The organism is Castellaniella caeni NBRC 101664 (assembly GCF_001592225.1).
GTDB lineage: Bacteria > Pseudomonadota > Gammaproteobacteria > Burkholderiales > Burkholderiaceae_B > Castellaniella > Castellaniella caeni.
In genome coordinates, this window is sequence record NZ_BCWN01000013.1 from 1 (window position 1) to 56,505 (window position 56,505).

Annotated in this window: 53 protein-coding genes and 1 riboswitch (1 of these 54 only partly in view); of the genes, 25 read left to right on the forward strand and 28 right to left on the reverse strand. The window is 66.4% G+C overall.

Annotated elements, in window-relative coordinates:
- Positions 1-330: 330 nt before the first annotated feature.
- The gene (gene nirK, locus CCA01S_RS09300) at positions 331-1,509 is read right to left on the reverse strand and encodes a copper-containing nitrite reductase (RefSeq protein ID WP_084386647.1); all 1,179 of its coding nucleotides are present in this window, start codon (positions 1,507-1,509) and stop codon (positions 331-333) included.
- A gap of 300 nt (positions 1,510-1,809) precedes the next feature.
- Between nirK (CCA01S_RS09300) and CCA01S_RS09305 the strand changes: the two genes are divergently transcribed.
- Together CCA01S_RS09305 and CCA01S_RS09310 are read left to right on the forward strand one after the other, a co-directional pair.
- Complete coding sequence (locus CCA01S_RS09305; protein ID WP_180984172.1) at positions 1,810-2,340, forward strand: chemotaxis protein CheW; 531 nt, start codon at positions 1,810-1,812, stop codon at positions 2,338-2,340.
- Between the two features lie 162 nt (positions 2,341-2,502).
- Positions 2,503-2,958 (forward strand): carboxymuconolactone decarboxylase family protein, encoded by a 456-nt coding sequence (locus tag CCA01S_RS09310; protein ID WP_066457388.1) that lies wholly within the window; start codon positions 2,503-2,505, stop codon positions 2,956-2,958.
- A gap of 88 nt (positions 2,959-3,046) precedes the next feature.
- Here CCA01S_RS09310 and CCA01S_RS09315 read toward each other — a convergent pair whose 3' ends face one another.
- Complete coding sequence (locus CCA01S_RS09315; RefSeq protein ID WP_066457390.1) at positions 3,047-3,325, reverse strand: hypothetical protein; 279 nt, start codon at positions 3,323-3,325, stop codon at positions 3,047-3,049.
- 186 nt (positions 3,326-3,511) lie between these two features.
- Between CCA01S_RS09315 and CCA01S_RS09320 the strand changes: the two genes are divergently transcribed.
- On the forward strand, positions 3,512-5,731 hold the full coding sequence (locus CCA01S_RS09320) for a glycyl radical enzyme family protein (RefSeq protein ID WP_066457391.1): 2,220 nt from the start codon (positions 3,512-3,514) through the stop codon (positions 5,729-5,731).
- A gap of 40 nt (positions 5,732-5,771) precedes the next feature.
- Here CCA01S_RS09320 and glmS read toward each other — a convergent pair whose 3' ends face one another.
- The gene (gene glmS / locus CCA01S_RS09325; protein ID WP_066457393.1) at positions 5,772-7,604 is read right to left on the reverse strand and encodes a glutamine--fructose-6-phosphate transaminase (isomerizing); all 1,833 of its coding nucleotides are present in this window, start codon (positions 7,602-7,604) and stop codon (positions 5,772-5,774) included.
- 166 nt (positions 7,605-7,770) lie between these two features.
- On the opposite strand from glmS, the gene CCA01S_RS09330 reads away from it, so the two are divergent.
- Positions 7,771-8,280 carry an Lrp/AsnC family transcriptional regulator gene (locus tag CCA01S_RS09330; RefSeq protein ID WP_066457395.1) on the forward strand — a complete coding sequence of 170 codons (510 nt, stop codon included), beginning with the start codon at positions 7,771-7,773 and terminating at the stop codon, positions 8,278-8,280.
- A gap of 85 nt (positions 8,281-8,365) precedes the next feature.
- Here the strand turns inward: CCA01S_RS09330 and CCA01S_RS09335 are convergent, their stop codons facing one another.
- Entirely contained in the window at positions 8,366-9,400 is a 1,035-nt protein-coding gene (locus CCA01S_RS09335) for a response regulator (protein ID WP_066457397.1), read from the reverse strand.
- Between the two features lie 5 nt (positions 9,401-9,405).
- A complete protein-coding gene (locus tag CCA01S_RS15295; protein ID WP_084386659.1) occupies positions 9,406-12,366 on the reverse strand; it encodes an MHYT domain-containing protein in 2,961 nt (986 codons plus the stop codon).
- Between the two features lie 430 nt (positions 12,367-12,796).
- Here CCA01S_RS15295 and CCA01S_RS09345 point away from each other — a divergent pair, with 430 nt between their 5' ends.
- Together CCA01S_RS09345 and CCA01S_RS09350 are read left to right on the forward strand one after the other, a co-directional pair.
- On the forward strand, positions 12,797-14,527 hold the full coding sequence (locus CCA01S_RS09345) for a DEAD/DEAH box helicase (protein ID WP_066457572.1): 1,731 nt from the start codon (positions 12,797-12,799) through the stop codon (positions 14,525-14,527).
- A gap of 120 nt (positions 14,528-14,647) precedes the next feature.
- Positions 14,648-15,829 (forward strand): class I SAM-dependent methyltransferase, encoded by a 1,182-nt coding sequence (locus tag CCA01S_RS09350; RefSeq protein WP_066457399.1) that lies wholly within the window; start codon positions 14,648-14,650, stop codon positions 15,827-15,829.
- A 10-nt stretch (positions 15,830-15,839) separates the two neighbouring features.
- Here CCA01S_RS09350 and CCA01S_RS09355 read toward each other — a convergent pair whose 3' ends face one another.
- From CCA01S_RS09355 to CCA01S_RS09370, 4 genes are all read right to left on the reverse strand, one after another.
- Positions 15,840-17,282, reverse strand: a complete 1,443-nt coding sequence (locus CCA01S_RS09355; RefSeq protein WP_084386649.1) for a DNA cytosine methyltransferase — start codon at positions 17,280-17,282, stop codon at positions 15,840-15,842.
- A 149-nt stretch (positions 17,283-17,431) separates the two neighbouring features.
- On the reverse strand, positions 17,432-18,259 hold the full coding sequence (murI, locus tag CCA01S_RS09360) for a glutamate racemase (protein WP_066457402.1): 828 nt from the start codon (positions 18,257-18,259) through the stop codon (positions 17,432-17,434).
- 182 nt (positions 18,260-18,441) lie between these two features.
- Positions 18,442-19,674, reverse strand: a complete 1,233-nt coding sequence (locus tag CCA01S_RS09365; protein WP_066457575.1) for a tRNA nucleotidyltransferase/poly(A) polymerase-related protein — start codon at positions 19,672-19,674, stop codon at positions 18,442-18,444.
- Between the two features lie 134 nt (positions 19,675-19,808).
- Positions 19,809-21,902 carry a lytic transglycosylase domain-containing protein gene (locus CCA01S_RS09370; protein ID WP_373278639.1) on the reverse strand — a complete coding sequence of 698 codons (2,094 nt, stop codon included), beginning with the start codon at positions 21,900-21,902 and terminating at the stop codon, positions 19,809-19,811.
- A gap of 181 nt (positions 21,903-22,083) precedes the next feature.
- Here CCA01S_RS09370 and CCA01S_RS09375 point away from each other — a divergent pair, with 181 nt between their 5' ends.
- Positions 22,084-22,731 (forward strand): 5-formyltetrahydrofolate cyclo-ligase, encoded by a 648-nt coding sequence (locus tag CCA01S_RS09375; RefSeq protein ID WP_066457404.1) that lies wholly within the window; start codon positions 22,084-22,086, stop codon positions 22,729-22,731.
- A 91-nt stretch (positions 22,732-22,822) separates the two neighbouring features.
- Here the strand turns inward: CCA01S_RS09375 and CCA01S_RS09380 are convergent, their stop codons facing one another.
- Positions 22,823-23,734, reverse strand: coding sequence for a LysR family transcriptional regulator (locus CCA01S_RS09380; RefSeq protein WP_066457410.1), 912 nt, complete (start codon positions 23,732-23,734; stop codon positions 22,823-22,825).
- 158 nt (positions 23,735-23,892) lie between these two features.
- Here CCA01S_RS09380 and CCA01S_RS09385 point away from each other — a divergent pair, with 158 nt between their 5' ends.
- Both CCA01S_RS09385 and CCA01S_RS09390 read left to right on the forward strand, forming a co-directional pair.
- Positions 23,893-25,104 (forward strand): CaiB/BaiF CoA transferase family protein, encoded by a 1,212-nt coding sequence (locus CCA01S_RS09385; RefSeq protein WP_066457411.1) that lies wholly within the window; start codon positions 23,893-23,895, stop codon positions 25,102-25,104.
- Between the two features lie 29 nt (positions 25,105-25,133).
- A complete protein-coding gene (locus tag CCA01S_RS09390; protein WP_066457413.1) occupies positions 25,134-26,276 on the forward strand; it encodes an acyl-CoA dehydrogenase family protein in 1,143 nt (380 codons plus the stop codon).
- A gap of 12 nt (positions 26,277-26,288) precedes the next feature.
- On the opposite strand, the gene CCA01S_RS16220 is transcribed toward CCA01S_RS09390, so the two are convergent.
- Complete coding sequence (locus CCA01S_RS16220; RefSeq protein ID WP_258005642.1) at positions 26,289-26,411, reverse strand: hypothetical protein; 123 nt, start codon at positions 26,409-26,411, stop codon at positions 26,289-26,291.
- A gap of 39 nt (positions 26,412-26,450) precedes the next feature.
- Between CCA01S_RS16220 and CCA01S_RS09395 the strand changes: the two genes are divergently transcribed.
- Complete coding sequence (locus tag CCA01S_RS09395; RefSeq protein ID WP_066457415.1) at positions 26,451-26,861, forward strand: DUF2946 family protein; 411 nt, start codon at positions 26,451-26,453, stop codon at positions 26,859-26,861.
- Between the two features lie 86 nt (positions 26,862-26,947).
- Entirely contained in the window at positions 26,948-28,966 is a 2,019-nt protein-coding gene (locus CCA01S_RS09400; protein ID WP_066457417.1) for a TonB-dependent copper receptor, read from the forward strand.
- Between the two features lie 100 nt (positions 28,967-29,066).
- Here the strand turns inward: CCA01S_RS09400 and metF are convergent, their stop codons facing one another.
- The 4 genes from metF to metK form a co-directional block, all read right to left on the reverse strand.
- Positions 29,067-29,909 (reverse strand): methylenetetrahydrofolate reductase [NAD(P)H], encoded by an 843-nt coding sequence (metF, locus tag CCA01S_RS09405; protein ID WP_066457420.1) that lies wholly within the window; start codon positions 29,907-29,909, stop codon positions 29,067-29,069.
- A complete protein-coding gene (locus CCA01S_RS09410) occupies positions 29,906-30,244 on the reverse strand; it encodes a phage holin family protein (RefSeq protein WP_066457423.1) in 339 nt (112 codons plus the stop codon). Before CCA01S_RS09410 ends, metF begins: the two co-directional genes overlap by 4 nt.
- Positions 30,245-30,329: 85 nt before the next feature.
- Positions 30,330-31,736, reverse strand: coding sequence for an adenosylhomocysteinase (ahcY, locus tag CCA01S_RS09415; protein WP_066457426.1), 1,407 nt, complete (start codon positions 31,734-31,736; stop codon positions 30,330-30,332).
- Between the two features lie 64 nt (positions 31,737-31,800).
- Positions 31,801-31,891: riboswitch (S-adenosyl-L-homocysteine riboswitch) on the reverse strand.
- 73 nt (positions 31,892-31,964) lie between these two features.
- Positions 31,965-33,128: a methionine adenosyltransferase gene (gene metK / locus CCA01S_RS09420; RefSeq protein WP_066457428.1), complete on the reverse strand. Its 1,164-nt coding sequence runs from the start codon at positions 33,126-33,128 to the stop codon at positions 31,965-31,967.
- 226 nt (positions 33,129-33,354) lie between these two features.
- On the opposite strand from metK, the gene CCA01S_RS09425 reads away from it, so the two are divergent.
- The 5 genes from CCA01S_RS09425 to xerC all read left to right on the forward strand — a co-directional run bounded on the left by CCA01S_RS09425 (position 33,355) and on the right by xerC (position 38,021).
- A complete protein-coding gene (locus CCA01S_RS09425) occupies positions 33,355-34,296 on the forward strand; it encodes a lysophospholipid acyltransferase family protein (protein WP_084386651.1) in 942 nt (313 codons plus the stop codon).
- Between the two features lie 23 nt (positions 34,297-34,319).
- Positions 34,320-35,210: a lysophospholipid acyltransferase family protein gene (locus tag CCA01S_RS09430; protein WP_066457579.1), complete on the forward strand. Its 891-nt coding sequence runs from the start codon at positions 34,320-34,322 to the stop codon at positions 35,208-35,210.
- Positions 35,211-35,329: 119 nt separating this feature from the next.
- A complete protein-coding gene (gene dapF, locus CCA01S_RS09435) occupies positions 35,330-36,211 on the forward strand; it encodes a diaminopimelate epimerase (RefSeq protein WP_066457430.1) in 882 nt (293 codons plus the stop codon).
- Between the two features lie 90 nt (positions 36,212-36,301).
- Positions 36,302-36,988, forward strand: a complete 687-nt coding sequence (locus CCA01S_RS09440; RefSeq protein WP_066457438.1) for a DUF484 family protein — start codon at positions 36,302-36,304, stop codon at positions 36,986-36,988.
- A complete protein-coding gene (gene xerC / locus CCA01S_RS09445; RefSeq protein ID WP_084386652.1) occupies positions 36,978-38,021 on the forward strand; it encodes a tyrosine recombinase XerC in 1,044 nt (347 codons plus the stop codon). Before CCA01S_RS09440 ends, xerC begins: the two co-directional genes overlap by 11 nt.
- 111 nt (positions 38,022-38,132) lie before the next feature.
- Here the strand turns inward: xerC and CCA01S_RS09450 are convergent, their stop codons facing one another.
- The 4 genes from CCA01S_RS09450 to CCA01S_RS15655 all read right to left on the reverse strand — a co-directional run bounded on the left by CCA01S_RS09450 (position 38,133) and on the right by CCA01S_RS15655 (position 41,050).
- Complete coding sequence (locus CCA01S_RS09450; protein WP_066457583.1) at positions 38,133-39,023, reverse strand: metal ABC transporter solute-binding protein, Zn/Mn family; 891 nt, start codon at positions 39,021-39,023, stop codon at positions 38,133-38,135.
- A 196-nt stretch (positions 39,024-39,219) separates the two neighbouring features.
- Positions 39,220-40,116: a metal ABC transporter permease gene (locus CCA01S_RS09455; RefSeq protein ID WP_066457441.1), complete on the reverse strand. Its 897-nt coding sequence runs from the start codon at positions 40,114-40,116 to the stop codon at positions 39,220-39,222.
- A complete protein-coding gene (locus tag CCA01S_RS09460; protein ID WP_373278640.1) occupies positions 40,116-40,844 on the reverse strand; it encodes a metal ABC transporter ATP-binding protein in 729 nt (242 codons plus the stop codon). The genes CCA01S_RS09455 and CCA01S_RS09460 overlap by 1 nt, the downstream gene beginning before the upstream one ends.
- Positions 40,845-40,906: 62 nt before the next feature.
- A complete protein-coding gene (locus tag CCA01S_RS15655; RefSeq protein ID WP_157076527.1) occupies positions 40,907-41,050 on the reverse strand; it encodes a hypothetical protein in 144 nt (47 codons plus the stop codon).
- Between the two features lie 49 nt (positions 41,051-41,099).
- Here CCA01S_RS15655 and CCA01S_RS09465 point away from each other — a divergent pair, with 49 nt between their 5' ends.
- The 5 genes from CCA01S_RS09465 (at position 41,100) to hslU (ending at position 45,504) form a co-directional block, all read left to right on the forward strand.
- A complete protein-coding gene (locus tag CCA01S_RS09465; protein WP_066457444.1) occupies positions 41,100-41,582 on the forward strand; it encodes a Fur family transcriptional regulator in 483 nt (160 codons plus the stop codon).
- A 229-nt stretch (positions 41,583-41,811) separates the two neighbouring features.
- Positions 41,812-42,921 carry a CobW family GTP-binding protein gene (locus CCA01S_RS09470; RefSeq protein WP_066457447.1) on the forward strand — a complete coding sequence of 370 codons (1,110 nt, stop codon included), beginning with the start codon at positions 41,812-41,814 and terminating at the stop codon, positions 42,919-42,921.
- A 78-nt stretch (positions 42,922-42,999) separates the two neighbouring features.
- Positions 43,000-43,440, forward strand: coding sequence for an RNA polymerase-binding protein DksA (dksA, locus tag CCA01S_RS09475; protein ID WP_066457450.1), 441 nt, complete (start codon positions 43,000-43,002; stop codon positions 43,438-43,440).
- A gap of 190 nt (positions 43,441-43,630) precedes the next feature.
- The gene (hslV, locus tag CCA01S_RS09480) at positions 43,631-44,164 is read left to right on the forward strand and encodes an ATP-dependent protease subunit HslV (RefSeq protein ID WP_066457585.1); all 534 of its coding nucleotides are present in this window, start codon (positions 43,631-43,633) and stop codon (positions 44,162-44,164) included.
- 8 nt (positions 44,165-44,172) lie between these two features.
- Positions 44,173-45,504, forward strand: a complete 1,332-nt coding sequence (gene hslU / locus CCA01S_RS09485; RefSeq protein WP_066457451.1) for an ATP-dependent protease ATPase subunit HslU — start codon at positions 44,173-44,175, stop codon at positions 45,502-45,504.
- Between the two features lie 3 nt (positions 45,505-45,507).
- Here the strand turns inward: hslU and CCA01S_RS09490 are convergent, their stop codons facing one another.
- Entirely contained in the window at positions 45,508-45,786 is a 279-nt protein-coding gene (locus CCA01S_RS09490; protein ID WP_066457454.1) for a copper-binding protein, read from the reverse strand.
- Positions 45,787-45,968: 182 nt separating this feature from the next.
- Here CCA01S_RS09490 and CCA01S_RS09495 point away from each other — a divergent pair, with 182 nt between their 5' ends.
- Both CCA01S_RS09495 and CCA01S_RS09500 read left to right on the forward strand, forming a co-directional pair.
- Entirely contained in the window at positions 45,969-46,403 is a 435-nt protein-coding gene (locus tag CCA01S_RS09495) for a GNAT family N-acetyltransferase (protein ID WP_066457456.1), read from the forward strand.
- 139 nt (positions 46,404-46,542) lie between these two features.
- Positions 46,543-47,091, forward strand: a complete 549-nt coding sequence (locus CCA01S_RS09500; protein ID WP_066457458.1) for a cob(I)yrinic acid a,c-diamide adenosyltransferase — start codon at positions 46,543-46,545, stop codon at positions 47,089-47,091.
- Between the two features lie 149 nt (positions 47,092-47,240).
- Here CCA01S_RS09500 and CCA01S_RS09505 read toward each other — a convergent pair whose 3' ends face one another.
- The 3 genes from CCA01S_RS09505 to CCA01S_RS09515 form a co-directional block, all read right to left on the reverse strand.
- Positions 47,241-48,653, reverse strand: coding sequence for a Fic family protein (locus tag CCA01S_RS09505; RefSeq protein WP_066457460.1), 1,413 nt, complete (start codon positions 48,651-48,653; stop codon positions 47,241-47,243).
- Positions 48,654-48,841: 188 nt separating this feature from the next.
- The gene (locus CCA01S_RS09510; RefSeq protein WP_066457461.1) at positions 48,842-49,369 is read right to left on the reverse strand and encodes a carboxymuconolactone decarboxylase family protein; all 528 of its coding nucleotides are present in this window, start codon (positions 49,367-49,369) and stop codon (positions 48,842-48,844) included.
- A gap of 90 nt (positions 49,370-49,459) precedes the next feature.
- On the reverse strand, positions 49,460-50,785 hold the full coding sequence (locus CCA01S_RS09515; protein WP_066457463.1) for an aspartate aminotransferase family protein: 1,326 nt from the start codon (positions 50,783-50,785) through the stop codon (positions 49,460-49,462).
- 136 nt (positions 50,786-50,921) lie between these two features.
- On the opposite strand from CCA01S_RS09515, the gene CCA01S_RS09520 reads away from it, so the two are divergent.
- Together CCA01S_RS09520 and CCA01S_RS09525 are read left to right on the forward strand one after the other, a co-directional pair.
- Positions 50,922-51,791: a MurR/RpiR family transcriptional regulator gene (locus tag CCA01S_RS09520; RefSeq protein ID WP_066457466.1), complete on the forward strand. Its 870-nt coding sequence runs from the start codon at positions 50,922-50,924 to the stop codon at positions 51,789-51,791.
- A gap of 11 nt (positions 51,792-51,802) precedes the next feature.
- Entirely contained in the window at positions 51,803-52,846 is a 1,044-nt protein-coding gene (locus CCA01S_RS09525) for a C45 family autoproteolytic acyltransferase/hydrolase (protein WP_066457469.1), read from the forward strand.
- A 93-nt stretch (positions 52,847-52,939) separates the two neighbouring features.
- Here CCA01S_RS09525 and CCA01S_RS09530 read toward each other — a convergent pair whose 3' ends face one another.
- From CCA01S_RS09530 to lipB, 5 genes are all read right to left on the reverse strand, one after another.
- Entirely contained in the window at positions 52,940-53,350 is a 411-nt protein-coding gene (locus tag CCA01S_RS09530; protein WP_232305039.1) for a c-type cytochrome, read from the reverse strand.
- Between the two features lie 5 nt (positions 53,351-53,355).
- On the reverse strand, positions 53,356-54,441 hold the full coding sequence (nirK, locus tag CCA01S_RS09535) for a copper-containing nitrite reductase (RefSeq protein ID WP_066457474.1): 1,086 nt from the start codon (positions 54,439-54,441) through the stop codon (positions 53,356-53,358).
- 236 nt (positions 54,442-54,677) lie between these two features.
- Entirely contained in the window at positions 54,678-55,520 is an 843-nt protein-coding gene (locus CCA01S_RS09540; RefSeq protein WP_066457477.1) for a formylglycine-generating enzyme family protein, read from the reverse strand.
- A gap of 65 nt (positions 55,521-55,585) precedes the next feature.
- Entirely contained in the window at positions 55,586-56,371 is a 786-nt protein-coding gene (locus tag CCA01S_RS09545) for an enoyl-CoA hydratase (RefSeq protein ID WP_066457479.1), read from the reverse strand.
- Positions 56,372-56,418: 47 nt separating this feature from the next.
- Positions 56,419-56,505, reverse strand: the 3' end of a protein-coding gene (gene lipB / locus CCA01S_RS09550; protein WP_373278638.1) for a lipoyl(octanoyl) transferase LipB. The gene runs 618 nt beyond the window's last position; only the last 87 of its 705 coding nucleotides appear in the window; the start codon falls outside the window, past its right edge; its stop codon occupies positions 56,419-56,421.

The window sequence follows — 56,505 nt, forward strand, 5'->3', positions numbered from 1 at the left end:
GCAACGCAGGATGGGCTGTGCAGACACCAAATTTAAGTACGAGTATTAACCGAACAGCACACTAAGCAAGCGGAACACCGCGTATTTGAAACACGACAGACGATCACGACCAGCGCGATCCATGCCGCCATCTTGCCAGACTCGCCCCGCGCGTGCCACGCCATCCCTGCGGCCTCGGGATCCGCCCGCCGACGCGCCGCGTCACGCGCGAACGGGCACGAACAGGCACAAGACGCCAGACGGCGCCCGTGCCTGCAATAAAAACGTGGACGGACAGCCTGAGCAGGCCAGGGAGCACAACCTTGGCCGCCGCCCACAAACCGCGCTGCGTCAGGCCGGAATCGGGGCTGGCGCGTGGATTTGCTTCATCAGATCGTCATCCCACTTGCCTTCCACCTTGAAGTGCCCGGCGGCCCCCAGATCGAAGGCCTCGATGAGGTTATGGTTGAGATACGCGTAGATGCCCGGCTGGCGGAAGGTATACAGCGCCGCTCCGGCCGACCCGCCGCGCACGAACCACGTTTCCAGGTTGCGCTCGGGCGGATTGACGAATTTCCCGGTTTCCCAGACATAATCGCCATGGCCGCCGATCAGATGCGGACGCGTGTCGCGATTGGCCGACGAGTGGATGATGAGCACCGTCTCGCCCACCTTGGCCGTCATGGCGTTGGCACCGGTCAGCGCCCCTACCTTGCCGTTGAAGACGACATAGGACGGAATGAGCCCCTTCATGACCTCGGTGGTGTCGCCAAAGCTTTCGAGCGGCGTCTCGTATTTCTTGTAATTGCCTGCTTCGTCCTTGGGAATGTAGAGATCGAACTCGCCCACCGTGTAGACCCGGTCGTAGTGCAAAGGTCGGCCCTGCCCGTCTTTCAGGCCATCGCGCGGCAAGACCATGACCACCCCGCTCATGCCCGACACCACGTGCCAGGGCACCATGTTGGGCGGCGCACAGTGATAGATGAACGTACCGCTGCGCGTGGCCTTGAAACGCAAAGTCACCTGCTCCCCCGGTTTGATGTGGGTGAGGTCGCCCCCGCCCAACGCCCCGGTGGAGGCATGGAAATCGATGTTGTGTTCGAGCGTGTTGCTGGCCGGGTTGATGAGCGTGAGCTGCAGATAGTCGCCTTCGTGCACCACCATCGTGGGCCCGGGCATCGAGCCGTTGAAAGTCATGGCCTGCAGCACGGTGCCGTGCTCTTCATCGACGACCACCTGCTTTTCCTCGATGGTCATGGTGAATTCGACCACTCGCGGAGGCGCCTTGGTGGCCTGCTCGTGCGCCATGACGAAGGGCGGCTTGAGCAGCGTGGGGCGGACGTGTTCGAGCTTGTCTACCGGAATCGACGCGCCATGAGAGGCCGCGCCCGCCCCCGGAGCACCACCCGCGCGGGCATGTGCCACCGACACGGGCAGCAGTTCGGCGGCTGCCACGCCGACCGTTGCGGCCACTGCGCCATTCTTGAGCCAATAGCGTCGGCCGGCGTCGAACGCTGCGATTTTCTTCATGAAAGCTCCTGGAAAGATTACGGGGTGGTCTCGTGGCGAGGCCTTCACGCGGGTAGCACCGCCAACACAATCATTTTCAATCGTTAAGGGTTAATGCCCATTGATTTCAATCAATATGTTCAAATTCTGACATTTACCTGAATTAATATGCATAAAACGACATAACGATTGCAGTTGCAGTTGCGATTGCGATTGCAGGAGATCGGCAAGGCCATGGACATTGACCATCATCAAGACCCCTTGGCCTTTTCCCGCCACGACCCGGCACGCAGGCACGATACTGGGCATCAGGAAACGAACTTGGCAACGTCTGCAATGGAAACCATCTACGACAGTCACGGTGAGGCCCTGGACATCCTGGGACAGGATTTTCTGGCCTTCGACTTGGCGGGGCGCGCTTATGGCGTGGATTACGCCGCCGTCGAGGAAATCCGCCGCTTCGAAGCGGGCATGATCACCGGCATTCAGGGGGCGCCCGCTTTCGTGCGGGGCGCGGGCTACATTGCCGGGCGCCACGTCCCCGTGCTCGACCTCGCGTCCCGTCTGGGGCAGCCACCCGTCGATGCCCGGTCGCAAGCCCGCATTATTTTTCTGACGCTGCACGGACAACTGCTGGGCCTGCTCGTCGATCAGGTCGCGGGCGTCACCATCCAGCAGGCCGACGACATCAGCCCGCCTCCCGCCGCCGACCCCGTCATGCCCGCCGCCGTCATCCAGGGGGTCGGCACGCATCACAACCAGCCCCTCGTCCTGGTCAGCCTCGAACAGCTGATTCCCAGCGACGAAGCGGCTCGGCTGTGCGAATCGGCCTCACAGGCAAAGTTCGCCTGATGCCGCCCAGCCCGCCCGCCCCCGGACGGTGACCGGCGCCCATGCACGGCCGCCTCCGTCGCACCCGGCGGCGCCAGGCCGCCCCGATGGCACAACAACATCCCCCTCTTCGACACGACCGGCATCAGTTCGTGTCGTTCACGTTTTTTCAGGAGTAATCACATGACAATCTCGCAACGCATGGACATCCACGCCGTCGACCCTGAAGCCTACAAGCCGATGATGGCGCTCGAGCACTACGTGCATTCGGGCTCGCTGGGCGAAGCCCTGATCGGGCTGGTGAAGTTTCGCGCTTCGCAGATCAACGGCTGCGCCTATTGCCTGGACATGCACGGGCGCGAATGCCGGGCCGCGGGCGTCGATCAGCGCAAGATCGACGTGCTGGGCGGCTGGCACGAGGCCCCCGCGCTATACACCGAGCGCGAACAGGCCGCGCTGGCGTTGACCGAAGAAGTCACCCGCATCAGCGAACACGGGGTGTCGGACGCCACCTGGCAGCGCGTGCAGGCGGCGTTTTCCGAGAAGGAAACCGTGCAGCTGCTGATGGGGATATCCGCCATCAACGTCTGGAACCGCCTGGCCATCACGGCGCACCTCGACCTGCCCAAAAAGGCCTGAGTCCACACACCGGCGGCCTGGGCCCGACGGGCCTTGGCCACACATAGGGTAGCCGCACCGGACAAAACGATGCCACAGGCACGTGGCATCAACGCTGGGCGGCGGCCTGCTGCCCCGACTGAAACGCCCCCAGCATGTTGGACGTCAGCGCGGCATTGAACGCCGCCACGCCCAACACGATGGTGAGCACGGCGCCAATGGCCGTGACAGCCACCGTGACCTTCAAACTGGCGATGCCGCCCCGAATGGCCGTGTTGTCTGCGGCAATGCGGTTGACCGCGTCTTCGATACGCGCAACCCTGCCGTCCATCGTGGCTTCGATAGTAGCGAGGCGGGCATCGAGTTCGGTATGGGTGACGGGCTTCATGGGCTCATTATCTCCCGGCCTCCTTCCGGTGTCATCCACCGCGAGACCATTTCAGCCCATGCCACCGCGGGTATGCGCGAGGCAGCGACCTTTGATCTGCGTTAAGGATCGCAGGCGTGATTTCAAATACCATATGTTGTGTTTGACCTGCTTTTTAGCACAACAAATTGTGTAATCACACCACTCATGACCTCTCCCACCGCACCCGACGTCGGCCAGCGCATGCTGGCCGAAAGCAAATTCTTCATGGGCTACGCCCGCTGGGACGACGCCGCCAGCGCGTATGAAACCTGGCCCAAGGCCGTGGCGCGCGTCATGCGCATGCACGCGGAAAAATACGCGCAACGCCTCACCCCCGAACTGACCGATCTCATGGCCCAGGCGCGGCAGGCCTACGAAAACCAGCTCATTCTCGGGGCGCAGCGCGCCCTGCAGTTCGGTGGCGAGCAAATCCGCAAGCACGAAGCGAAGATGTACAACTGCAGCTTTTCGTACGCCGACCGCCCGCGCTTCTTCCAAGAGACCATGTACCTGCTGCTGTGCGGCTGCGGCGTGGGCTTTTCGGTGCAACAGCGCCACGTCGGCCGGCTGCCCGCGATCGCCGCCCGCGCCGCCCAGGAAGCACGCATTTTCCAGATACCCGACTGCATCGAAGGCTGGGCCGACGCCTTCGGGGTGCTGCTGTCGTCGTACTTCGTCGAAGGCAGCACGTTTCCCCAGTACCAGGGCGCTCCAGTGCACTTCGACTACAGCCGCATCCGCCCGGCGGGCGCGCTCATCAGCGGCGGCTTCAAGGCCCCGGGGCCCGACGGCCTGCGCCGCGCGCTCGAACACTGCGAAGCCCTGCTCGAACGCACGCTGGCGCAGGGCATGCGCTATCTCTCACCCATCGTCGTCTACGATTTCGTCATGCACATGGCCGATGCCGTGCTCTCGGGCGGCGTGCGCCGCTCGGCCACCATCTGCCTGTTCGACAAAGACGACGAAGACATGCTGGCCGCCAAGACGGGCAACTGGTTCGTCGCCAACCCGCAGCGCGGGCGCAGCAACAACTCGGTCATCATCCAGCGCGACCAGCTCACGCGCGACGAATGGGCGCGCATCATGCATTCGGTGCGCGACTACGGCGAGCCAGGCTTCGTCTTCACCGACAACCTCGACTTCGGCTTCAACCCGTGCGTGGAAATCGGCCTGTACCCCATCAGCGAGGCGGGTGAAACCGGCTTTCAGTTCTGCAATCTGTCGGAAATCAACGGTGCCGCCTGCGATACGCGCGAAACCTTCCTGCAGGCTTGCCAGGCAGCCGCCATCCTGGGCACCCTGCAGGCGGGCTATACCGAGTTCACGTACCTGGGCCCGGCCTCGCGCCAGATCACCGAGCGCGAGGCGCTCATCGGTGTCTCGATCACCGGCTGGATGAACAACCCCAAGGTGCTGTTCAACGAAGCCCTGCTGCAAGAAGGCGCCGAGCTGGTGCGCGCCACCAACCGGCGGGTGGCGCAACTGCTGGGCATCCGGGCCGCGGCGCGCACCACCTGCGTCAAGCCCAGCGGCAATGCCTCGGTGTTGCTGGGCACGGCCTCGGGCATCCATGGCGAACACGCGCCGCGCTACCTGCGCCACGTGCAGATGAACGCGCAAGACGAAGTGGCGCGCCTGCTGCAAGCCGAAAACCCCGACATGTGCCAGGCGTCGGTCTGGAACCCGCAGGACATCGTCGTGGCGTTTCCGCTCATCCCCAAGGCGGGCTCCATCTACAAAGAACAGCTGCTGGGCGTGCGGCAACTGGAATACGTCAAGAAAGTGCAGCGCAGCTGGATCGCCCACGGCACCGACCCCGCGCTGTGCCGCGACCCGCGCCTGCGCCACAACGTCTCGAACACCGTCACGGTGGACGACTGGGACGAAGTCGAGCAATACATCTTCGACAACCGCGCCTGGTTTGCCGGCATCTCGCTGCTGGCCGCGCATGGCGACCGCGCCTATCCGCAGGCGCCCTTCACGCAGATTTTCACCGCCGAGCAGATCATCGCCCGCTATGGCCAGGGCGCCATGTTCGCCTCGGGCCTGATCGTCGATGGCCTGCATGCCTTCAACGACAACTTCTGGCTGGCCTGCGACACGGCGCTGGGCCAGGGGCTGACGCTGTCGGACGGCGCCAGCGACCTGCTCAAGCGCGACTGGGTGCGCCGCTTCGCCAAGTTTGCCCGCAACTACTTCGGCGGCGACGGCCTGCAAACCTCGTTCTGCCTGAAGGACTGCTACAACCTGCACAAGTGGCAGGGCATCCTCAACACGCTGCGGCCCATCGATTTCGCCCAGCGCCTGGGCGAACCCCGCTACACCGCCGCCGATTCCCTGGCCAGCCAGGCCTGCGTCGGCGGTGCGTGCGAAGTCGCGTTCTGACGACAGCGCGCCGACCGTACCGGGCGGCGCGCCACCGCCATCATTCCACCGTCACGCTCTTGGCCAGGTTGCGCGGCTTGTCCACGTCGGTGCCACGGGCGCAGGCCGTGTGGTAGGCCAGCAGCTGCAGCGGGATGGTGTGCAGGATGGGCGAGAGCTTGCCGTAGTGTTCGGGCATGCGGATGACGTGCATGCCCGGCGCGCTGGTGATCTGCGAATCGGCGTCGGCAAAGACATACAGCTCGCCGCCACGCGCGCGCACTTCCTGCATATTGGATTTCAGCTTTTCCAGCAGTTCGTCATGCGGCGCCACCGTGACCACCGGCATGGCGTCGGTCACCAGGGCCAGCGGGCCGTGCTTGAGTTCACCCGCCGGGTAGGCCTCGGCGTGGATGTAGCTGATTTCTTTCAGTTTCAGGGCGCCTTCGAGCGCGATCGGGTAGTGCATGCCGCGCCCCAGGAACAACGCATTTTCTTTGCTGGCAAAGCGCTCGGACCAGGCGATGATCTGCGGCTCGAGCGCCAGCACGGCGGCCACGGCGGCGGGCAGGTGACGCAGCGACTTGATGGCCTGCTGCTCGGCGGCGTCGTCCAGCCGCCCCCGCGTCTGGGCCAGCGCCAGCGTCAACAGGTACAGCGCCGTGAGCTGCGTGGTAAAGGCCTTGGTGGACGCCACCCCGATCTCGACCCCGGCGCGCGTGATGAACGCCAGCTTGCACTCGCGCACCATGGCGCTGGTGGCGACGTTGCAGATGGTGAGCGTGTGCGCCATGCCCAGGCTGCGGGCGTGCTTCAGGGCGGCCAAGGTGTCAGCGGTTTCGCCCGACTGCGAAATCGTCACCACCAGGGTGCGCGGGTCGGGCACGCTGGTGCGGTAGCGGTATTCGCTGGCGATTTCCACGTTGACGGGGATGCCCGCCAGCGATTCGATCCAGTAGCGCGCCGTGAGCCCGGCGTAATAACTGGTGCCGCAGGCGAGGATGAGTACCTTGTCGATGGCCTTGAAGACGGCGTGCGCGCCGTCGCCGAACAGCTCGGGCATGACAGAATCGATGCCCTGCAGGGTGTCGCCCACCGCGCGCGGCTGCTCGAAGATTTCTTTTTGCATGAAGTGGCGGTAGGGGCCCAGCTCGGCCTCGCCCGTGTGCGCCTGCACGGTATGCACGGCGCGCTCGACGGTATTGCCCGAGGCGTCGCTCACCCACACGCGCGACAGCTGCAGATCGACCACGTCGCCGTCTTCCAGGTACATGATCTGGTCGGTGGTGCCGGCCAGCGCCAGCGCGTCCGACGCCAGATAATTGCCCTCTTCGCCGCAGCCTACCACCAGGGGCGAGCCCTGGCGCGCGCCCACCACCCGGTGCGGCTCTTGGGCGCAGAACACGGCGATGGCGTAGGCGCCTTCGAGGCGGCGCGTGGCCTGCTGCACGGCGGCCAGCAGATCGCCGTCATACAGGTGATCGACCAAGTGGGCGATGACTTCGGTATCGGTCTGGCTGTGAAAGACGTAACCCGCCGCCTGCAGCTCGGCGCGCAGGGTGTCGTGGTTTTCGATGATGCCGTTGTGTACCAGCGCGATGCGCGGCGCGCCGTTTTCCGGGCCGGAAAAATGGGGGTGCGCGTTGTGCGTGAGCGGCGCGCCGTGCGTGGCCCAGCGGGTGTGGGCGATGCCGGTGAGGCCTTCGACCTGGTCTTGCGCCGCCTGGGCCATGAGCTCGGCTACACGCTGGGTGCTGCGCACGCGCAACAGGCTGGTGCCAGTGTGCACGGCCACGCCGCACGAGTCGTAGCCGCGGTATTCCAGGCGCCGCAGGCCTTCGAGCAAAATGGGAACGATGTTGTGACGCGCCACGGCGCCGACGATGCCACACATGAATCAGGCTCCTGAGTAGAGGTTCGCCAGCCTCCAAGATACGGAAGGCGGCATGCAGCTGCTATTGTGGCGTGAGCATCAAGAAATTTGATTTCTATTTTTAGACTTATATGAAATCTGATTTCTTCATACAATTAGTGTGAAATTATCTTTCATACGCAAGATTATGCACACGCTGCCCGCCCCCATCGAACTCGACGAGCTCGACCGCCGCATTCTCGACCAGCTGCAGCGCGACAGCGCCCAGACCAACCAGACGCTGGCCAGGCTCGTGCACGCCTCGCCGCCCACCACGCTGCGCCGCGTACGCCGCCTGGTGCAGGCCGGCATCATCGAGCGCCAGGTGGCGCTGCTCGACCCGGCCCGGATGGCCGCGAGCCTGACCGCCATCATCGAAGTGTCGCTGGATGCGCAGTCGGCCGATCAGCTCGATGCCTTCGAGGCCGTGCTCGTCCAAGAGCCCGCCATCCAGCAGTGCTACCGCGTCAGCAGCGGCCCCGACTTCATCCTGATCGCCCAGGTGGCCGACATGGCCGCCTACCAGGCGCTGGCGCTGCGCTGCCTCACGGGCAACCCGCGCGTGCGCAACGTGCGCAGCTTCTTTGCCACGCATCGCAGCAAATTTGAAACGTACATCCCCTTGCCTGCAAGGCCGGGCGGCCTGGCCTCACCCTGAGCCCGCCCGCGCAACGACGGCGCCGCGGCCGTCTTCCGACAAACGATGCCGGACACCGGCCACAAAGGGGCCCGGAACCGGCCGTTCAGCAGCGCTCTACCTCGGGCGCTTCGATGTGATCGGCCCAGCGCTGGCGGATGTCGAGTATCTCGGGCATGCAGCCCATGAAGGCCTCGACGAGCACCGGGTCGAAGTGATGACCGCTTTGCGCGCGGATGTAGGCCAGGGCCTCGTCCACCGGCCAGGCGCGCTTGTACGGGCGCACGCTGGTGAGCGCGTCGAACACATCCACCAACGCCACGATGCGCGCCTCGTGGGGGATGGCCTCGCCCGCCAGGCCATCCGGATAGCCGCTGCCGTCCCACTTCTCGTGGTGGCGCAAGGCGATGGTGGCGGCCATGCGCAGCAGGCGCGACGGATGGTCGCCGATGATCTGCGCGCCGATGGCCGGGTGCCGGCGCATGATGCGCCACTCGTCGTCGGTGAGCTTGCCCGGCTTGAGCAAGATGGCGTCCGGAATGCCGATCTTGCCCACGTCGTGCATCGGTGAGGCATGCAGCAAGTCATCGGCCTCGGCTTCGTCGTAGCCCACGGCCCGCGCCAGACAGCGGGCAAAGTGGCTGATGCGGATGATGTGCATGCCGGTTTCGTTGTCGCGATATTCGGCCGCCGCCCCCAGGCACTGGATGATACGCAGCCGCGTATCGCGCACCTCGTCGGCCGCGACCAGCGACAGGTGCGTGCGCACGCGGGCGCGAATGATGGCCGGGCTGAAAGGCTTGGTGACGTAATCGACGGCGCCCAGTTCGAGGCCGTGGTATTCGTCATCGGCATCGCTCATGGCCGTCACGAAAATGACGGGGATGCCGCGCGTCGCCGGATCCTGCTTGAGCGCCTGGCAGACGGCGTGGCCCGACATGCCCGGCATCATGACGTCCAGCAAGATGAGATCGGGGCGCTCTTTGCGCACCAGCTCGAGCGCGGTGGCCCCATCCTTGGCAAACAGCAGGCGGTACTCGTCCTGCAGCGTATGCCGCAAGACCTGCAGGTTGGTGGGTTCGTCGTCGACCAGCAGCAGGGCGCGCCGGGCATCGATCTGTCGGTTGGAAGGGTGGGACATGACGTTCAGACCTCTTGTTCTGATGGTGCGGGCTCGCCCGGGGCGAGCGCCGCCGATATGCGCCGCAGCAGATCCTGTGCGCGGACGAACTCGAAGGATTCGACGGCAGCCTGCAGTTCGCGGGCCTGGTCGGGGTTACCCCGCGCCCGGATCGCCGCGCAGGCCTGTTCGAGCAGCGCGTCGTCGAGTTCATTGCCGGCCAGCACGGTCTGCAGCCGTTCGATCAAGGCAGGCAGCTCCGCCTGCGAACACAGCACCGGCGCGGCGCCCGCGGCGGGCGCGTCCGGCTGGTGCGTGGCGGCGGCCTGCAAGGCTGCCCGCGTTGCCTGCATCACCTGCCGCAAGCCCGGCAGACCGTGCAGCACGCCCGGCCGGTCGCCCGACCGCAAGCGGGTTTCCAGGTCGGCGGCCCGGCCAGACAAGGCCGCCAGCGCCAAATTGCCCGCCGCCCCGCGCAGGCCATGCAGGCTGAAGCGCAGGGTCTCTTCCCCGGCGTCCGGAGCCGCGTCCGACGGCAAGGGGTACTTGAGCGGAGCCTCGTCCAGAAAGGCCAGGGCGCTGCGGATCAGGCGGCTGCGATCGCCCCACAGCGCCTGCCCCCGCGCCCAGTCCACGTAGAGGTCTTTGGGCGCGGGCAGCCAGTCTTGCGCGGCGGGCGCCTCGCGCCCGTCCAGCACGCGCACCATCTCCTCGAACAGGCGCGGCACGTCCAGCGGCTTGACGGCAAAGCCGTTCATCCCCGCTTGCAGGGCCTGCTGGCGATCGTGGGCCATGACGCTGGCCGTCAGGGCAATCACCGGCGTGGCCGGGCGCTGCTGCCGACGCTCGATCTCACGCATCTGCCGCGTGGCCTGCAAGCCGTCGGTGCCCGGCATGTGCACGTCCATCAGCACGATGTCGAACCGATCTTCCAGGAAACGTTCAACGGCCTGCTGCCCATCACGCGCGACGCTGACCTGATGGCCGCGCGCCTGCAGGATCAGGGTGAGCAGTTCGAGGTTCTGTTCGACGTCGTCGGCCACCAGCACCCGCAGGGGTGGCAGACTGGCACCATCGTTGACCACGGGGGCCTCCGGCGGACGGACGCCCAGCGCCAGCGGCAGGTGTACGTGAAAGGTGCTGCCCTGCTCCGGCAGGCTGTCCACTTCGATGCGCCCGCCCATGGCCTGCACCAGCTGGCGGGCGATCGTCGTGCCCAGCCCCGTGCCGCCAAAGCGGCGGCTGATCGACGCGTCAGCCTGGGTGAAAGGGTCGAAGATGGCCGCCACCTGGGCGGGCGTCATGCCGATACCGGTGTCCGCCACGCGCACGTGCACCCACGCCTGCTCGTAGGAAAAGTCGACCGTCACGCCGCCGCGCTCGGTGAACTTGATGGCGTTGCCGACCAGATTGGTGAGCACCTGCAGCAGGCGCAGCGTGTCGCCGCGGAAATACTCGGGCATGGTCGCCGGGTACTGGATCCGCAGGAACAGGCCGCGCGCCTGGGCCCCCAGACGCAGCGACGACTCGATCTGCAACGCCAGGTGCTTCAGCGAGAAATCCCGTTCTTCCAGATCGAAGTGGCCATGTTCGAGCTTGGACGTGTCGAGAATGTCGTTCAAGAGGCGCAGCAGGCTGCGCGAAGACTGGCGGATGGTGTCCAGGTGGCCACGCTGCGCGGGGCTCAGGTCGGTCTTGAGCAGCAGCTCGGTGAAGCCGATGATGGAGTTCATGGGGGTGCGGATTTCATGGCTCATATTGGCCAGGAAGAAGCTCTTGGCCGAGGCCGCCTGCTCAGCCCGTTCGGCCGTCTCGCGCAGGGATGCTTCCAACGCCACCCGGTCGCTGATGTCCGTGAGCATGCCGACGAACAGCAATTCATCGCCGGGCAGCTCGACCTGGCCCACCGCCAGCCGCACGGGCACCTCGCTGCCGTCCTTGCGCAGCGCCGTGACCTCGCGGCCCACGCCGATCAGGTGGCGTTCGCGGGTCTGCCGGTACTGCCGCAGATAACCGTCGTGGGCGGAATGGTAGGGCTCGGGCATCAGCATGTTGACGTTGCGCCCCACGACTTCCGCCGCCGGATAGCCGAACAGTTGTTCGGCGGAGCGGCTGAACTCCTGCACGGTGCCGTAGCCGTCCATGGTGATGACGGCATCGACGGCGGTATCGACGATCGCCCGCAAACGGGATTTGCTCGCCTCCACCTCGCGGTACAGCTCGCGAGTGTGGATCAGGCCGTTCAGCGCGGCCACCAGGACGCCGATGGTGATGGTGAGCGAAGACAGCGCCAGCGCGCCGTAGGTGGCCCCGATGCGGATGCTGCGGTCGGCCACGCCAGGCTCGCCCAGGAAACGCGAGGCCGCCATACCGGTATAGTGCATGCCCGCGATCGCCACCCCCATGACGAGGCCGCTGAGTACGAACCGCAGCCGGGCATCGATGCGCGTGCGCCGCAGGCCGAACCGGATCCACAGCGCCAGCATGGCGAGCGCCACGGCCACCACGATGGACAAGCCGAACATGACGGGGTCGTAGCGCATCGTCAGCGGCGTGACCATGGCCATCATACCGGTGTAGTGCATGAGGCCGATGCCCGCCCCCATCAGCACGCCGCCCGTCACCAGCCGCAGGGCCGACAGCCGATCGCGCGACAGCACGTACAGCGCCAGCCACGACGCCGCCCAGCCGGGCAGCAGGGACAGGGCGGTCAGCGGCTTGTCGTAATACACGGGCGCGGGCAGCGTGAACGCCAGCATGCCGATGAAGTGCATGGCCCAGATGCCGCCCCCCAGGGCGACCCCCCCCATCCCGATGGCGACGTGCCGGTATGAGCGGCTCTGGGTGCTCAGGGCGATGTGCGCCGTATGCAAGGCCATGAGCGACAGGCACACCGGCACCAGAAACGACAGGAACACCAGGCCCGGATCATAGGTGCCGTGAATGAAGTCCGTGCCGTCGGCGGCGGTCAGAAACAAATGATCCATGGGCATCATCGGCACGGCTTCCTGTCTGCAATCACAAAACAATTCTTGGTGACGAGAGTAACGGCAGCCATGCTTGAAACTTAAACCGCTGGGGCTCGGGGCTCGGGGTCTGGGGCCCAGGGGCGGACATTCTCACGTTGCACCAACAATACATCATCAAAATACTTGCTATCAGGGTAAATCCCTAGCATAATGGCGGATTGCCTGTTTTCTGACCTCCTGACCTTGGTTTCGCACCCGGCGTCCGGCGCCTGGCATTCGCCCCGAGCGAAAAGCCCATCTTGCGCCCGCCCCGCCACTGTGCCATTTAGGTTGATCCGGTCGGCACATGCGACTGTTCTCTGCGGCAGACATCCGCAGCAGCAACCTGATGGGGCCATCCTCCAGCGCCCCCTGGCACATTGCCCGCACACGCGGGCCCAAGGAAATCATGTCTTTCGACTCTCTGGGGCTCGGCCCCAAGCTCGTGTCCGCCCTGCGCGAACTCGGTATCGACACGCCCACATCCGTTCAATCCGCCGCCATCCCGCAGGCCCTGGCCGGCCACGACCTGATGGTGTCGTCGCAGACCGGCAGCGGCAAGACCGCCGCCTTCATGCTGCCCGCCCTGGAACACCTGAGCCACACCATGGGCCCCGGCGGCCGTGGCGTGCGTGTGCTGGTGCTGGCCCCCACGCGTGAACTGGCCATGCAGGTGGCCGACGCCACCAAGGGCTATGGCAAGCACCTGGACGGCCTGCGCGTGGCCACCGTGGTGGGCGGCATGCCCTATGGCGCGCAGATCAAGTCGCTGTCGCGCCGCGTGGACGTGCTCGTCGCCACGCCGGGACGCCTGATCGATCACCTGCAGGCGGGCCGCGTCAAGCTGTCCACCGTCGAGACCCTGGTGCTCGACGAAGCCGACCGCATGCTGGACATGGGCTTCATCGAAGACATCGAAACCATCGTCGGCGCGACGTCCAACGAACGCCAGACGCTGCTGTTCTCCGCCACGCTGGACGGCACGGTGGCCAAGCTCGCGGCCAATCTGATGCACGATCCCAAGCGCATCGAGATCGCCTCGGCGCACCAGAAGCACACCAACATCACGCAACACCTGTTGTACGCCGACGACCGCGCCCACAAGCTGCGCCTGCTGGATCACCTGCTGCGCGACACCACGCTCGACCAGGCCATCGTCTTCACCGCCACCAAACGCGGCGCCGACGACCTGGCCGAACACCTGGCCGACGAAGGCTTTGCCACGGCGGCCCTGCACGGCGACATGAACCAACGCCAGCGCACCCGCACCCTGGGCCTGCTGCAAAAGGGCCGCGTGCGCGTGCTCGTGGCCACCGACGTGGCGGCGCGCGGCATCGACGTGCAAACCATCACCCACGCGGTCAACTACGACCTGCCCATGCAGGCCGAAGACTACGTGCACCGCATCGGCCGCACGGGCCGCGCCGGACGCGACGGCCAGGCCATCACGCTGGCCGTCACCGCCGAGCGCCACAAGATCCGCCGCATCGAACAGTTCATCGGCCAGTCGATCCCCACCGAGACCATCCCCGGGCTCGAACCCCAGCGCGCCCCGCGTCCCACCTGGAAAGACCGCCCCAGCAAGGGCCGTCCGCACAGCGGCAAGCCGGGTGGCTACCAAGGCAAGCCCGGCGGCTACCAGGGCCGCAAACCCTGGCAACAGGAACGCGACGACGCTGCCCCGCGCGCCGGGGGCGACAAGCCCTGGCAGCGGGACGGCGGCGACAGCAAGCCGTGGCACAAGGCCAACGATGCAGCCGAAGGCGGCAAACCGTGGCATAAGTCACGCGACGCGGCCGAAGGTGGCAAGCCCTGGCACAAGTCGCGCGATGTGGCCGGTGGCGACAAGCCCTGGCAAAAGGCGCGCGATGCCGCCGGCAGCAAACCGTGGCACAAAGAGCGTGACGGCGGCCAGGGCTTCGCGGCCCGCCCCGCCCGCAAGCCCTGGGAACGCGACGAGCGCCGCTCGGACGACGACACCCGCCCGGCGCGCGCCCCGCGCCATGCCCACGGCGACCACGCCGAGCGCAGCGCCCGCGGCGACAAACCCGGCTTCAAGAGCGACTTCAAGCCCGGCTTCAAGCGCCAGGCGCGCCAGGGGCAAGACAAGAAGCCCGCCGCGCGCCCCCGCTTCGCCTGATCTTTCCCGCCACGATTCAGGGCACGCCGAGTGATGTCGGCGTGCCCTGAATCGCTTTGCATCGAGCAGCGCGCTGGCCCAGGCGGCAGGGGATTCGCCCGCCTGTTATGCTTGCGCCCCATGAATGCACTGCCCATCATCCAGACACCCACCGGCCTGCCCGAACCCGATGCCGATGCGCTGGCGCACAGCGCCCGCGTGCAGGCCATGCTCATCGAACGCATCCGGCAGGCGGGTGGCTGGCTGCCCTTTGACGCCTGGATGCAGGCCGCGCTCTATGCGCCCGGCCTGGGCTATTACAGCGCGGGCAGCGTCAAGTTCCAGCGCGAGGGCGACTTCACCACGGCGCCCGAAATCAGCCCGCTGTTTGGCCAGGCCCTGGCCCCGCAGGTGGCGCAGATCCTGCAAGCCAGCGGCAGCACCACGGTACTGGAATTCGGCGCGGGCTCCGGCGCGCTGGCCGCCGCCCTGATCCCGGCGCTGCAAGGCCTGGGCATCCAGGCGCACTATCAAATTCTCGAACTCTCCGCCGATTTGCGCGCCCGCCAACAGGCCAAGCTTGGCTGGTGGCGCGGCCAGGTGCAATGGCTCGACGCCCTGCCCGCCCGGTTCTCAGGCTGTGTGCTGGCCAACGAAGTGCTGGATGCCATGCCCGCCGTTCTCTTTCAGTGGGACGAGCACGGGCAGCTGCGGCAGCTTGGGGTCACGCATGATCCGGCCCCCCAAGCCGCCAGCCCGTTTGCCTGGGCGACACGCCCCGCCCCAGAGCCCCTGGCGACCAAGGTGCGGTCCCGCGTCCCGCCGCTGCCTGGGTATCTGTCGGAGATCAACGAACAGGCAGAGGCCTGGGTGCGCCAGATGGGCCAATGGCTGCGGCGCGGCGCGGCCCTGCTGATCGACTACGGCTTTCCGCAAGCCGAGTACTACCATCCACAGCGCCTGCACGGCACGCTGATGTGCCATTTTCGGCATCACGCTCACGACCAGCCCCTGATCCTGCCCGGCCTGCAGGACATCACGGCGCACGTCGATTTCACCGCCATGGCCGACGCGGCCCTGGAAGGCGGCCTGGACGTGCTGGGCTATACGTCGCAGGCGCGGTTTCTGATGAACAGCGGGCTGGTGCAACTGATCCGCGCCCCCGGCTGCGACCCCGCCGCCCGCGCCCGCGAACTGACGGCGCTGAACCTGCTGACCGGCGAAGCGGAAATGGGCGAGCTTTTCAAGGTACTGGCCGTGGGCCGGGACATCGATGGCCCGCTGCTGGGCTTTTCCCGGGGCGACCGCCGCGACCGCCTGTAAGGCGACGGGCTCAGGCAAACAGCTCCAGGTTTTCGGCGCGCGGCTGCGCCGCAGGGCGCTTGCCGTGCAAGGGCTCGTGCTTGCCCAGCCAGCGCGCATGCGCCGTGTCCTTATACCGGGAATACGGAAAATCCGGATACTGTTTTATCTGCCGACCAGCGCGATGGTCGAGGATGAGCCTGCCGATGGCGCGCCCCAGCCCGATGGGCACCGCGTTGCCCACCTGCCGGTATCGTTCCAATAGCGAGCCGCACAACACCCAGTCGTCGGGAAACTCCTGGATGCGCATGTATTCCTGGATGCTCAGCGGCCGGGGCGCGACGGGATGCGCCAGGTCGGTTGCCGGCATGGCGGGATGCGTCACGAGCGTGGGCGACGGCTTGTCCCAGGCCAGCCGACGCAAGAAGCCGGTTTTTCCGCCACCGGCAAAAAACGATTTTCCCAGCGCTTCTTTCTGCAGTTCGACGGGCAAGTTTTTCCAATACTGCCCAGGCCCGAGCATGCGGTAATACTTCAAGCGCTTCTCGGGAAAATCGAGGTGATCCTGCCCTTGCGCATCCAGGCCCGCGACCGCCTCTTTGAAGGTGCGCCACCGGGGCAGGCCGAATTTCGGATCGTCGCTATGCGTGGGCGTCAGATAGGGCAGCTCGTCCTGCCCCCGGTGGCAAATGAGCACCACGCGCTCGCGCACCTGGGGCGAGCCGAAATTTGCCGAATTATAGAGATTGAACGACACCGCATACCCCGCGGCGCGCAGGCGCTGCACGATCAGCAACAGCGCCCCGCCCGGCTGTTCATCGGCGCTCACGCGCCATTCAGCGGTGCGCTCGGCATGCGGACGGTGCACCAGCGGCGCGGACAACAGCCCCCGGACGTTCTCCAGCACCGCGTATTCCGGCTGCAGCTGCTCGATCAGCTCGACGTAGCGGATCAAGGCACTGCCGCGCTTGTCGCGCAAGCCTTTTCTGGCGCCCGCTGTACTGAAGGACTGGCACGGAGGCCCCCCCACGATCAGATCGATTTGGTCAGACGCACCCAGCCCCGCCGCCGCGCGAATCTGTTCGGCTGAATAATCCCAGACGTCCCCAAGGAGGCCGATGTCGGGCTTGTTGGCCACGATGGTCTTGCGGCACGATTTGTCCAGATCGCACGCCAACAACACGTCGATGCCCGCCGCCTCCAGGCCCAGATCCAGCCCCATCGCCCCGGAAAAAAAGCTCAGGGCGACGAAACCCGGCTTGCCAGCGCCCGTCTCTGTTCTGTTTCGATCCGTGGGATTGACGCGATGTTCGGGATTGGACAAGTATTTCTGGAGATGATCGAGGCTGATGACCCACTGCTTGCCGATCTGCTGGCCTTCGATTTTCCCGGTTTTGAGCAAAGAACGAACCCGTTGTTCCGTCAGTTGCATCATGTCGGCTGCCTGCGCAGTGGAAATCAGGTCTGGGATCATGTTTGTTTCGGATACGAAAATTTTTATAGTCCGCTGAATTTTAAGTGAAACCGGCCTGGCAGCACAATGCGCTTTGTCCAGGGCTCGTGCGAGCCCCCTGGCGCGCCGCCTGCATTTGCCGACCGTCCGGCGGGCTCAGAAAGCCGGGATCAGGACACCCGCAGGCCGAAACTGTTCATCAGCCGCCGCGTGGCAAAGTCCGCCGGGCCGGCGGTCAACCGCGCTTCGTCGGCGGCATCCGGGTGCAAGGCCTGTTCGATACGCGGCACCAGGCTGCGGGCGCGCCGGGCGATGGCCTCGGCGGGATCGAGCCAGTCTACCGGCCAGGGGGCCAGACGGCGAAAGACGTTCGCCAGAAACGGATAGTGGGTGCAGCCCAGCACGACGATATCCGTGCGCGCGCTGGCCGTCTCGACGAAGCACGGGGCGATTTCGGCCCGGATGGCGTCATCCGGCACGTTTTCGCCACGGACATAGGCCTCGGCCAGGGCGGCCAGGCGCGGCGAACCCACCAGCCGCACCTGGCAGCGCGCGGCAAACGAGCGGATCAGGCCACGCGTGTATTCGCGGCGCACCGTGCCCGGCGTGGCCAGCACCGACACCAGGCCCGAGCGCGTGCGCTCGGCGGCCGGCTTGATGGCGGGCACCGTGCCCACGAAGCGCATGTCGGGGTAGGCCGCCCGCAAGGCGGCCCCCGCCACGGTAAAGGCCGTATTGCAGGCCACGATGCACAGCAGCGGCGCGTGCTCGCGCAGCAGGCGGCCAAAAAGCCGCACCAGATGCGCGCGCAAATCGGCCTCGGCCCAGCCACCATAGGGAAACGCGGCGTCATCGGCCACATAAACAAAGCGCCGCTCGGGGATGAGCACCCGCGCCTCGCGCAGTACGGTCAGCCCGCCGATGCCCGAATCAAACACCAGAATCGGCTGATCCACCGCCACGGCGGCAGCGGAAAGCGGGTGAACGGAAGCAGGCATGGAGCAATACACGATAAAAGCGGATGAACGAGCGGATCAAGCCAAGCGTGCAGCGCACGGATCGCCCGGCGATCGCGCGACCAGGCCGGGAAAGGGCGCTGATCCGGACACGAGGGCACCGCGAATACGGCACAAGCCTGCGCGCGGCGCGCGGCAGGGCCATGCCGCGCAACGCCCCGCCATTATCCGCTCGATTCGGGCGTCAGTGTGCCCAACACCTGCAAGCGCGCCACACGCAGCCGGGCCCGGATTTCCTCGGGCTGGCCGCGCGCGGCCCGCGCGATGGCGCCCGCATCGATACCCCGGACGGCCTGCAACGCCTGCGCCCAATGATCGAGTGCGATCGACGGCTGCAGGCACTGCGCCGCTGCCAGCAAGGCCAGACAACGCTCGGGGCGACGCAGCGCATCGCACGTTTCGAACACATCCAGTTGCTGCTCTGCCAGATCGTGGCTGCAAGACGGCCTCGCGGCAGGCTGCGCGGCCCGCGCTGCTTCTACCCGGATCCCAGCCGTTTCCGCGCCGGCGGGTGCCTCACGTATGGCAGACGCCACAGCCGCGTCCGATAAACGCCGCAGCCGCTGCAGCACATCAGGCAGGAGCCGCGCCAGGTCGCGGCAGGCCGTGGGCACGCGCAGGTGATCTTGCAGGCTGGCGGCGGATTTCCAGCACAGCAGGGCATAGCGCTGGGCCAGATCCAGCCCACGCGCGGGCGACGCCCCTTCTTGCAGGCCAGCGGCCACTTCGGCATCCCAGACCAGGCCGGGGGCCACGCGCGCCAGCGCCCCGCACTCGGCGAGCACCGCCAGCATGCGCCCGGGATGAGCGGTCATCAGGCCCTTGGCAAACTCTTGCCAGACCCGCTCGGGCACCAAGGCATCCACCTCGCCGCTGGTCACCAGCTGGCGGCACAGCGTCAGGGTCTCGGGCGCGATGGAAAAATCGTGGAAGCGCGCGGCAAAGCGGGCCAGGCGCAGCAGGCGCACCGGGTCTTCGACGAACGCGTCGCCCACGTGCCGCAGTACGCGGGCACGCACGTCGGCCACCCCGCCCAGCGGATCGACCAGCGTGCCGTCCGGCGCCTGGGCAATGGCATTGACGGTGAGGTCGCGGCGCCGCAGGTCTTCTTCGAGCGTGACCGCTTGCCCCGCATGAAACACGAAGCCATGGTAGCCGCGCCCCGATTTACGCTCGGTGCGCGCGAGCGCATATTCTTCGTGCGTGCGAGGATGCAGGAACACCGGGAAATCGCCCCCCACGGGGGTGAAGCCGCGCGCCGCCATCTGTTCGGGCGTGGCCCCCACCACCACCCAGTCGCGGTCGCCCGCGGGGCGCCCCAGCAGGGCGTCGCGCACGGCGCCGCCCACGACGTAGACGGCCAGGCCCGCCACCGCCGGGTCGGCCTCGGCATCGATCAGGGCCGATTGCAGCGCATCGGCAGCGGCCACCTGGGCAACTGGCAGCGGTCGGCCACCACCCGGCGCCTCTCGCTGCGCGGTCGCCCGGGTGCGGGCCTCAGCGTGCCGGGCAGCGTCCTGGTGCGGCTTGCTCACGGCATGGCCGTTTTGACGGTATCCGGGCTGACCGTGCCCAGCCGCGCCTTGAGCGAGTCGGGCTTGCCGGAAAACAGCATCGAATACCAGACGGCGTTGGACAATACGTTTTTCACGTACAGGCGCGTTTCGGTAAAGGGGATGGTCTCGGCGAAGATGGCCCCCTCGACTGGCGCCTGCAACTGCGCGCGCCAGCGCTTGGGGCGCCCCGGCCCGGCGTTGTAGCCCGCCGTGGCCAGCAGCTGTGAACCATCCAGCCCCTGCAGCACCATGTCCATGTAGCGGGTGCCCAACACCGTGTTGGTATCGAAATCGTTGACCTGGCCGGGGGTAAAACCCTTGAGGCCGATCTTGCGCGCCACATACTTGGCCGTGGACGGCATCAGCTGCATCAAGCCGGAAGCCCCCACGTGCGAACGCGCATCCATGATGAAGCGCGACTCTTGGCGGATGAGGCCATACACCCAGGCGGGGTCGAGGTCGATCTGGCGCGCCTTGGCCGCCACCCGCCCTTCAAAGGGGGCGATGAAGCGCTGGCTGAAATCGACCACCTGCCGGGTCTGCAGCGAGGTATTGACCACGCGGTCGTAGATCTGCTGCTGGCGGGCGAACTCGGCGGCGCCGCGCAGCTGGGTGTCGCTCATGCCGCGCAGGGCGAAATTCCATTCAGGCACGGCCTCGCGCCGCCAGCCCAGATCGAACAGGGCGACGGCCCGTTCGAGCCCGGGGTTGGCCCGCGCCTGGGCCACCCAGGCCGGATCGACTGGCGCGGGCTCGGCGGGCAGACGCGGCGTGTGCCCCAGTTCTTCGGAAGCGAGCTGCCCGTAGAAACCCAGATCACCCGAGATCGACTCGAAATACTGCCGCGCCGCCTGCTCGTTGCCCTGGGCCGCCAGCGCGCGGCCATACCAGTAGCGCCACACGGGCTCGTCGGCCTGCGCGCCCGACATCTTGCGAATGGCCGCCGCCACGCGATCCCACTGAATGGGCGAGACACGCAGCTCGGCGCGCACTTCCCAGGCGTGGTTGAAGTCGGTCATGGGCACGAAGCCCGACTGCCGATACCAGCGCGCCGCGTCGGGCTCGACCGCCAACGCGGCGGCCAGGCCGAACTGCCCCCAGACCCACTGGATATCCGCCTTGGGCACGCGCGAGGCCCACTGCGATTGCACGTATTGCGCAGCCTCGGCGCGGTCGTCGCCGCGCGCCAGACGCGCCAGCGCCGCGGTGACCAGCTCGACATCCACCGCCGCCTTGGGCTGCGGGCGCGCGTCGAGCCACTTGCGCGGATTTTTCATGAGCGCGGCAAATTGCACCATGGCACTGTCGTCAAACACCACCGACGCCATGCGGTTGATGTCCGACACTTTGCCGGATTCGAGCGTATCGCGCAGCAGGCCATTGAGTTCTTTGCGGCTGAGTACGTGGTCGGCATTGACCTGATCCAGCATCCCCCAGCAGTCGGCATTGGGTTTGAAGATCTCTTGCACTTCGGCGGCCCGGGCGTGCTTGGCCGTCATGTGGCGCGCCAGCAGCAGGGCGCACTGGACGGCGGACGAGGGGTCGCGCACCGGCGCAATGCGCAACGCCTGCGTGTAGTTGCTGGCCCGCACCGAGGCGACGATCCAGTCGGCGCGCAGGCGTTCGTCCAGGTAGGTATCTTGCGCCTTGCCAAGAAACTGCCGCACAGCCGCATCGGGCACGGGTTGCGTGGGGTCTTGCAGGCGACGACGCAAAGCCCAGTATTGGGGATACATGCCCAACACCGGGTCGGCAGCGGCGGTCGGCGCCAGCTGGTCGAGGTCGGCCCAGCGGCGTTTTTGCACGGCATCGTAGGCGTCTTGCACCGCCTGCCGGGCGGCGGCGGGCACTGTGGGCGGCACGTAAGCGGCCACGTGCGGCACGGCTTCGCGCGTCGCTGCCGCAGCGGCAACCACCTGCCCCTTGGCAGCGCCTTGCGGCGGCCCGGCGGGCGCGGCAGCCGATGGCGAGGCCGTCAGGGCCACCGAAGGGGCTTCTCCGGCCTGCTCTTCAGCGGCCGAGGGCGCCTGGGCCCCGGCACAGGCGCTGAGCCCCAGCGATGCGACCAGCCCCAGCGCCAGCCAATGGCGCGCCGCCCCCTGCGGCGGCACTGCGGCGGCACCGGGCGCCACGCAAGCCAACGCACCGGATGCACGACAAGCGCGTGCGCGGCGGTCGGCACGCCACTGGCTTTTGCGATACCTTAGAATGTCCCACCACATCGTGCTTACCCCACCGACAGCCTGCCATATGAATCAGAACGCACAGGATACCGCAGTCGCCCTGCGCAAGCGACTCAAACAGCGCCGCGCCGCGCAAGCCAACGCAGAGCGCGATCGCGGCGCCTTGCTGATCCGCGGGCGCCTGTACACCTGGCTGGCTGGCCAGCGCACGCAGCGGCGCGAATCCGGCTTGGCGGACATCCGCCACATCGCCGCCTTCTGGCCGATGGCGCAAGAGCCCGCGCTCGCACCCTTGCTGCGCCAGTGGGCCGAGGACGAATCGCTCACGGTCTCGCTGCCCGTGGTGACGGGCCCGGACACCCCACTGGAATTCCACCTCTGGACGCCCGACGCGCCCATGCGCACCGGCGCCTACGGCATCGAAGAGCCCACCGGCCCGCTGGCCCCGCCCCCCGACCTGGTGCTGGTGCCCACGCTGGGCTTCACCCGCCAGGGCGACCGCCTGGGCTATGGCGGCGGCTACTACGACCGCACGCTGGCCGCCCTGAAGGCCGCCGGCCACCCCTGCACCACCATCGGCATTGCCTGGGCCTGCGGCGACCTCAGCGGCGAACCCTATACCCCCGCCGCGCACGACGTGCGGCTCGACGCCATCCTCACCGACAAGGGCTGGGCCGTGGGCGCGCCCGCGCGCCAAGAACCTACTCATAAATAATATTTACGGTTGATAGCCCATAGCGCCCGATTAAAAACCAAATAAATTCAATGTGGCACCCGAGCAACCGCCACAAGCTGCCGGGACAGGCCTAACCGCCGCACATGCCCTGGCCCGCCAGATAATCGCGCGCCAGATCCAGGAATGCCTGCGCGATAGCGCTCAGGGGCAGGTCAGCCGCGCTGGCCAACACAATTCTCTGTGGTGGAGGTGTATCCCGCAAGGGCCGACACACCAGCGGACTGCCGTCGTAGGCCAGATCACCCGCCGGGCGGGTCACCAGGATCGACACCCCATGCCCATTGGCTACCAGGGCCCGAACCATTTCGAAGGAACCGACTTCCGCCACGACGTGCGGCCGCGCTCCAGCATGGCTGAACAGGGATAGGAAATACTCACGGCTATGGGGCGGATTGATCAGGATGAAGGGATACCGCGCCATATCCACCACCGATACATCGGCCTGCAGGGCCAGCGGATGCCCAACCGGCAGCACGGCATAAGGCAGGCTGGCACCGATATCGTGCAAGCGGATACGCCCGTCCGCCAGACTGGTGTCGTAGACCAGGGCCAGTTCCATGGTGCCGTCGGCTACCTGGCTCAACAAGTCGGCGATATGGCCTTCGTGGGGCCGTAGTTGTACGTCCGGATAGCGCCGCTGGAATGCCTTCATCAGAGCCGGAAACACCAAAGGCCCCAGCGTATCGAAGCAGCCCACCACCAGGACACCGCGGACGTCTTTTTCGCCCCGCTGCGCCAGCGAATCAGCTTCGCGCAGCAGCCGCAGGGCCTGGCGGAACCGCAGTTCGCCTTCCGCGGTCAGCTGCAGGCCACGCGCATGCTGGCGCACGAACAGGGACACCCCCCAGTTGGCTTCAAGCATACAGATGGCATGGGAGATCGAAGGTTGCGAGACGTTCAGGGCGCGCGCTGCCTGCAGCGTGCCGCCATGCTTGGCGACCGCGACGAAGTATTCCAACTGTCGAATTGAAAATTGAATCATTAAATTCTATTCAATCAATTAATCTTTAATGTTTTAAATTATACAAAGAGGCTCTTACCATATCGTCGAAGCAAGGCACCGAACCTTGCCGTCCGGCAACCGGCAACCGCCGCCCCGCAGACTGGGTACGTTACTCATCATCACGATAGAGGCAAGACATGGTGCAAGATATCGATACAGACGCAGGTCCCCTGACGGGCCTGCGCGTGCTGGATTTCACGCGAGTGCTGTCCGGCCCATTTTGCACTGCACTGCTGGGCGACCTGGGCGCGCACATCATCAAGGTGGAGCCCCCCCAGGGCGATGACTACCGGGCGATCGGCCCCATGCGTGACGGGCACAGCGCCCTGTTCAGCGTCGTCAACCGGAACAAGCAGAGTCTGGTGCTGGATTTGAAGCAGCCCGAAGCAGTCGCGCTGGTGCATCAGCTCGTGGCAGAAGTCGATATCGTGGTCGAGAATTTCCGGCCCGGAGTGGCGGATAAACTAGGCATCGGATACGGCCAACTCAGTTCGCTGAACCCTCGGCTGGTCTACACCAGCATTTCCGGCTTTGGTCAGGATGGCCCAGCCTCACCTCGCCCCGCCTACGATATCGTCATCCAGGCCATGAGCGGGATCATGGAATCTACGGGTTTCCCGGACGGCCCGCCGACGCTGGTCGGGGAAGCCATTAGCGATGTGATCAGCGGTCTGTTCGCATCCTGGGGCACCCTGGCGGCACTGCTCGGCCGCGACCGCAGCGGCCAGGGCACCCATGTGGACGCTGCGATGTTCGATACCACCCTTTCGTTCACCGTCACTGCTGTCGCCCGCTACCTGTTCACTGGCCAGGATACCCGGCGAGTGGGCAACAGGCACCCGCTATCGGCCCCCTTCGGTGCCTATCGGGCCAAGGACGGCTACTTCGTCCTGGCGATTCTGAACAACAAGCTGTTCGCACAGTTCGCCCAGATCATCGACCGCGACGACCTGGTGCGGGACGCCCGATTCGCCAGCGACGAACAGCGTTCGCGGCACGAGCCGCTACTGCGCAGCGCCATCGAATCCTGGGCAGCCAGCCGAACCGTGGCCGAGGTGGTCGGGCGCTTCGAGGAGGGCGCCATTCCCGCTGCGCCGATCTGGACGGTACGCCAGGCACTGAATAGCGATCAGGCGCGACACCGCAAGCTGCTGTGGGACACGGACGATCCCCGCCTACCGGGCCTGCGACTACCCCATCAGCCAATCCGGTTTTCCGCCTGGGACACCCGGCCAACGCGCCCGGCTCCGGACCTGGGGGCAGATACCGACACGATTCTGCACAGCCTGCTGGGCCTGAGTCTGGACAAGATCGCCGCGCTGCGCGACTTGGGTGCCTTCGGGCGCTGAACCTTTCTTGAACATACAGGAGATCCACCATGAACCCGCGTCTAGGCGTCAATGAAAATGACTTGGAAATCGCCGCGGCCATTGATCGCTACGCGGCAGCCGAAATTGCTCCCCAGGCGGCCAAACTGGACGAGCAGGCCCAGTCCGCGACATGCCACGTGCCGGGCCTGTCAACCCTGGGCGTCATGGGCATGAATCTGCCAGAACGCTGGGATGGCCCCGGAGTCAGCCCCACAGCGCTGGTACTGGCGATTGCCAGTATCGCCCGCCACTGCGCGGCAACGGCCTCAATGATCGGCGCCCATTACCTGGCCACGGATTCGATCCTGATCGGGGCGGACGACTCCTTGCGCGCACTCTACCTGCCCCGAGCGGCCCGAGGCGAAATCCTGGGAGCCTTCGCGCTGACCGAGCCCCGGGCGGGATCCAATCCGGCGGATATGAGTGCCCGGGCACACCTCGATGGCGACCAGTACCATCTGATCGGGGTCAAGCACTTCATCTCGAACGCGGGCGAGGCCGATTTCATCGTGGTCTACGCCAAAACCGACCCCCAGGCTGGCAACCGGGGCATCAGCGCCTTCATCGTCGATAAGAACACCCCAGGTCTGCAGATTTCCCAGCCCGAAAAACTGATGGTTATCCGTGGCGGCCATGCATTCGAGGTGGCGCTGGACTGCCGGGTGCCGGCAAGCCAGCGGCTGGGAGAGGAAGGCAGCGGCTTTCGCACCGCCATGAAGGTGCTGGACAACAGCCGCCTGGATGTGGCCGCCACCAGCCTGGGCATTGCAGAGGCGGCGTTGGCGGCTGCCGTGTCCTGGTCGCGGCAGCGTCTAATCGGCGGTCAGCCACTGGCCGACAAACAGGGAATCCAGTGGATGCTGGCTGATATGAAGCTGCGGCTGGAAGCCGCCTGGGCGCTGACACTGCAGGCCACCCACAAGCGCAGTCTGGGGGAACCATTCTCCATGGAATCCGCCATGGCAAAACTGTATGCATCCGAAGCCGTCGGCTTCATCACCGACCGTGCCCTGCAGATCCACGGCGGTTATGGCTACACGCGCGATATGCCGCTGGAACGCTACGCGCGCGATGCCAGGATCCTGCGCATCTACGAGGGTTCATCTGAGATCCAGCGTACCATCATCGCCCGGCGGATGCTGGCCGCGTAACGGCCACAGGCCCTACGCGCCGAGAACGAAGCTGCGCCACGGCATGATCGCCGATGCCACGATCATCGCAGCGCCAGGCTTGGCGAAAAACAGCGCGGCAGGCGGTTCGTCCCTGGCGCTTTGCTTGACGGTCATCAAAGAGCCGACACGCCAGGCCCGATAGAATGCCTGCCTATGCAACACACCGGCAAGCGTACTCGCGGGCGTTCCTGCATCCACTGGCTGCTGATCCTGGGGCTCTGGCTTCAGATCGTCGGGCCGGTGTTCGCCCGTCCTTTGCCGCTGAATGCCCTGCAAGGACTGCAAATCGTTGCCTGCACACCAGCAGGCATGGTCACGATCGACCTGGCCGACACAGACCAGGATTCAAAGGCGTCCGGCAAGCCCCAGACACACCAGACAGGCCACTGCCTGCTGTGCGCCACACATCCCCTGCCCCCCTCCACCGTGGTCGCCGACGCCGTCGCGCCGGTTGCCCGCCAGGCCCAGCCCGCGCCAGGGTTCGACGAAACTCCCTGCGATGCCCGGATCACTGGAACCTGGGAATGGCCACCCTCCCGCTGCCCACCCACAGACTGCTGCTGAATCCCTGTTTTTACTCCTGAGATGGCCTGCTCCCCGTGCACGGCAATCTCAGGCTGTGCCCAGCATTTCTGTGATTGGATATTTTGATGAAAAAGGAAACCCCATGGGTGGCCGGGATACCGTTCGCCCTGACGTTGTGCGGCCTGCCACATCCCGGCACCGCCCAGCCCCTGCAAACCCTGTCCCCCGTCGTGGTCACGGCACCGACACTGGATGAGCCGCTGGTGGTGCGCACCGACCCCAAGGCCCCGCGCCAGCCCCTGCCCGCGCACGATGGCGCTGATTTTCTCAAGAGCATTCCCGGATTTTCCGTGATCCGCAAGGGTGGCACGGACGGCGACCCGGTACTGCGCGGATTCTCCGGCTCGCGCCTGGGCATTCTGCTGGACGGCCAGGAAATCTATGGCGGTTGCGGTGGGCGCATGGATCCGCCCACCGCCTATGTCTACCCCGAATCGTACGACCGCGTCACCGTGCTCAAGGGGCCGCAATCGGTACGCTACGGCGCGGGTCAGTCGGCTGGCGTCGTCTTGTTCGAACGCGACACCCCGCGCATGACGCACTTTGGCTGGAAGGCCAACGGCAGCCTGACCCTGGGCCGCTTCGGGCGCAACGACCAGATGGCCGATGTGCAGGTGGGCGGGCCGCAGGGCTACGTGCGGGCGGGTGGCACCCGGGCCCAGGCCAACGACTATCACGATGGTGACGGCAATCGGGTGCACTCTGAATACCTGCGCTGGAGCAGCCACGCCGCCATCGGCCTGACGCCGGACGATCACACGCGCATCGAGCTTTCGGCCGCGCTCAGCGACGGACGCGCCGCCTACGCCGACCGAGGCATGGACGGCGCCAAGTTCCGCCGCGAGAACGTTTCGTTATTGTTCGAGCGCAAGCGCCTGAGCGGTCTGGTCGAGGCCGTGGACGCCCGCCTGTACTACAACTACGTTGACCACGTCATGGACAACTACACCTTGCGCACGCCGGGCAAAATGTACATGGCCAGCAACCCCGACCGCCGCACGTCTGGCGGGCGCTTCAGCGCCACCCTGCGGCCCGTCGATGCCTGGAAGCTGGTACTGGGCGGCGACACCCGCCAGGACGTGCATCGCCTGCGCAGCGGCAAAGGGACGAGCGCCAGCGCCGCCACGGACGGCTATCGGGACGCCGCCTGGGTCGAAGATGCACGCTTCGAGCAATACGGCCTGTTTGCCGAAAGCACCTGGGATCTGAGCGATACCCGCCGCCTCATCAGCGGCGCGCGGCTCGACTGGCACACGGCCCGCGACAAGCGCCCGGCAAGCGCCTCGGCCACCGCCGGGCAATCAGACAAGCGCTCCTTGCCCAGCGGCTTCGCGCGCTATGAGCAAGACTACGGGGCCGACGCAACCTGGTACGCCGGTCTGGGCCATGCCGAGCGCTTTCCCGATTATTGGGAGCGCATGAAAGGCAGCCCGGCCGGCGGGAACAGCGCCTTCTTGTCCACCCGTCCCGAGAAGACCACGCAACTGGATGCGGGCACCCGCTGGCGACATGACACCGTCAGCCTGTCGGCCTCGGCTTTCTATGGACAGATCGACGACTACATCCTGATCAACTGGGATCGGGGCATCACGCGCAACGTGGATGCGACCGTGATGGGTGGCGAGCTGGAAGGTACGTGGCAGTTCACGCCTGCCTGGCAGGCCGTCTCCAGCCTGGCCTACGTCTACGGTCGCAATCGCAGCGACCACAAGCCGCTGGCGCAGCAGCCGCCGCTGGAAGTGCGCCTGGGACTGAACTACGCCCAGGGGCCGTATTCCGCAGGCATGCTGTGGCGCCTGGTGGCCGCACAGCACCGCTACGACCTGGGCTCGGGCGGCATCGTCGCCAACGGCAAGGACATCGGGCCGACCGGCGGCTTCGGCGTGCTGTCACTCAATGCCGGCTGGCGGCCCAACAAGACGGTGCTGCTGACGGCGGGCGTCGACAACGTGCTCAACAAGACCTACGCCGAGCACCTGTCCAAATCGGGGGCCGATATCCCCGGCAATGTCTCGTTTGCCAACACGCGCATCAACGAGCCGGGGCGGGTGTTCTGGCTGAAGGTACAGGTCGCGCTCGACTGAGCCGCGGCCAAAGCCTGGTGTGCCGTTCAAACAGCATACTGGCCACCCCCTTGGGGCGCCCGACCCGAACAGCGCACCAGGGGGTGCCGGCCAGGGGCGCTCAGGCGCCCAAACCCAGGTTCTCGCAGACTTGCACCACGGCGTCCGCGTGATTGAGGGTATAGAAGTGCACCCCGGGCGCGCCCTGTTCGAGCAGCCGGGCCGTCAGGCGCGTGACGACATCCACCCCGTAGGCCCGGATGGACGCCTTGTCGTCGCCGAAATCTTGCAGGCGCAGACGCATCCAGCGGGGGATTTCAGCCCCGCACATGGACGAGAAGCGCGCCAGCTGCGTGTAGTTGGTGACCGGCATGATGCCCGGCGTGATGGGGATGTCCACCCCCTTGGCGCGAGCGCGATCCACGAAATCGAAATAGGCGTCGGGATTGAAGAAATACTGTGTGATGGCGCCATCGGCCCCGGCACGCACTTTGTTGACGAAGCGCTGCAGGTCTTGCGCGGCGTTTTCCGCCTGCGGATGCATCTCGGGGTACGCCGCCACCTCGATGTGGAAGGTGTCGCCATAGTGTTCGCGCACAAAGCGCACCAGCTCGCTGGCGTAGTGCAGGTCGCCCGTGTCGCCGCCCATGCCCGAGGGCATATCGCCGCGCAAGGCCACCAGACGACGCACGCCGCGGGCCACGTAATCGTCGAGGATGGCGCGCAGGTCGTCACGCGTGGCCCCCATGCACGACAGGTGCGGCGCCACGTCGGTGCCCAGATTGCGCAACATCTGCACGGTATCGACCGTGCCCGAACGGGTAGAGCCGCCCGCGCCGAAGGTGACGCTGACGTAGGCGGGGTTGAGCGCCGCCAGCCGCTTGGCCGAACGCACCAGGCGCTCTTGCGCGGCTATGTCGCGCGGCGGGAAATATTCCAGACTGAGAAGAGACTGCGAACTCATGAGAGCAATAATCCTGAAAGGGCCGTGGACACGATGCTGTAGACGATGGCGCCGATCACCGCCCACCAGAAGCCATCCACCTGAAAGCCCTTGAGAATCGAGCCCGCAAACCAGAAGACCAGGGCGTTGAGCACCAGCAGAAACAAGCCCAGCGTCACGACCGTGAGCGGCAAGGTCAGGAGCACCAGCAGCGGCTTGACGATGGCATTGAGCAGGCCCAGCACCAGCGCGGCGATGAGCGCCGAACCAAACGAGGCCACCGTGATGCCCGGCAGCAGATAAGCCACCACCAGCAAGGCCACGGCATTCAGAATCCAGACGAGCAGCAACATGATGGAGCTCCTTGTGACGAGAAAGCGGGCCTGTCAGCCCGGGCCGACGAACCGGGAGCGGGACAGCCCGCCCCCGGCTCGACGCGGATCAATATCGGTAATGACCGGGCTTGAACGGCCCGGTGACCGGCACACCGATGTAGTCTGCCTGTTTTTGCGACAGGGTGCTGAGCTTCACGCCCAGTTTTTTCAGGTGCAGGCGGGCCACTTTTTCATCCAGGTGCTTGGGCAGCACATAGACCTGGCCGGTGGTGTAGTGTTCGCCGCGGGTGAAGAGTTCGATCTGCGCGATGGTCTGGTTGGTAAACGACGCCGACATCACAAAGGACGGGTGGCCGGTGGCGCAGCCCAGGTTCACCAGGCGCCCCTTGGCCAGCAGGATGACGCGCTTGCCGTCGGGGAAGATGATGTGATCCACCTGCGGCTTGATCTCTTCCCAGGGCAGGTCTTCGACCGACGCGACGTTGATCTCGCTGTCGAAGTGGCCGATATTGCAGACGATGGCCTGGTCTTTCATGCGATACAGGTGGTCGCGGTCGATGACGTGGTAGTTGCCCGTGGCGGTGACGAAGATGTCGGCGGCCTCGACCACGCCCGCGTCGTTGAGATCGACCACCCGGAAGCCTTCCATCGAGGCCTGCAGGGCGCAGATGGGATCGACTTCGGTGACCCACACCTGGGCGCGCAAGGCGGCCAGGGCCTGGGCGCAGCCCTTGCCCACGTCACCAAAGCCGCAGACGATGGCGATCTTGCCCGCCACCATGACGTCGGTGGCGCGCTTGATGCCGTCCACCAGGGATTCGCGGCAGCCGTAGAGGTTGTCGAACTTGGATTTGGTGACCGAGTCGTTGACGTTGATGGCGGGGATTTTCAGTTCGCCGCGCTGCGACATCTGGTAGAGACGGTGCACGCCCGTGGTGGTTTCTTCGGTGACGCCCTGGATTTTCGCCAGGCGGCTGGAATACCAGGTGGCGTCTTGTGCCAGCTTGGCCTTGATGGCGGCAAAGAGCACGCGCTCTTCTTCGTTTTCGGGCTTGGCGATGACAGAGGCATCTTGTTCGGCGCGCGCGCCCAGGTGCAGCAGCAGCGTAGCGTCGCCGCCGTCGTCGAGAATCATGTTGGCCTGCTCGCCGGGCCAGTCGAAGATGCGGTGGGTGTATTGCCAGTAGTCTTCGAGCGATTCGCCCTTGACGGCAAACACCGGCGTGCCGCCCGCGGCGATGGCCGCCGCGGCGTGATCCTGCGTGGAAAAGATGTTGCACGACGCCCAGCGCACCTCGGCCCCCAGGGCCTTGAGGGTTTCGATCAGCACCCCGGTTTGAATGGTCATGTGCAGGCTGCCGGCAATGCGCGCGCCCTTGAGGGGCTGCGAAGCAGCAAATTCTTCGCGCGTGGCCATGAGGCCCGGCATTTCGGTTTCGGCGATGGTGAGTTCGCGGCGGCCCCAGTCGGCCAGGGCGATGTCGGCAATGACGTAATCGTGTGCAGTGCTCATAAGTATCCTAGAGCCTGCGCAAAACAAGGGGATCGGCATGCCGCCCACCCCTGCCCGCGCAGGGCAACGATGGGCGCCGTTCGAAAAGAAGGTTCCTGAGCCTGGCGACCCGTCACGCCGATGGTGACCGGGCCGGTGCAGCGCCCCTCAGGAAAGGAGGGTCATTATACCGAATGCGGCCTGCCGCGCCCGCCCACGGCAATACGCGGCAGGCGGGCGCGGGATCGATCAGGCGGCTGCCTTGAGCACCTGCACCTTGTCGGTGGCTTCCCAGCTGAATTCGGGTTCGCTGCGGCCAAAGTGGCCGTAGGCCGCCGACTTGCTGTAGATGGGGCGCAGCAGGTCGAGCATTTCGATGATGCCGCGCGGGCGCAGGTCGAAGTGTTCGCGCACCAGGCGGGCGATCTGCTCGTCGGGGATCACGCCCGTGCCTTCGGTGTACACCGTGATGTTGATGGGTTCAGCCACGCCGATGGCATAGCTGACCTGCACCTGGCACTGGCGCGCCAGGCCCGCAGCCACGATGTTCTTGGCCACGTAGCGGGCGGCGTAGGCCGCCGAGCGGTCGACCTTGGAGGGGTCTTTGCCCGAGAAGGCGCCGCCGCCATGCGGGCAGGCGCCGCCGTAGGTATCGACGATGATCTTGCGCCCGGTCAGGCCGCAGTCGCCCTGCGGGCCGCCCACCACGAACTTGCCCGTGGGGTTGACGAGGAACTTGGTGTTGCTGGTGAGCAGGCCGTCGGCAAACACCGGGCGGATGATGTGCTCGATGGCGGCATCGCGGATTTCGGCCTGGGAGATGTCGGGGTGGTGCTGGGTGGACAGCACCACGGTATCGACCTCGGCGGGCTTGCCGCCCACGTAGCGGAAGGTGACCTGCGACTTGGCGTCCGGGCGCAGCCAGGGCAGGCGGCCGTCTTTGCGCAATTCGGCCTGGCGCTGCACGATGCGGTGCGCGTACCAGATGGGCGCGGGCATGAGGTCGGGGGTTTCGTCGCAGGCGTAGCCGAACATCAGGCCCTGGTCGCCCGCGCCCTGGTTGAGCAGTTCTTCGGGCGTGCGATCGACGCCCTGGGCGATGTCGGGCGACTGCTTGTCGTAGGCCACCAGCACCGCGCAGCCTTTGTAGTCGATGCCGTATTCGGTATTGTCGTAGCCGATGCGGCGGATGGTGTCGCGCGCCACCTGGATGTAATCGACGTTGGCGCGCGAGGTGATCTCGCCCGCCAGCACGACCAGCCCGGTGTTGCACAGGGTTTCGGCGGCCACGCGCGAATTGGGGTCTTGTTCGAGCAGCGCGTCGAGGATGGCGTCGGAGATCTGGTCGGCGACCTTGTCGGGATGGCCTTCAGAGACGGACTCTGAGGTGAAGAGAAAATCGTTGTTTGCCACAGCGATACGTCCTTTAAAACACCGGACCGACCGGTGCGAGGTTGAACGAAACGCGTTGCACCTCTGGGATGAATCGGGGCGCGACGCTTTAGCGGATAAGACGCGCTGTCGCCAGCGCGAGATCGCTCCGCAAGTTGTCGGTTAACTCAGCGATCGCAGGCATTTTAAGCGAAAATACCCCACTCCCGCAGAAATCGCTGCGCTCAACAGGGTCATCGTCCCCCTCATGCTGTTGTTTCTCGTCCGCTCTCTGGCTGCGCTGCCGCTGTCCTGGCTGCAGGGTTTCGGGCGCCTCGTCGGTCTGCTCGTCTACGCTTTCCCGGGGCGCTATCGCCGCCGCCTGCGGGCCAACGCCTGCCGCGCGGGCTACACGAGCCCCGCCTTCCACCGCCGGACCGCCGCCGAATCGGGCGCCATGATCCTCGAAATCCCCAAGGTCTGGTGGCGCACCCGGCAGTGCCTGGCCATCACCCGCAGCGAGCAGGAAGCCGTCGTACAGACGGCCCTGGCCGAGGGGCGCGGCGTGCTGTATCTCACGCCGCACCTGGGCTGCTTCGAGATGACGGCGCGCCACCTCACGCAGCACGGGCCGCTCACGGTGATGTTCCGCCCCTCGCGCAGCCGCCACCTCGACCCCATCGTCGAATCGGCGCGCGACATGCACAATCTGCGCGCCGTGCCCGCCAACCGCCACGGGGTGCGCGAATTCGTGCGCGCGCTCAAGCGCGGCGAGGCCGTAGGCATGCTGCCCGATCAGGTGCCGCGCGAAGGCGACGGCCTGTGGCTGCCGTTTTTCGGCGACTACGCCCTCACCATGACGCTGGCCGCCCGGCTGGCGCTGCAGACCGGCGTGGCCGTGATCCTCACGGCGGGCGAGCGCCTGCCCCACGGGCGCGGCTGGCGCATCCACTACCTGCGCCTGCCCGAACCCCTGCCCGCCACCCCCGAGGCCCTGGCGCTGGCCATCAACCAGGCCATGGAGACCCTCATCCGGCGCTTTCCCGCGCAATATCTCTGGAGCTACAACCGCTACAAGCGGCCCGACGACGCGCCGCCCTACCCCGATGCGCCGCCAGTGCAGCCGGACGACTCCGCCGCCGTGCCGCCCCCGCCGCGGACGAACGCGCCAGCCCCCGTCCGCCCGGACATCCCGCCTGCGGCGGACTGATTCACTTCTACAATGCCGTGATCATGGCTATCGACAAGAAACCGCTGCTGCGCGCCGTCCTGGGCTATTTTGGCCGCTGCCCCACCGCCACCCGCTTGCGCTGGGGGCGGGTACTGGGTCGGCTCGTGCCGCGCCTGCTGAAATCGCGCGCCCACATCGTGCGCGTGAATCTCGCGCACTGCTTCCCCGAACTGCGCCACGACCAGCGCGAGGCCTTGCTGCGGCGGCACTTCCAGCTGCTCGCCCAATCGTTCATCGATCGCGGGCTGTGCTGGTTTGGCGCGCCCGAGCGCATCCTGGCCACGGTCGAGCTGCACGGTGAACACCATCTGCAACGGCTGCTGGACGACGGGCGGCGCGTCCTCATGTTCGCGCCCCACTTCATCGCGCTGGACGCCGCCGCCACCCGCCTGACGCTGTTCCTGAAAGAGTCCGCCACGCTCTACACAAAGCAGAGCGACGCCGACGTGGACGAGATCGTGCGCCTGGGGCGCGGGCGCTTCAACCAGGTGCACCTGGTCAGCCGCCACGACGGGGTGCGCGGGCTCATCCGCCAGCTGCGCAAAGGCATTCCGGTGTACTACCTGCCCGACATGGATTTTGGCCGCCAGGGCAGCGCCTTCATCCCCTTTTTCGGCGTGCCCGCCGCCACGCTGCTGTCGGCGGCGCACATTGCCGCCGCCTGGGACGCCGCCGTCGTGCCCATCATCAGCCGCCTGAACCCCGAAACCGGGCAGTATCAGGTGCACGTCGGCGCGCCCGTCGAAAATTTCCCGGGGGGCGACACGCCCGAGGCGGCCACCGCCCGGCTCAACGCCCTCATCGAAGCCGAAGTGCGCCCCGATCCGGCGCAATACTATTGGGTGCACCGGCGCTTCAAGACCCGTCCGGAAGGCGAGCCGGGTTTTTACTGAACCACGAACCACATGGCCCTGCTGACGCCCCTGGTGCGGCGGCTGGCCCCGCCAGCCAGCCGTCCGGACACGCCAGCGCACCGCACCGCCACAGCCCGTTTTTACAGGATAATGCTTCGATGATCTGGAACTTCACCAAGATGCACGGCGCAGGCAACGATTTCGTCATGCTCGACGGCGTGCGGCAATCGATACAGCTCACGCCCGAGCGCGCCCGCGCCCTCGCCGACCGCCACTTCGGCGTCGGCGCCGACCAGATCCTGTTGGTCGAAGACCCGCTCGACCCCAGCGCCGATTTCCGCTACCGCATCTTCAACGCCGACGGCGGCGAGGTCGAACACTGCGGCAACGGCGCACGCTGCTTCGTGCGCTTCGTGCACGAGCAGGGTCTGTCGCGGCGCAACCCGCTGCGCGCCGAAATCGCCACCGGGCTGATCGTGCTCACCGCCGCCGAAAACGGCGAAGTGGCCGTCGATATGGGCCACACCTGGTTCACTCCCGAACGCCTGGCCTTCGACCCGCGCGGCCTGCCCACCCGCGCCAGCGGCGGCGACACGCAATACGGCTTGGACGTGGCCGATGCCGCAGCCCCCGTCTGGTGCTCGCTGGTGGCAATCTCCAACCCGCACGCCGTCATGCAGGTGGACGACGTCGAGGCCTACCCGGTGGCCCGCATCGGGCCGCTCGTCGAAAGCCATCCGCGCTTCGCCCAGCGGGTCAATGCAGGCTTCATGCAGGTGCTCGGGCGCCACCACATCCGCCTGCGCGTCTACGAACGCGGCGCGGGCGAAACGCTGGCCTGCGGCACGGGCGCCTGCGCCGCCGCCGTGGCGGGCATCCGCCGCGGCCTGCTCGACAGCCCCGTGCAAGTGGATACCCACGGCGGCACCTTGCACATAGAATGGACGGGTGAGACCCTGCGCATGCGCGGGCCCACCACCACGGTCTTCCAAGGGCAGATCGACATCGACGCGCTCGTGGCGACCCAGGCGGGCCGCTAGCGCCGGGCCGCCGCACGACGGCGCATGCCGCGCGCCGCGTGACTGCCCACCTGGCAGCTTCATCCGCCCCTATTCCTTCGACAAAGACACATGGACACTCAGACCACCGCTCTCACCGCCCAGGACGTGGCCAGCTTTCTGGGCCAGAATCCGCAGTTCTTCGAAGAACACGCCGAGCTTTTCGCCACGCTGAGCGTGCCCCACCCCTACCAGGGGCGCGCCATCTCGCTGGGCGAACGCCAGATCATGACGCTGCGGGGCCGTGTCAAAGAACACGAACAACGCCTCATGCAGCTGTTGCACCAGGCGGGCGGCAACGAACGCATCAGCCAGCACCTCATGCAGTGGTGCGCCCGCATGCTGGCCGAGACCGACGCCCGCAAGCTGCCGACTCACATCCGCGACAGCCTCAGCGAACAATTCCAGCTCAGCGACATCGCCCTGCGCCTCTGGGGCCTGTCCCAGCTCGAAGAAGGCGAATTCACCCAAGGCGCCACGGCCGCCATCCGGCACTACGCCGACACCCTTGCCCAACCCTACTGCGGGCCGCTCAAAGACCACGAGGCCGCCAGCTGGCTGGCCGCGCCGCCCACCTCGCTGGCCATCCTGCCGCTGCGCCCGCTCGCGGGCGGCGGCACCATCGGCCTGCTGGTGCTGGGGTCGGACGACGCCCAGCGCTTCACTGCCGACATGGGCACCACCTTTCTCGAACAGATCGCCGCGCTGGCGGGCGCGGCACTGGGACGGCTGAACGCCAACACCCCGGATGCCGCCTGAGTCCAGAACCCACCCCCAGCCCAGCGCCGGCGATACCGCCCAGACCGTGCCCGGTGCCTCATCGAGCGCCCCGCTGGCGGCAGACCAGCAGCGCATCGAGGCCTGGCTGACCGAGCTGGGCGCCCAGCAGCGCTATTCGCCGCACACGGTGGCCGCCTACCGGCGTGACCTGTACACCCTGCAGCGGTGCCACCCCGGACTGGCGCTCGACGCGCTCACCGAAGCCCACATCCGCCAGGCCCTGGGACGCCTGCACGCCCAGGGACGGCAGCCGCGCGGCCTGGCGCGCACGCTGTCGGCCTGGCGCAGCTACTTCGAATGGCGCGCGCCCCAGGCAGGCCTGAGCAGCAATCCGGCGCACGGGGTGCGCGCGCCAAAAATCCCGCGCAGCCTGCCCAAGGCGCTGTCCGTGGATCAGGCGCAGGCCCTGCTCGACCGCCCGCGTCTGCCTCCGCCGCAGACACCCGTCGAAAAACGCGACATGGCGATGTTCGAGGTGCTGTATTCCAGCGGGCTGCGGCTCGCCGAACTGGTGGGGCTCGACTGGCGGCCCCTGCGCGAAGACGGCTACGCCTCGCACAGCTGGGTCGATCTGGACGAGCGCGAGGCCACCGTGCGCGGCAAGGGCGGCAAGACTCGCGCCGTGCCGCTGGGCCAGCACGCTGTGGCGGCCTTGCAGGCCTGGCTCGCCGTGCGCGGCGAACTGCTGCCCGCCGCTGCCGACGCGAACACCCGGGCGGCCCTGTTTCTGGGGGCCCGGGGGCGGCGCATCAGCCCACGCGTCGTCCAGCTGCAGCTGCAGGCCCTGGGGCAGCAGGCCGGGCTGCCGCTGCACGTGCACCCGCACAGCCTGCGCCACAGCTTTGCCAGCCACCTGCTGCAATCGGCCCAGGATCTGCGCGCGGTGCAAGAGCTGCTGGGCCACGCCAACATCGCCACCACGCAGATCTACACCCGGCTGGATTTCCAGCACCTGGCCGCCAGCTACGACCAGGCGCACCCGCGCGCCAAGCGACGCACGAAAGATGAGTAATGCGTCGCATCAGTGACGCCCGCCGCGCCAACGCCGCCCCGCACGACCTCCGCGCATCCGCGCCAGGCTAGCCAGTGGACGGCCAGACCATCGAATCGGCAAGCGCCCGCGCTACTGCTCGCCCGCAAAACCCTTCAACAGCTGCTGAGCGTTCCAGCGGAACATGCCCAGGTAGGTCGAGGCTTCCTGGCCCGCCGGGGCCAGGGTGTCGGCGTACAGCGTGCCGCCCATGGTGACCCCGGCCTCGCGCGCAACCTGCTGCAAGGCCCGCGAATTGCCGCCGTGTTCGAGGAACAGGGCGCGTACGTGCTGCGCGCGCACCTGCTTGAGCAGATTGGCCATGGCGCGCGCCGAGGGCTCGGCCTCGCTGGAGACCCCTACGAGCGACAGGATGCGGATGCCGTAGGCCGCCCCCAGATAGCCGAACGCGTCGTGCGAGGTGGCCAGCACGCGCTGGTCTTCGGGCACGTCGGCCAGCGCCTGGCGCCACCGGGTGTCTTCCTGGCGCAGCTTGTGCACGTAGGCATCGGCCCGGGCAAAATAGGCCGACTCGTGCGCCGGATCGGCCTGCGCCAGCCCCTGGGCAATGTTCTGCACGTACTGCACGCCATTGGCAAGGTTCTGCCAGGCATGCGGATCGACCGAGCCTGGCGCGGCATCGCCGCTTTCGCCCGCCGCCACGGTGCGCGGCGTGACGCCGTGCGACGCGACGACCTCACGCCCCTTGAAGCCCGAGGCCTCGATCAGGCGCGGCATCCATGACTCAAAGCCCAGGCCATTGAGCACCAGCACCCGGGCGGCCCCCAGGGTGCGGACATCCCGCGGGCCCGGTTCAAACGAATGCGCCTCGCGCAAGGGGCCCACCAGCACGTCCAGGCGGATGTCGTCGCCACCGACCTCGCGCACCATGTCGCCCACGATGGAAAACGAAGCCACCACGCGCAGCCGCTGGTCGGCGGCAGGCGCGGTCGCGGCGGTTGCGGCGGTTGCGGCAGTCGCCATGCCTGCTTGCGCCGCCCCCTCGGCCGACACCTGGGCCCGCGCCGCCGCCAGCCCGAGCATCATCAGCCCCACGGCCAGCAGCACGCTCCGCGCGGCATGCCAAATCGGCATCACCCCACGCGCCCGCGCCCGGATGAGCCCCCGTGAAGCGACCGGGAGCAGCGCCCCACGGTTCCATACATCGACCATCATGTGTTCACTCTCCCATGGATTCCAGCAAGCGGGCGCGCCGCGCGCGCGCCTGGCGCACGGTCTGCAGCAGGCCGCCGTGCGGCCCCAGCCCCACCGAGGCAAAGTGCGCCACCCCGGCGGCCAGGATGATGGCGGGCGAGGCCGCCACATCCGCGTAATACGACACCAGCAGGCCGACATACGAGGCCAGCGCCCCCAGCACGGCGGCCAGCACCATTTGCGCCCCCACCGCGCGTACCCAGAAGCGCGCCGCCGTAGCGGGCAGCATCATGATGCCCACCACCATGAGCGTGCCCAGCACCTGGAAGCCCGCCACCAGATTGAGCACCAGCAGCAGCAGAAACCCCATGTGCGCCCAGGCGCCGATGCGCCCCTCGGTGCGCAGGAACAGCGGGTCGAGACATTCGGTGACCAGCACGCGAAACAGGCCCGCCAGCGCCAGCAACGTGACGCTGCTGACCAGCGTCACCAGCAGCAGGGCGCCTTCGCTCAGGCCCAGCACGGTGCCGAACAGCACGTGGATCAAATCCAGGTTGGTGCCCTTCAGAGACACCAGCAAGACCCCCAGCCCCAGGGACACCAGGTAAAAGGCGGCAAAGCTGGCGTCCTCGCGCAAGGGGGTGAGGCGCGAGATCACCCCGGCCAGCAGGGCCACCAGCACGCCGGTGACGAGCCCGCCCAGCGTCATGGCCGTCATGGACAGGCCCGCCGTGAGAAACCCCACCGCCACCCCCGGCAAGATGGCGTGCGCCATGGCGTCGCCGATGAGGCTCAGGCGCCGCAGCACCAGAAACACCCCCAGCGGCCCGGCGGCGAAGGCCAGCGCCCAGGAACCTGCCAGCGCGCGGCGCATGAAGGCGTAATCGATGAAAGGCTGAACCAGCACGCTCCAGAGCGTCATCAGACCGCCCCCCCGGCGCACAGGTGGCGCGCCAGATGCAGGTTGGCGGCGCTGAGCACGCGCTCGGTGGGGCCCCAATCGACCACCTGCCCGCCCAGCAGCAGGGCCTGGGGAAAGTGGCCGCGCACCATGTCCAGGTCGTGCAGCACGGCAATGATGGTGCGCCCCTGCGCGTGCCACTGGTGCAGCAGCGCGAGCAGGTCTTCGGTGGTGGCGCGATCGACGGCGGCAAAGGGCTCGTCGAGCAGGATCACCTGCGCATCACGCAGCATGAGGCGCGCAAAGAGGGCGCGCTGCAGCTGACCACCCGACAGGGTATCGACCGGCTGATGGCCGAAGCCCGCCAGGCCCACCGCCAGCAAGGCCGCCTCGACGGCCTCGCGGTCGGCGGCCCCCATGCCACGCCAGGCGCCCAGGCGGTGCCAGGCCCCCAGCGCCACGAGATCGAAGGTGCTGATGGGAAAGCTGAGATCGAGTTCCGCCGACTGCGGCAGGCAGGCCAGGCTGTGCGCCAGACCCGGTTCGATGCGGATGCGGCCCCGGGCCGGGCTCAGGCGCCCGGTGAGCGCCTTGATGAGGGTGGATTTGCCCGCCCCGTTGGGGCCCACCAGCGCCGTCAGGGTGCCCTGGGGAAACACGCCGCAGGCATCGCGCACGGCGATGCGGTCGTGCCAGCCCAGCCACACCTGCTGCAGCTCGATAGCGGGCGACAGGGCCGCCGCCGGCAGCGCGGACCCGCCCGGCGCGGCCACGCCATGCACCGAACAGCCGACCAGGCTTTCGTGTGCGCTCACCACCATTGCAGCGCCCATCCGGTGAGCGCCCACAGCAGCAGCACGGCCCAGGCCACCCGCCGCATGCGCTGGGCGGCCGACAGCAGCAGGGACGAGCCCCGGTAGTGATCCGGGCGGGAAAAGGGAAAGAGTCGCGGCATGGACGGCAAGATCGAACAGGGAATTGCGTTATGTTATAACATAACAACCATGAACACGACGTCTCACGCACATTCCGAGGCCGCCGTCACCCGGCGCCTGCAGACGGCCGAACAGCTCTGCAAGCAGCGCGGCACGCGGCTGACGCCCTTGCGGCGCCTGGTGCTGGAAACCCTGCTGCGCCAGCCGGGCAGCATGAAAGCCTACGATCTGCTCGACGCCCTGCGCCAGGCCCAGCCGGGGGCGGCCCCGCCCACGGTCTACCGCGCACTCGACTTCCTCACCGAGCAAGGCCTCATCCACCGGCTCGATGCCGTCAACGCCTGGAGCGCCTGCACCGACGCGGCGGGCCACCCGCACGATCTGCTGATCGTCTGCATCCGCTGCGGCACGGTGGCCGAACTCAGCGACCCGGCGCTCAGCCAGCGCCTGGCCGACTGCGTGTCTCAGGCGGGCTTCGTGCTCGACGGCCACGAAACCGAGCTTCGCGCCGTCTGCGCGCGCTGCCAGGCGGCCCCGCCGGGCGCCCCGTAAGGCGCGGGCCAACGCGCGCCACAAGGCGCTACGCGGCACGAACCACAGCACGCCAACCCGCGCGCACGCCGCCGGACGAAGTACCGGTGTTTGCCCTAAACCCCCGCCTATGATGTAATCGCATGCTGATCGCTCAAGCCGCTTGACAAGAGACCGCAAAGCAGAATGCATATTCTGTGCCGCGAGTTCCGCCAGAACAGGCGGCAGCGTATCGCTCTCGAGACTCGCCATGAACACTGCTGCACCGACCACCGACACCATGATCCCCGTCACCGTCCTCACCGGCTTTCTGGGGGCGGGCAAAACCACTTTGCTGCGGCGCATCCTCACCGAGTTCCATGGCCAGCGCATTGCCGTCATCGAAAATGAATTCGGCGAAGAAAACATCGACAACGACGTGCTGGTGCAAGACAGCGACGAGCAGATCGTCGAGCTGAGCAACGGCTGCGTCTGCTGCACCGTGCGCGGCGACCTCATCCGCACGCTCAACGATCTGGCCAGCCGCCGCAAGGCCGGCGCCATCCACTTCGACCGCGTCATCATTGAAACCACCGGCATGGCCAACCCCGGGCCGGTGTGCCAGACGTTTTTCATGGACGACGACATCGCCGAAGCCTACCGGCTCGACGCCGTCATCACCGTGGTCGATGCCAAGCACGGCATGGCCACGCTCGACCGCCAGGAAGAAGCGCAGCGCCAGGTGGGCTTTGCCGACCGCATCCTCATCTCCAAGAAAGACCTGGTCAACGAGGCCGACTACGAAGCGCTGCGCGCGCGTCTGGTACGCATCAACCCGCGCGCCTCGATCACCCCGGCGCACTTCGGCGAAACCGACCTGCACACGCTGCTGGACGTCAGCGGCTTCGATCTGGACGCCATTCTCGACATCGACCCCGAATTCCTGGCCGAAGAAGAGGCGCACGCCCACGATCACCACGATCACAGCCATGATCACGATCACGACCATGCGCACGACGACGAGGACGGCTACCACGAGTGCGGTCCCAGCTGCGGCCACGACCACCATCACGCGCACCACAGCGACGAGATCGGCGCCTTCGTGTTTCGCTCGAACAAGGCCTTCGACCCCGAACGGCTCGAAGACTTCCTGGGCGGCATCGTCCAGGTGTATGGCCCCGACCTGCTGCGCTACAAGGGCATTCTCTACATCAAGGGCATCAACCGCCGCATGGTGTTCCAGGGCGTGCACATGATGATGGGCGCCGAGCCCGGCACCCCCTGGAAAGCCAGTGAAAAACCGAATACCCGACTGGTCTTCATCGGCCGTAAACTGCCCCAAGACATCTTTACCCAGGGGCTCGAACAATGCCTGGCCTGACCGCCCACCCCACGCTGCCCCGCTGTACTTTCGGGATGCGGACGACAGGCCCCGGCACATAATAAGGAAGGACACAACATGGCTACCAAATCCAGCTCAAAATCCCCGGTCAAGATTCCGACTGAGCAAGAACTGTTGGCAATGCCAGAACAGGACTACATGAACGACGCCCAACTGGCGTTCTTCCGCGACCGCCTGCACCAGCTCGAGCACGAAATTCTCACCAACGCCGGGGCCACCACCGAAAACCTGCGCGAAACGCAATACGTGCCCGACCCGGCCGACCGCGCCACCATCGAAGAAGAGCACGCCCTCGAACTGCGCACGCGCGACCGCGAGCGCAAGCTGCTCAAGAAGGTGCAGCAGTCCATCGCCCGCATCGACAGCGGCGAATACGGCTGGTGCGAAGAAACCGGCGAACCCATCGGCATCCCACGCCTGCTGGCTCGCCCCACCGCCACCCTGTCGCTCGAAGCGCAAGAACGCCGCGAAATGCGCCAGAAGCTCTACGGCGACTGAACCTGCACCCGGGGCATAGGCCGCTACGGCACGCGGCCCAACCCCGCCAAGCAGCTCCCCGCACCCCAACGCCCCGGAGAACGACCGGGCCTTGGGGTGTTTTCATGAAGACATGCCCGGCAAACCGGCTCCCGCCTTGAATTTCCCGCCCATCGCCCCCACTTGCAAGGTCTTGGACGAAGAGAACACCATGGAACAATTTCACGCCACCACCATCATCAGCGTTCGGCGCGGCAACGAAGTCGCCCTGGGCGGAGACGGCCAGGTCACCCTGGGCAACATCGTCATCAAGGGCACAGCCCGCAAGATCCGCCGCCTGTACCACGACAAGGTGCTGGCAGGCTTTGCCGGCGCCACCGCCGACGCCTTCACGCTGCAAGAACGCTTCGAGGCCAAGCTGGAAAAACACCAGGGGCACCTGATGCGCGCCGCCGTCGAACTCACGCGCGACTGGCGCACCGACCGCGTGCTGCGCCGCCTCGAAGCCATGCTGATCGTGGCCGATGCCGAACACACGCTGGTGCTCACCGGCAACGGCGACGTGCTCGAACCCGAACACGGCATCGCCGCCATCGGTTCGGGCGGCCCCTACGCCCAGTCGGCGGCCCGCGCGCTGCTGGAAGCCACCACGCTGTCGCCCGCCGAGATCATCAAGAAGTCGCTCGAAATCGCTGGCGACCTCTGCATCTACACCAACCAGAATCACATCGTCGAAACGCTATAAGGCCCGCCATGTCCGCCACCCCCATGACCCCCAAAGAAATTGTCTCGGAACTGGACAAGCACATCGTCGGCCAGGAAAAAGCCAAGCGCTCGGTGGCCGTCGCCCTGCGCAACCGCTGGCGCCGCCAGCAGGTGGCCGAGCCGCTGCGCCACGAGATCGTGCCCAAGAACATCCTCATGATCGGGCCCACGGGCGTGGGCAAGACCGAAATCGCCCGCCGCCTGGCCCGCCTGGCCAACGCGCCCTTCATCAAGATCGAGGCCACCAAGTTCACCGAAGTGGGCTACGTGGGCCGCGACGTGGACACCATCGTGCGCGACCTGGTGGATGTGGCCGTCAAGCAGATGCGCGAGACCGAAACCCGGCGCGTGCGCACCCAGGCCGAGGACGCCGCCGAAGACCGCATCCTCGACGCGCTGCTGCCGCCGCCGCGCAACGCCTCGGGCGAACCCGAGCGCGAAGAAAACAACACGCGCCAGGTGTTTCGCAAGCGCCTGCGCGAAGGCAAGCTCGACGACACCATGATCGACATCGAAGTGGCGCAGGCCCCGGCGCACATGGAAATCATGGCGCCCCCGGGCATGGAAGAAATGACCGAGCAGCTGCGCGGCATGTTTGCCGGGTTGTCGCAGGGCAAGACCAAGGCGCGCAAGCTGTCGGTGAAAGAGGCCTTCCGCCTGCTCACCGAAGAAGAAGCCGCGCGGCGCATCAACGAAGAAGAAATCCGCACCCAGGCCGTGGCGCTGGCCGAGCAGCACGGCATCGTGTTTCTCGATGAAATCGACAAGATCGCGGCGCGCCAGGAAAGCGGCGGGGCCGACGTCTCGCGCCAGGGCGTGCAGCGCGACCTGCTGCCCTTGGTGGAAGGCACCAGCGTCAATACCAAGTACGGCATGGTGCACACGGATCACATCCTCTTCATCGCCTCGGGCGCTTTTCACCTGTCGCGGCCCTCGGATCTCATCCCCGAGCTGCAGGGGCGCTTTCCGATCCGGGTCGAGCTCGATTCGCTCACGGCGGACGACTTCGTGCGCATTCTCAGCACGACGGATGCTTCGCTCACCAAGCAGTACACGGCGCTCATGGCCACCGAGGACGTGACGCTGGAATTCACCGAGGACGGCATCCAGCGCCTGGCACAGCTGGCGTTCGAGGTCAACGAGCGCACCGAGAACATCGGCGCCCGCCGTCTGTACACGGTGATAGAAAAGCTGCTCGAAGACCTGTCGTTCGAGGCCGCCAGCCCCGGCAAGGACACGGTGGTCATCGACGAAGCCTACGTCAACGACAAGCTGTCGGAAGCCGCGGGCAGCCAGGACTTGGCGCGCTACGTGCTGTAAGGCTTATTTCTTTTCGAGCGCCACCAGCCGGTATTGCCCGTCGGCGCGCTCGGCGGTGAAGCTGACGGTATCGCCCACGGCGATGCCGCGCAGCAGAGCGGGATTGACGTGGTACACAAGGGTCATGGCGGGCAGATCGAGCTTGCCGATGGCGCCGTGCTTGATGGCGATCTTGCCCTGATCCGGGTTGACGCGCACCACCTGCCCGCTGGCCTGCGCCTGCACGGGTTGCGCGGCCTGCACCTGCGCCACGGGGCACAGCATCACAGGCAGCGCGGCCATCACCCAAGCGGCGTGCCTTGGCACCGCACACCGCGCTTGCGCAAACATCCTGGGCTTCATATCAAGACTCCTGAGCTAAACTGCCAGTTTAAGCATACTGCACGCTGACCTTGGCTACTCCTGTTCCCGGCTACCTTCTTCGGCCCGCCACCGAAGCCGACATCCCCGCCATCCATGCACTGATGCTGGAAATGGCCACGTTCGAGAAGCTCACCGACACCTTCAAGGCCACGCACGAGAGCCTGCGCGCCAGCTTCTTTGGCCCGCAGCCCGCTGCGCACTGCCTGGTGATCGCCACCGAAGCGGCACCCGCCGTGCCCATCGCGTACATCATGTGGTTTCACAATTATTCCAGCTTCCTCGACCGACGCGGCCTGTACCTGGAAGACGTGTATATATCGCCCGCCCACCGCGGGCGCGGCCTGGGCGGCTGGGTGCTCAAGCACCTGGCGGCCCTGGCCGTGGAGCTGGGCTGCGGGCGCTTCGAATGGGTGGTGCTCGACTGGAACCAGAATGCCATCGATTTCTACAAGCATCACGGCGGCGAGATTCTGAACGACTGGCGCATCGTGCGCGTGACGGGTGACGCCCTGCGGCGCCTGGCCGGCCAGGCATAAAGCCTGCCCGCAGCCGTCCCGGTCAGGCGGGCGGCTGCACGCACCACAGCACACTGCCTACACGCGGCAACCGCAACACCGCCGCCCCCAGGAAACGGCCGCGAGCGTAAGCACCGGCCCCAGCCAAGGAGCACATCACATGTCGATTCGCGTTTCCATCGTCGCCACCCGCACCGGGGACGACGGCACCACGGGCCTGGGCGACAAGACCCGGGTGCCCAAGGACGCCCCGCGCATCGCGGCCCTGGGCGACGTCGATGAGCTGAACAGCGCCATCGGCGTCTGGCGCACCCACAACCTGCCCGAAGCCGTGGACGCTCTGCTCGCACGCATCCAGAACGAACTCTTCGATCTGGGCGGCGAACTGAGCATCCCCGGCTGGACGGCGCTGAAAGACACGCACGTGCAAGCCCTGGACGAGGCCCTGGCGCACTACAACCAGGCCCTGGGCCCGCTCAAGGAATTCATCCTGCCCGGCGGCTGCCCCGCCGCAGCCCAGGCCCACATGGCCCGCACCATCGCCCGCCGCGCCGAACGCGCGGTGGTCACCCTGGCACGCACGGAACCCGTCAACCCGCCCATCCTGCACTACCTGAACCGCCTCTCCGACCTGTGCTTCGTCCTGGCCCGCCACCTGAACCAAGCCACCCACCACCCAGAAACATTATGGATGAGGCAGGACTATTGACCGTCCCTGCGGACGGTCAATAGCCTGCCGAATCGGAGCGGCTTGCAAGCCGCGACGTGGAGAGATGCCCCGCCCCAAGACAAGCCCCGCCTGCCGATGGAGAGATATCCCGCCCCAAGACAAGCCCCGCCTGCCGAATCAATACACCACTACTTTCTCTGCCGCCAAGCCAGATACTCGGCGCGCCGCAGCCGATACCGCGCCACGCTGCCTTCGTGCAGATGCCGCAAGGCCTCACCGAGCAGCCCGACGAAAATGGCACGATCAGCAGCATCGGCGTATCGAACAGCCAAGCTTTCAAGCAGTGGCGCAACGGGTTCTTGCACACCCCGGACAACGTCTTGCACAGCCCGGATAAGCGCCTCACGGTAGCGAATTTTGACGGGGTCTGGCGCCACCATTTCTTGCGTAACGGCCAGATACCGCTGGCAAGAACGCTCGTACGCCCAGACGAAGACATCGCGCAAGAGTGCTACCTGGTTGAGTTCGTACACCCCCAACGTGCCATCAATATAGGCACGATCAGGCACATCGATGAACGACAGCGGGCATAAATTGTGGCGAATCAAAGAAATATTGGCCCCCAGCCGCGACACCCGTTTATTGACGTCATCAAATGGCTGCAAATACGGCAATTGCACCATCAGAAAAAACGCCTGTTCGAATGGGTCGGGTATCGCCGCTGCCTTGGCCAACAGCACATGGAAGCAATCGGCCAGCACTTGAGGAAACGTCAAAGGGTGAAACACCGTGCCTGAGATTTCGACAGGCCTGTTGCGCAAGCGCCCACAAGCATCTGGATCGGACAATAAATCTTGCGAGAGCACGGCATGCAAATTTTGAAAGGTAAACGCATCGAAACCAATGTCATCGGCCGACTCAACCAGCATCTCGATGGCTGCCTTGTGGTTAAGGATCATCTGGGTTTCAAAAGCGTCTTTGCCCTGCGCCACTTGACCAAACTCGATGAGGTTTTGGGTATCGAGGCGGCTATACGTATTGCCCTCGAGTTGTGACGAAGCCCAGGACAAATCAACCAGGAGGCGCCCGAGGATGTCCCGGGCATAAGTGCCTGCGGGCCGTTGATCGGCTGGGGTACGGCCAATGGCATGCAGCTGCTGCCGCAAAGGCTCTGGCAGGTAGAAAGTGACGCCAGGCTGGTACTGGTCAAGAAATTGCCGTTGATAGCCCACCGGGCGACGCCGCATCAGTGGCAGGTTGACATGGTCGCGTATCGTTTGCCCGTCTGGGGAAACCGTAATGTAAGGTGCCTCGGTGGTTTCTTTGAGCACGAGCGGTGTACTGGCCCCCAGAGCGGCGTGCCAAGCGCTGATGCTGGGCACGGCCCCTTGCCCGACGGGGCAATAGACCAGCGCGACGCTGTCGCCCTGGGTGCTGAGTCGTTGTTCTCGCACAAGCCGATGCAGACGACGCTGAAGGGTGCGCCGGTGAAGAGAGACGCCAAACCGCTGCGTCAGTGCCACTTGGATGTCAGTGACGCCGACACCCTGCGGATGACTTGCAACGATCGACAAGATGGCCTGAATTTCTGCGGCTGACATGACAGTGCTCTATAAAAAATGGCGATGGAGCCATTACTGTCGCACATATCGCTGAAGAGCGTCAATAGCGCGACAAAGCACGACATGAATGTCGCGCTTTGTCGCACAGCAACTGCCCGCCACAAGCAAACCGACCCGGCACCTGAAACAGGGATGCCCTGTCAGCCCGTCGAATCGCAGCGGCTTGCCTACCGCGCATCCTCCGAATGCACCTGCAGCGCCTCGAGAAAGCGCGACACCATGTTGTAGGCCGCGATCGTGGCAGTCAGCTCGACCAACCGGGCCTCGGTGAAATGCGCGCGCACCGCCGCGAACACGGCATCGGGCACCTGCACCGAGCGCGTCATGGCGTCGGTATAGTCCAGCACCGCCCGCTCGCGGGCGTCGAACAGCGCAACAGGCAGCTCGGGCAGCGCCAGGGCATCCAGCTGAGAAGGCCGCAGGCCCTCGGCCAGCGCGATGGGCGCGTGCTGGTCGGCCTCGTAGGGCGCCCGGTTCAGGTGCGCGATGCGCATGATGACCAGCTCGCGGATCGCCCCGTCCAGGCGCGACTTCTGCCGAATGGCCGTGAGGTACGTCAGCCAGCCCTCGGCCACGGCGGGGCTGTGCAGCAACATCTGATACAGATGCAGCACGCTGCCGCGCGCGGCGCTGATGCGCTGCGCCAAAACAGCGGCCTCCCCCGTGTCCAGATCGGCATAGTCCAGTCGAGCCATCCTGTTTTCCTCAGTCAATCAATCAGTCAATCAATCAGCCAGCCAAACCGGCGCCCTGGGCCGCGGCAACACCACGGCCCGTCGGTACGTTCAGCACGGCAAGACTTGCCGCACGGTGCGGGCCAGCCGCCCGACGATCTCTTCGATGTCCGCCGGGGTGCAGATGAAGGGTGGCGCCAACAGCACGTGATCACCCTGCGCGCCATCGATGGTGCCGCCCGAGGGGTAGACCATCAGGCCATTGTCCAGCGCGACGCGCTTGAGCTGCGCGTGCGTCTTGAGCGCCGGGGCCAGCGGCGCCTTGGTCTGACGATCCTGCACGAACTCGATGCCGACGAACAGGCCGCGCCCGCGCACGTCGCCCACATTGGGGTGATCGGCGAAGACCTCGCGCAGGCGCGTGCGCAGCTGCTCGCCACGCGCACGCACATTGGTGAGCAGATCGTCGCGTTCGATGATGGTCTGCACCGCCAGGGCCGCCGCGCACGCCGTGGCGTGCCCCATATACGTATGCCCGTGCTGGAAAAAACCGCTGCCGCCGACGATGGTGTCGTAAATGGTGTCGCTCGCCAGCATGGCGCCGATTGGCTGATAGCCCGCACCCAGGCCCTTGGCAACCGTGAGAATGTCCGGGCGCACGCCGTCTTCGGTGCAGGCGTACTGATAGCCGGTACGCCCCATGCCCGACATCACCTCATCAAGAATCAGCAGCACGCCATAACGGTCGCAGACTTCGCGAATGCGCTGGAAATACGTGCGCACCGGCGGCACCGCCCCCGCCGTGGCCCCCACCACCGTCTCGGCCACGAACGCCGCCACGCGCCCCGGCCCCACGGCCAGAATCGTTTCTTCCAGCTCGGTGGCCAGGCGTTGGGCGTAGGCCGCTTCGGTTTCTCCAGCCTGCTGATCGCGATAGGCATAGCAGGGCGACACGTGATAGGCGGGAATCAGCAGCGGCAGGAACTTCTGCCGCCGCAAGGCGTTGCCGCCGATGGCCAACGCTCCCAGCGTATTGCCGTGATAACTTTGGCGCCGGGCGATGAACTGGCTGCGCTCGGGCTCGCCGCGCTCGACGAAATATTGGCGCGCCAGCTTGAGCGCCGCCTCGATGGCCTCTGACCCGCCAGAGACAAAATACACGTGATTCAATTCGCCCGGCGCGCGGCGCACGAGGCAGTCGGCCAGTTCTTCGCAGGCCTGCGTCGTGAAGAAGGACGAATGAACGTAGGCCAGCTGATCCAGCTGCGCCTTGATGGCCGCAATCACCTCGGGATGGCCGTGCCCCAGGCAGGACACTGCCGCGCCGCCCGAAGCGTCCAGATACGAGCGGCCAGCCTCGTCGAAAACGAAAATACCCTCTCCGCGCACGGCGCGTTTCAGCGTATGCTGGGGGTTGCGATGAAAGACATGAGTCATGGAGAGCCTCTTTGGGCCTGTTGGGGGTTTGGGCCCGGCGTGCTCAGGCTCAAAAGTAGAACAACGAATGTTTCATGAATCATATATCATGAAACATGTAATTCATACCCCGTTGACACTTTCAAACAGTCCTACCATGCCTGTTCCACGCTCCCCGGATGAACTGATCCAGACCATCCAGTCGCGCTACGCCCAGCTCAGCCCGCAGTTTCAGGCGGCGGCGCGCTACCTGATCGACCACCCGGCCCAGGTATCCACGCTGTCGGCCCGCAAGCTGTCGCTGCTGGCCGGGGTGCAGCCCGCCACCCTGGTGCGTCTGGCGCAGCACCTGGGCTACGTCGGCTGGGACGCCCTGAAATCCGTCTTCACACACGAGCTGCAGCAGCACCACCCCAGCGGCTACACCGCCCGCGCCCAGTCGCTGGTCGCCAGCCCGCAATCCGCCCAGGCCAGCTGGGCCGCCGCCTCGCAGCAGCAGTCGCACAACCTGATGGCGCTCGAACCCGCCAACCGGCAGGCCTTCAACCGGGTGGTCGCCCACCTCGTCCAGGCGCAGCGCATCATCATCGCGGGCTTTCGCTCCTCGTATCCCGCCGCCTTCAGCCTGCGCTACCTGTGCAGCCTCTTTCGCCCGGACATTCACCTGCTGCACAACGCGGGCGGCACCATGAGCCTCGACCTACAACACCTGCAGCCCAGCGACACCGTCGTGCTCATCAGCTACAGCCCCTACTCGCGCGAAATCATCCAGGTGGCCGCGGCCGCCCGCGCACAGGGCTGCACGATCCTCGCCCTGTGCGACAGCCAGGTTGCGCCCATCGCGCTCCAGGCGGATCATGTCCTGACCTTCACCACTCAGGGGCATTCCTTCTTTCCATCCACCGTGGCCATCCAGTCGCTGGTCGAAATGCTCGCCCAGCAGTTTCTGGTGCGCAGCGGCGAACACGCCATCGCCGAGCTGTCTCACACCGAATCCCAGCTGCACGCCACGGGCGCTTACGTCTAGTAGAACCCGCCATGACCACCACACCCGCTCCACAGACGCTCTCCTGGCTCGACGCCCACGGCTCACACCACGAAATCGGCCGGGCGCTCGGGCAATGGGGGGCCAGGGCCTGCCAGCGCTACCTGGTGGCCTCGCCCGCCTGGGCTCAGGTGATGGCTTTTCGCAGCCACCCAGGTATCGCCACGATGCAAGGCCTGGTGCACCATCACTTCCCCTGGATCGAACACGAACTCATGGGCCTGGCCGAAGGCCTGGGCCTGTCCTACGAAGAAGTGTTTCTCTGGAACTGCCGCGGCGACCTCTGGGCGCTGGCCCCCGACGGCTGCACCACCGTGCTGGCGGCCCAGCGCCTCAGCCACAACGAAGACGGCGACCCGGGCTTTGCCGGGGCCTGCGGGCTCGTCAAGGCGCGCCCCATCGACGCCCCGGCCTTCGTCTCGTTCATCTATCCGGGCTCACTGCCCGGACACACCTTCGCCGTCACCCAGACAGGGATGGCGATCACCGTCAACAACATCCGCGCGCGCCAGGCACAGGCGACAGGGCTGCCACGCATGGTACTCACGCGCGCCCTGCTCACGGCCCAGACGCCGGCCCAGGCGGTGCAGATGCTGCAGTCACACCCACGCATGGGCGCCTTTCACCTGGGCATCGGCCAGGCGGCCAGCCCCTGCTCCTTCAGCGTCGAATTCACCCAGGACAGGGTCTCGGTGCAGCCCGTGCGCCAAGGCCGCCGCCTGCACGCCAACCACGCCATCCACGAAGCCCAGCAGGCGTTGGCGCAAGTGGTCACGGCCTCGTCCGCGCACCGGCAGGCGCGCGGTGACGCCCTGCTGGCCGAAGACGCCGACGCGCTCGACATTCTGCGCGACACGCAAGACACCGCCGAACCCATCCTGCGCCGCGCGCCAGGCGACACCGACCAGGAAAACACGCTCGCCACCGCCGACATCGACCTCACCGGCGACCTCGCGCGCTGGGATGTCTACGCACCCGGGGCGCGCGAACCACACTACACGTTCCACGGCCTCAAGCGGCTGGCCGAACCCGCATAACCCCAAACCGGTGTCCGCAGCCCGGCGGCGGCATTGGCGGCGCACGTAAAAAAGGGTGCCAAGGCACCCTTTTACCGCCATCCCGCCACGGGCTTACTTCACGCGGCTGACCATGTATTCGACGGCGGCACGCAGCGTGGCGTCGTCCGCCTTGGTGCCGCCACGCGCCGGCATGGCACCTTTGCCGTGGGTGGCCACGTTCATCATCTGATCCATGCCCTGCGCGATGATCGGCTCCCAGGCGGCTTTGTTGCCCAGCTTCGGCGCATTGGCCGCACCCGTGCTGTGGCAGGCCACGCAGGCCGACTTGTACAGCTTCTCGCCTTGCTGCAAGGTGCCGGCGTCGCTGGCCATCGACAGGGTCGGCAGCAGGGCGGCAACACTCAGGGCGGCGATACTCAGGGTCTTCAACATTTCCATCTCCACAATTGCGGGTGTTCCATCGCGGTGCACACCCTTTTCAGTCAACTCCGGCGGACTGTGCCGCCCGGAGCCGTCGTTCACAGCACTTACTTCTTGATGGGGGCCGGGGCCTTGACCTGTTTCATCAGGTCGTCGTTCCACTTGCCTTCCACCTTCACGTGACCCGCCGCACCCAGCTCGAAGGCTTCGATGAGGTTGTGGTTCACGTAGGCATACACGCCCGGCTGCTTGAAGGTGTAGAGCGCCACGCCCGCCGAGCCGCCGCGCACGAACCAGGTTTCGAGGTTGCGCTCGGGTTCGTTGATGAACTTGCCGGTTTCCCAGACGTAGTCACCGTGGCCGCCGATCAAGTGCGGACGCGTGTCGCGGTTGGCCGAGCCGTGGATGAACAGCACCGACTCGCCCACTTTGGCCGTCATTGCGCCTTCACCCGTCAGGGCCCCGACCTTGCCGTTGAACACGACGTGCGTGGGCACCAGCTTGCGCATGGCTTCGACCGTGTCGCCGTAGCTTTCGAGCGCGGTGTCGTACGACTTGTAGTTGCCGTTCTCATCCTTGGGGATGTAGAGATCGAATTCGCCGATGGTGTAGGCCTTGTCGTAGTGCAGCTTCTTGCCGTGGCCATCGGTGAGGCCTTCGCGCGGCAGCACCATCAAGGTGCCGCTCATGCCCGAGACCACGTGCCAGGGCACCATGCCCTCGGGGGCGCAGTGATAGATGAAGGCGCCCGTGCGGTCGGCCTTGAAGCGCAACACCACCTGCTCGCCCGGCTTCACCTTGGTCAGGCCCGCGCCGCCCAGCGCGCCCGTGGCCGCGTGGAAGTCGATGTTGTGCTCAAGCGCGTTGGTGTCGGGGTTGATCAGCGTGAGCTGCACGTAGTCGCCTTCATGCACCACCATGGTGGGGCCGGGCATCGAGCCATTGAAGGTCATGGCCTGCATTGTCGTGCCGTTTTCCGCATCGATGACGACTTGTTTTTCTTCGATGGTCATCGTGAATTCGACCACCTTCGGCTTGGCCGTGGTCGCCTGCTCGTGCTGCATGACATTTGGCGGCGCAACGAGCATGGGGCGGATGTGCTCCAGCTTGTCAGCAGGGTCTGCACTCGCGACACCGCCCACCAGCAAAGAGGCCAAGGCAGTGGCGGCCATACACAGACGAAATACCTTCATAAAGAACTCCCTGTTTGATAGCGTCGTTTTCTTCGACGGTTCTATCTTGTCACCTCCGGGGTTTACCCTTATTGCGCTGGATCAAATTCATTCATCTAAAATTCAGCTTTCGCGGCGGCGGATTGATCTGGCGCAACAAAAGCCCCATCCCGAGCGGCACGGCCCTGGACAAGCCCCTGGCGGAAGCGATGGCTGTCGTCCCCCTCGCCGACAGGGGGACGACAGCCGGGGGAGCGCTAGCTTTCGCGCACCAGGCGAAAGCCCAGGTTGGCGGGCGGCAACCCGATGGAACAGGCGCCGTTGCGCGGGTCGCGGATGAAGTCGGGCATGGCCGCGACGTGCGCCCCGGCCAGGATGCGCACGCCGCAGTTTTCGCGTGGCGCCAGCGGCAGCACGCCCACGCTGTGGCTGGCAAAACAGGTGTCCGTCCATTCCCAGACGTTGCCCGCCATGTCGCTCAGCCCCAGGGCGTTGCGGCCAAAATGACCAAACGGCTGCACGGCCTTGATGCGCCCCCGGGCGCGGACGATCTCGCGCTCGTATTCGGCCAGCCAGCGCACGGCGGGGTCGTCCGGGTCGGAAGGCAGGGCGCCTTCTTCTTTGTAGCGCTCGGCCGCCGCGCGTACCCATTCGGTGTACAGCGGCAGGCGCCAGCGCTGCCCGGTTTCTTGGGACAGCCACTGCGCATAGGCCGTGGCGTCGGCCCAGCTGACGCCCACGGCGGGCTTGTCGGGCGCGTTCAGGTCGCGAAAGCCCTTGTCAAGGCGCTTGCAGGCCCGCGCCCGCACACAGCGGGCGTATTCGGCCTGGCTGACCGGATGGCGCATGATGAAGCGCCCCGCCCCCACCTGCCCCTGCACGCGCGGCGCGTCCACCGGGCGCCCCTGGTCGAGAAACTCGCCCGCGGCCTGGTAAGTGAAGGCTCCGGCGGGAATCGGCACGGGATCGGCGGCCGAACCGGCGAGAACGGGTGCCGCCAGCGCAGCGCCCCCGGCCAGCGTGGCAAACAGCGCACAGCCCAGGGATACCCGCGTCGTCAAACGGCGCAGGCGCAAGAAAGGATGAAGCGGACGAGCCATGGAGAGAGACCTCATATCGACCTCTCTATTGGACGCGCAAGACGCCGTGGGCGTCTTGAGACGGATCAAGAAAAGCGCGGCGGGCGCTTCTCCATGAAGGCGTCGATGCCCTCGGACACGTCGTCGGCGAGCATGTTGCGCGCCATGACCCCGGCGGCGTAGTCGTAGGCCTGCGCCAACGGCATGGCCAGCTGCCGGTAGACCATGGCCTTGCCCGTGCGCACAGCCACCGGGCTCTTGGCGAGGATGCTGTCCACCAGCCCGGCCACGGCCTGGTCGAGCTCGGCCTCGGGCACCGCGTGGTTGATGAGCCCGCGCTCGACCGCCTGGGCGGCACTGATGAACTGGCCCGTCACCAGCATCTCGAAGGCGTTCTTGAGCGGTACGTTACGCGTCAGCGCCACGGCGGGCGTGGAACAGAACAGCCCGACGTTGATGCCCGACACCGCAAAACGCGCGGTATCCGCCGCCACCGCGAGGTCGCAGCTGGCCACCAGCTGGCAGCCCGCCGCCGTGGCCGTACCCTGCACGCGGGCGATGACCGGCACCGGGCAGCTCACCATGGACTGCATGAGCCGCCCGCAGCGGGTGAACAGCGCCTGGTAGTAATCCAGGTCGCCCGCGTGGCTGCGCATCTGCTTGAGATCGTGTCCGGCGCAAAAGGCCCGGCCATTGGCCGCCAGCACCACGGCGCGCAAGGCCGCATCGTCGCGGCAGGCATCGAACTGTGCCTGCAGGGCCTGCAACATGGCTTCGGACAAGGCGTTGAACTGCTCGGGGCGATTGAGCGTCAGGGTGAGCACATCGCCATGCCGCTGGGCGAGCACCAGCGCGTCGGACGGGTTCTGCATGCGGGTCTCCTTGGGCCCCCGCGCGCCAGGCCGCCGGGGCGACGCGTTCAGGAGCGGGTTGGGTGTCCGGCGGCCTCCCAGGCCGCCGTGAAGCGGCGCGCCAGAAGCTCGCCGACCTCGGTGAGGTTTGCACG

Bases quoted from the DNA above. Each gene is read 5' to 3' on its own strand.
- nirK (WP_084386647.1), bottom strand. From the start codon at position 1,509: ATGAAGAAAATCGCAGCGTTCGACGCCGGCCGACGCTATTGGCTCAAG.
- CCA01S_RS09310 (WP_066457388.1), top strand. From the start codon at position 2,503: ATGACAATCTCGCAACGCATGGACATCCACGCCGTCGACCCTGAAGCC.
- CCA01S_RS09315 (WP_066457390.1), bottom strand. From the start codon at position 3,325: ATGAAGCCCGTCACCCATACCGAACTCGATGCCCGCCTCGCTACTATC.
- CCA01S_RS09320 (WP_066457391.1), top strand. From the start codon at position 3,512: ATGACCTCTCCCACCGCACCCGACGTCGGCCAGCGCATGCTGGCCGAA.
- glmS (WP_066457393.1), bottom strand. From the start codon at position 7,604: ATGTGTGGCATCGTCGGCGCCGTGGCGCGTCACAACATCGTTCCCATT.
- CCA01S_RS09330 (WP_066457395.1), top strand. From the start codon at position 7,771: ATGCACACGCTGCCCGCCCCCATCGAACTCGACGAGCTCGACCGCCGC.
- CCA01S_RS09335 (WP_066457397.1), bottom strand. From the start codon at position 9,400: ATGTCCCACCCTTCCAACCGACAGATCGATGCCCGGCGCGCCCTGCTG.
- CCA01S_RS15295 (WP_084386659.1), bottom strand. From the start codon at position 12,366: ATGGATCATTTGTTTCTGACCGCCGCCGACGGCACGGACTTCATTCAC.
- CCA01S_RS09345 (WP_066457572.1), top strand. From the start codon at position 12,797: ATGTCTTTCGACTCTCTGGGGCTCGGCCCCAAGCTCGTGTCCGCCCTG.
- CCA01S_RS09350 (WP_066457399.1), top strand. From the start codon at position 14,648: ATGAATGCACTGCCCATCATCCAGACACCCACCGGCCTGCCCGAACCC.
- CCA01S_RS09355 (WP_084386649.1), bottom strand. From the start codon at position 17,282: ATGATCCCAGACCTGATTTCCACTGCGCAGGCAGCCGACATGATGCAA.
- murI (WP_066457402.1), bottom strand. From the start codon at position 18,259: ATGCCTGCTTCCGTTCACCCGCTTTCCGCTGCCGCCGTGGCGGTGGAT.
- CCA01S_RS09375 (WP_066457404.1), top strand. From the start codon at position 22,084: ATGAATCAGAACGCACAGGATACCGCAGTCGCCCTGCGCAAGCGACTC.
- CCA01S_RS09380 (WP_066457410.1), bottom strand. From the start codon at position 23,734: ATGATTCAATTTTCAATTCGACAGTTGGAATACTTCGTCGCGGTCGCC.
- CCA01S_RS09385 (WP_066457411.1), top strand. From the start codon at position 23,893: ATGGTGCAAGATATCGATACAGACGCAGGTCCCCTGACGGGCCTGCGC.
- CCA01S_RS09390 (WP_066457413.1), top strand. From the start codon at position 25,134: ATGAACCCGCGTCTAGGCGTCAATGAAAATGACTTGGAAATCGCCGCG.
- CCA01S_RS16220 (WP_258005642.1), bottom strand. From the start codon at position 26,411: ATGACCGTCAAGCAAAGCGCCAGGGACGAACCGCCTGCCGCGCTGTTT.
- CCA01S_RS09395 (WP_066457415.1), top strand. From the start codon at position 26,451: ATGCAACACACCGGCAAGCGTACTCGCGGGCGTTCCTGCATCCACTGG.
- CCA01S_RS09400 (WP_066457417.1), top strand. From the start codon at position 26,948: ATGAAAAAGGAAACCCCATGGGTGGCCGGGATACCGTTCGCCCTGACG.
- metF (WP_066457420.1), bottom strand. From the start codon at position 29,909: ATGAGTTCGCAGTCTCTTCTCAGTCTGGAATATTTCCCGCCGCGCGAC.
- ahcY (WP_066457426.1), bottom strand. From the start codon at position 31,736: ATGAGCACTGCACACGATTACGTCATTGCCGACATCGCCCTGGCCGAC.
- CCA01S_RS09425 (WP_084386651.1), top strand. From the start codon at position 33,355: ATGCTGTTGTTTCTCGTCCGCTCTCTGGCTGCGCTGCCGCTGTCCTGG.
- CCA01S_RS09430 (WP_066457579.1), top strand. From the start codon at position 34,320: ATGGCTATCGACAAGAAACCGCTGCTGCGCGCCGTCCTGGGCTATTTT.
- dapF (WP_066457430.1), top strand. From the start codon at position 35,330: ATGATCTGGAACTTCACCAAGATGCACGGCGCAGGCAACGATTTCGTC.
- CCA01S_RS09440 (WP_066457438.1), top strand. From the start codon at position 36,302: ATGGACACTCAGACCACCGCTCTCACCGCCCAGGACGTGGCCAGCTTT.
- xerC (WP_084386652.1), top strand. From the start codon at position 36,978: ATGCCGCCTGAGTCCAGAACCCACCCCCAGCCCAGCGCCGGCGATACC.
- CCA01S_RS09450 (WP_066457583.1), bottom strand. From the start codon at position 39,023: ATGGCGACTGCCGCAACCGCCGCAACCGCCGCGACCGCGCCTGCCGCC.
- CCA01S_RS09455 (WP_066457441.1), bottom strand. From the start codon at position 40,116: ATGACGCTCTGGAGCGTGCTGGTTCAGCCTTTCATCGATTACGCCTTC.
- CCA01S_RS15655 (WP_157076527.1), bottom strand. From the start codon at position 41,050: ATGCCGCGACTCTTTCCCTTTTCCCGCCCGGATCACTACCGGGGCTCG.
- CCA01S_RS09465 (WP_066457444.1), top strand. From the start codon at position 41,100: ATGAACACGACGTCTCACGCACATTCCGAGGCCGCCGTCACCCGGCGC.
- CCA01S_RS09470 (WP_066457447.1), top strand. From the start codon at position 41,812: ATGAACACTGCTGCACCGACCACCGACACCATGATCCCCGTCACCGTC.
- dksA (WP_066457450.1), top strand. From the start codon at position 43,000: ATGGCTACCAAATCCAGCTCAAAATCCCCGGTCAAGATTCCGACTGAG.
- hslV (WP_066457585.1), top strand. From the start codon at position 43,631: ATGGAACAATTTCACGCCACCACCATCATCAGCGTTCGGCGCGGCAAC.
- hslU (WP_066457451.1), top strand. From the start codon at position 44,173: ATGTCCGCCACCCCCATGACCCCCAAAGAAATTGTCTCGGAACTGGAC.
- CCA01S_RS09490 (WP_066457454.1), bottom strand. From the start codon at position 45,786: ATGGCCGCGCTGCCTGTGATGCTGTGCCCCGTGGCGCAGGTGCAGGCC.
- CCA01S_RS09495 (WP_066457456.1), top strand. From the start codon at position 45,969: ATGCTGGAAATGGCCACGTTCGAGAAGCTCACCGACACCTTCAAGGCC.
- CCA01S_RS09500 (WP_066457458.1), top strand. From the start codon at position 46,543: ATGTCGATTCGCGTTTCCATCGTCGCCACCCGCACCGGGGACGACGGC.
- CCA01S_RS09505 (WP_066457460.1), bottom strand. From the start codon at position 48,653: ATGTCAGCCGCAGAAATTCAGGCCATCTTGTCGATCGTTGCAAGTCAT.
- CCA01S_RS09510 (WP_066457461.1), bottom strand. From the start codon at position 49,369: ATGGCTCGACTGGACTATGCCGATCTGGACACGGGGGAGGCCGCTGTT.
- CCA01S_RS09515 (WP_066457463.1), bottom strand. From the start codon at position 50,785: ATGACTCATGTCTTTCATCGCAACCCCCAGCATACGCTGAAACGCGCC.
- CCA01S_RS09520 (WP_066457466.1), top strand. From the start codon at position 50,922: ATGCCTGTTCCACGCTCCCCGGATGAACTGATCCAGACCATCCAGTCG.
- CCA01S_RS09525 (WP_066457469.1), top strand. From the start codon at position 51,803: ATGACCACCACACCCGCTCCACAGACGCTCTCCTGGCTCGACGCCCAC.
- nirK (WP_066457474.1), bottom strand. From the start codon at position 54,441: ATGAAGGTATTTCGTCTGTGTATGGCCGCCACTGCCTTGGCCTCTTTG.
- CCA01S_RS09540 (WP_066457477.1), bottom strand. From the start codon at position 55,520: ATGGCTCGTCCGCTTCATCCTTTCTTGCGCCTGCGCCGTTTGACGACG.
- CCA01S_RS09545 (WP_066457479.1), bottom strand. From the start codon at position 56,371: ATGCAGAACCCGTCCGACGCGCTGGTGCTCGCCCAGCGGCATGGCGAT.